Annotated in this window: 36 protein-coding genes and 3 pseudogenes; 24 read left to right on the top strand and 15 right to left on the bottom strand. The window is 70.9% G+C overall.

What is annotated here, in order from left to right; translation table 11 throughout:
- Positions 1-96 precede the first annotated feature (96 nt).
- A pseudogene (locus tag ACWD5D_RS41550) lies at positions 97-453 on the top strand (ATP-binding protein); the annotation flags it as partial.
- A gap of 232 nt (positions 454-685) precedes the next feature.
- Here ACWD5D_RS41550 and ACWD5D_RS41555 read toward each other — a convergent pair.
- Together ACWD5D_RS41555 and ACWD5D_RS41560 are read right to left on the bottom strand one after the other, a co-directional pair.
- The gene (locus tag ACWD5D_RS41555; RefSeq protein WP_451377951.1) at positions 686-1,870 is read right to left on the bottom strand and encodes a type III polyketide synthase; all 1,185 of its coding nucleotides are present in this window, start codon (positions 1,868-1,870) and stop codon (positions 686-688) included.
- Between the two features lie 498 nt (positions 1,871-2,368).
- Positions 2,369-3,028 (bottom strand): MSMEG_1061 family FMN-dependent PPOX-type flavoprotein, encoded by a 660-nt coding sequence (locus tag ACWD5D_RS41560; protein ID WP_451377952.1) that lies wholly within the window; start codon positions 3,026-3,028, stop codon positions 2,369-2,371.
- Positions 3,029-3,208: 180 nt separating this feature from the next.
- Here ACWD5D_RS41560 and ACWD5D_RS41565 point away from each other — a divergent pair.
- A pseudogene (locus tag ACWD5D_RS41565) lies at positions 3,209-3,454 on the top strand (amino acid deaminase/aldolase); the annotation flags it as partial.
- Positions 3,455-3,515: 61 nt separating this feature from the next.
- Here ACWD5D_RS41565 and ACWD5D_RS41570 read toward each other — a convergent pair.
- Positions 3,516-4,466, bottom strand: a complete 951-nt coding sequence (locus ACWD5D_RS41570) for a DUF2510 domain-containing protein (protein ID WP_451377953.1) — start codon at positions 4,464-4,466, stop codon at positions 3,516-3,518.
- A gap of 400 nt (positions 4,467-4,866) precedes the next feature.
- Here ACWD5D_RS41570 and ACWD5D_RS41575 point away from each other — a divergent pair, with 400 nt between their 5' ends.
- Positions 4,867-5,436 carry a carbonic anhydrase gene (locus ACWD5D_RS41575; RefSeq protein WP_451377954.1) on the top strand — a complete coding sequence of 190 codons (570 nt, stop codon included), beginning with the start codon at positions 4,867-4,869 and terminating at the stop codon, positions 5,434-5,436.
- A 56-nt stretch (positions 5,437-5,492) separates the two neighbouring features.
- Here ACWD5D_RS41575 and ACWD5D_RS41580 read toward each other — a convergent pair whose 3' ends face one another.
- A complete protein-coding gene (locus tag ACWD5D_RS41580) occupies positions 5,493-6,059 on the bottom strand; it encodes a nucleoside deaminase (protein WP_451377955.1) in 567 nt (188 codons plus the stop codon).
- Positions 6,060-6,175: 116 nt separating this feature from the next.
- Between ACWD5D_RS41580 and ACWD5D_RS41585 the strand changes: the two genes are divergently transcribed.
- The 6 genes and pseudogenes from ACWD5D_RS41585 (at position 6,176) to ACWD5D_RS41610 (ending at position 13,454) form a co-directional block, all read left to right on the top strand.
- A complete protein-coding gene (locus ACWD5D_RS41585) occupies positions 6,176-7,144 on the top strand; it encodes an antibiotic biosynthesis monooxygenase (RefSeq protein ID WP_451377956.1) in 969 nt (322 codons plus the stop codon).
- A 306-nt stretch (positions 7,145-7,450) separates the two neighbouring features.
- Positions 7,451-8,827, top strand: a complete 1,377-nt coding sequence (locus ACWD5D_RS41590; protein WP_451377957.1) for an FAD-binding oxidoreductase — start codon at positions 7,451-7,453, stop codon at positions 8,825-8,827.
- A gap of 565 nt (positions 8,828-9,392) precedes the next feature.
- A complete protein-coding gene (locus ACWD5D_RS41595; protein WP_451377958.1) occupies positions 9,393-10,808 on the top strand; it encodes a ricin-type beta-trefoil lectin domain protein in 1,416 nt (471 codons plus the stop codon).
- A gap of 86 nt (positions 10,809-10,894) precedes the next feature.
- A pseudogene (locus ACWD5D_RS41600) lies at positions 10,895-12,142 on the top strand (alginate lyase family protein); the annotation flags it as partial.
- A gap of 6 nt (positions 12,143-12,148) precedes the next feature.
- A complete protein-coding gene (locus tag ACWD5D_RS41605; RefSeq protein WP_451377985.1) occupies positions 12,149-12,571 on the top strand; it encodes a ricin-type beta-trefoil lectin domain protein in 423 nt (140 codons plus the stop codon).
- A 229-nt stretch (positions 12,572-12,800) separates the two neighbouring features.
- On the top strand, positions 12,801-13,454 hold the full coding sequence (locus tag ACWD5D_RS41610) for a GntR family transcriptional regulator (protein WP_451377959.1): 654 nt from the start codon (positions 12,801-12,803) through the stop codon (positions 13,452-13,454).
- Between the two features lie 179 nt (positions 13,455-13,633).
- Here the strand turns inward: ACWD5D_RS41610 and ACWD5D_RS41615 are convergent, their stop codons facing one another.
- Complete coding sequence (locus tag ACWD5D_RS41615) at positions 13,634-14,569, bottom strand: carbamate kinase (RefSeq protein WP_451377960.1); 936 nt, start codon at positions 14,567-14,569, stop codon at positions 13,634-13,636.
- A 132-nt stretch (positions 14,570-14,701) separates the two neighbouring features.
- Here ACWD5D_RS41615 and ACWD5D_RS41620 point away from each other — a divergent pair, with 132 nt between their 5' ends.
- The 5 genes from ACWD5D_RS41620 (at position 14,702) to ACWD5D_RS41640 (ending at position 20,795) form a co-directional block, all read left to right on the top strand.
- Positions 14,702-15,619, top strand: coding sequence for an oxamate carbamoyltransferase subunit AllH family protein (locus ACWD5D_RS41620; protein WP_451377961.1), 918 nt, complete (start codon positions 14,702-14,704; stop codon positions 15,617-15,619).
- Positions 15,616-17,166 (top strand): acyl-CoA synthetase FdrA, encoded by a 1,551-nt coding sequence (fdrA, locus tag ACWD5D_RS41625; RefSeq protein ID WP_451377962.1) that lies wholly within the window; start codon positions 15,616-15,618, stop codon positions 17,164-17,166. Before ACWD5D_RS41620 ends, fdrA begins: the two co-directional genes overlap by 4 nt.
- Positions 17,163-18,608 (top strand): oxamate carbamoyltransferase subunit AllG family protein, encoded by a 1,446-nt coding sequence (locus ACWD5D_RS41630; RefSeq protein WP_451377963.1) that lies wholly within the window; start codon positions 17,163-17,165, stop codon positions 18,606-18,608. The genes fdrA and ACWD5D_RS41630 overlap by 4 nt, the downstream gene beginning before the upstream one ends.
- Positions 18,609-18,638: 30 nt before the next feature.
- Positions 18,639-20,003 (top strand): cytosine permease, encoded by a 1,365-nt coding sequence (locus ACWD5D_RS41635; protein ID WP_451377964.1) that lies wholly within the window; start codon positions 18,639-18,641, stop codon positions 20,001-20,003.
- A gap of 114 nt (positions 20,004-20,117) precedes the next feature.
- The gene (locus tag ACWD5D_RS41640) at positions 20,118-20,795 is read left to right on the top strand and encodes a Crp/Fnr family transcriptional regulator (RefSeq protein WP_451377965.1); all 678 of its coding nucleotides are present in this window, start codon (positions 20,118-20,120) and stop codon (positions 20,793-20,795) included.
- 120 nt (positions 20,796-20,915) lie between these two features.
- On the opposite strand, the gene ACWD5D_RS41645 is transcribed toward ACWD5D_RS41640, so the two are convergent.
- Genes ACWD5D_RS41645 through ACWD5D_RS41685 form a run of 9 tightly spaced genes read right to left on the bottom strand, consistent with a single transcriptional unit; the run spans position 20,916 to position 27,911 of the window.
- On the bottom strand, positions 20,916-21,422 hold the full coding sequence (locus ACWD5D_RS41645) for an ester cyclase (protein WP_451377966.1): 507 nt from the start codon (positions 21,420-21,422) through the stop codon (positions 20,916-20,918).
- Entirely contained in the window at positions 21,419-21,739 is a 321-nt protein-coding gene (locus ACWD5D_RS41650) for a Dabb family protein (protein WP_451377967.1), read from the bottom strand. The genes ACWD5D_RS41645 and ACWD5D_RS41650 overlap by 4 nt, the downstream gene beginning before the upstream one ends.
- Before the next feature lie 17 nt (positions 21,740-21,756).
- Complete coding sequence (locus ACWD5D_RS41655; protein ID WP_451377968.1) at positions 21,757-22,563, bottom strand: SDR family NAD(P)-dependent oxidoreductase; 807 nt, start codon at positions 22,561-22,563, stop codon at positions 21,757-21,759.
- Positions 22,564-22,583: 20 nt separating this feature from the next.
- Positions 22,584-23,150: a YceI family protein gene (locus ACWD5D_RS41660; protein WP_451377969.1), complete on the bottom strand. Its 567-nt coding sequence runs from the start codon at positions 23,148-23,150 to the stop codon at positions 22,584-22,586.
- A 41-nt stretch (positions 23,151-23,191) separates the two neighbouring features.
- The gene (locus ACWD5D_RS41665) at positions 23,192-24,289 is read right to left on the bottom strand and encodes an LLM class flavin-dependent oxidoreductase (protein ID WP_451377970.1); all 1,098 of its coding nucleotides are present in this window, start codon (positions 24,287-24,289) and stop codon (positions 23,192-23,194) included.
- Positions 24,290-24,295: 6 nt separating this feature from the next.
- A complete protein-coding gene (locus tag ACWD5D_RS41670) occupies positions 24,296-25,150 on the bottom strand; it encodes an ABC transporter ATP-binding protein (RefSeq protein ID WP_451377971.1) in 855 nt (284 codons plus the stop codon).
- Entirely contained in the window at positions 25,147-25,995 is an 849-nt protein-coding gene (locus ACWD5D_RS41675; RefSeq protein WP_451377972.1) for an ABC transporter permease, read from the bottom strand. Before ACWD5D_RS41675 ends, ACWD5D_RS41670 begins: the two co-directional genes overlap by 4 nt.
- Complete coding sequence (locus ACWD5D_RS41680) at positions 25,992-26,915, bottom strand: ABC transporter permease (protein ID WP_451377973.1); 924 nt, start codon at positions 26,913-26,915, stop codon at positions 25,992-25,994. The genes ACWD5D_RS41675 and ACWD5D_RS41680 overlap by 4 nt, the downstream gene beginning before the upstream one ends.
- A gap of 6 nt (positions 26,916-26,921) precedes the next feature.
- Positions 26,922-27,911 (bottom strand): ABC transporter substrate-binding protein, encoded by a 990-nt coding sequence (locus ACWD5D_RS41685; RefSeq protein WP_451377974.1) that lies wholly within the window; start codon positions 27,909-27,911, stop codon positions 26,922-26,924.
- Positions 27,912-28,488: 577 nt separating this feature from the next.
- On the opposite strand from ACWD5D_RS41685, the gene ACWD5D_RS41690 reads away from it, so the two are divergent.
- From ACWD5D_RS41690 to ACWD5D_RS41715, 6 genes are all read left to right on the top strand, one after another.
- The gene (locus ACWD5D_RS41690) at positions 28,489-29,034 is read left to right on the top strand and encodes a flavin reductase family protein (RefSeq protein WP_451377975.1); all 546 of its coding nucleotides are present in this window, start codon (positions 28,489-28,491) and stop codon (positions 29,032-29,034) included.
- Between the two features lie 131 nt (positions 29,035-29,165).
- On the top strand, positions 29,166-29,381 hold the full coding sequence (locus ACWD5D_RS41695) for a DUF4177 domain-containing protein (protein WP_451377976.1): 216 nt from the start codon (positions 29,166-29,168) through the stop codon (positions 29,379-29,381).
- A gap of 313 nt (positions 29,382-29,694) precedes the next feature.
- On the top strand, positions 29,695-30,522 hold the full coding sequence (locus ACWD5D_RS41700) for a hypothetical protein (RefSeq protein ID WP_451377977.1): 828 nt from the start codon (positions 29,695-29,697) through the stop codon (positions 30,520-30,522).
- Positions 30,515-33,784 carry an AAA family ATPase gene (locus tag ACWD5D_RS41705; RefSeq protein ID WP_451377978.1) on the top strand — a complete coding sequence of 1,090 codons (3,270 nt, stop codon included), beginning with the start codon at positions 30,515-30,517 and terminating at the stop codon, positions 33,782-33,784. Before ACWD5D_RS41700 ends, ACWD5D_RS41705 begins: the two co-directional genes overlap by 8 nt.
- 21 nt (positions 33,785-33,805) lie before the next feature.
- Complete coding sequence (locus tag ACWD5D_RS41710; RefSeq protein ID WP_451377979.1) at positions 33,806-39,154, top strand: hypothetical protein; 5,349 nt, start codon at positions 33,806-33,808, stop codon at positions 39,152-39,154.
- Complete coding sequence (locus tag ACWD5D_RS41715; RefSeq protein WP_451377980.1) at positions 39,144-39,740, top strand: hypothetical protein; 597 nt, start codon at positions 39,144-39,146, stop codon at positions 39,738-39,740. The genes ACWD5D_RS41710 and ACWD5D_RS41715 overlap by 11 nt, the downstream gene beginning before the upstream one ends.
- 62 nt (positions 39,741-39,802) lie before the next feature.
- On the opposite strand, the gene ACWD5D_RS41720 is transcribed toward ACWD5D_RS41715, so the two are convergent.
- Complete coding sequence (locus ACWD5D_RS41720; RefSeq protein WP_451377981.1) at positions 39,803-40,051, bottom strand: hypothetical protein; 249 nt, start codon at positions 40,049-40,051, stop codon at positions 39,803-39,805.
- 581 nt (positions 40,052-40,632) lie between these two features.
- Here ACWD5D_RS41720 and ACWD5D_RS41725 point away from each other — a divergent pair.
- The 4 genes from ACWD5D_RS41725 to ACWD5D_RS41740 form a co-directional block, all read left to right on the top strand.
- Positions 40,633-42,492, top strand: a complete 1,860-nt coding sequence (locus tag ACWD5D_RS41725) for a phage tail sheath family protein (RefSeq protein WP_451377982.1) — start codon at positions 40,633-40,635, stop codon at positions 42,490-42,492.
- Positions 42,493-42,526: 34 nt separating this feature from the next.
- A complete protein-coding gene (locus ACWD5D_RS41730) occupies positions 42,527-43,051 on the top strand; it encodes a phage tail protein (RefSeq protein WP_362685951.1) in 525 nt (174 codons plus the stop codon).
- Between the two features lie 34 nt (positions 43,052-43,085).
- Positions 43,086-43,808 (top strand): T4 family baseplate hub assembly chaperone, encoded by a 723-nt coding sequence (locus ACWD5D_RS41735; RefSeq protein ID WP_451377983.1) that lies wholly within the window; start codon positions 43,086-43,088, stop codon positions 43,806-43,808.
- A partial coding sequence (locus ACWD5D_RS41740) for a hypothetical protein (protein ID WP_451377984.1) occupies positions 43,801-44,334 on the top strand: 534 nt, incomplete at its 3' end. The genes ACWD5D_RS41735 and ACWD5D_RS41740, both read left to right, overlap by 8 nt.

Consider the following 44,334-nt stretch of genomic DNA (forward strand, 5'->3'; position numbering starts at 1 on the left):
CCCTCGCGATCGCCTTCGCCGGCATCGCCCTGCTGGCCGCCGGACTGGTCCCGGACGTCACCACCGTCCTGCTGATCGTCACACTGGCCGGTGTGCTGGCGGCTGCCCGCCCGCGACGACGCCCCCGCGCGTGCCCGCGCGGAGGTCTCCGCGCGGCTGCGGCAATGGCGCACCAGGGACGACACCCGGGACAACGTTGTGCTGCTGGTCAGCGAGCTGGTCACGAACGCGGTGCGCTTCGCCGCCGGTCCCATCACGGTACGGCTGATCAGGGCCGGTCACGGCCTGCTGTGCGAGGTGGGCGACACCGGCAACGGCAGGCCACGCCTGGGCCGGGGCGGCCTCCTCGACGACGGCGGTCGCGGCCTGCACATCGTGCACAGGCTCACCACCCGATGGGGCGTGCGGTGGACGGACACCGGCAAGGTGGTCTGGGCGGACGTCGCGAGGTGACGCGGCTGTCGGGCGGGGGCGCGACTGCGGAGCGGGGCGCGATTGCGGAGCGGGGGCGCGGCCGGCGTACGGGAGCGCGGCGAGGGTACGGGCGGCGTACACCGTCATCCTCCGACGTCACCCGTCGTCCCCCGACGTCACCCGACGCTACGGACGGTGCCCTCCCCGGTACCGGTGGCGGTACCGGGGACGCGGAGGGCCCGTCCGCCGGTGCGGGCGGCGCGGGCTCGCACTACAGCCACTCGCCCTCCAGGGCTGTGGCGGTGAGGCCCGGTGCCGCCGCGTACAGGACGGCGCGACTGCCTGACTTCTGCCCGGCGTCGTGTGCCCGCCGCATGATGTCGAACACGGCGGCGCCCCCACGGTTGCCGCTGGTGTAGCTGTCCCGGCTGTAGTCGAGCAGCCCCGACGGCCACGCGTCGGGCATCGTCTGCTCCATGTACTCCAGCACCCGGGTCCCGCCAGGGTGCGCCAGCAGCACGTCGGGGTGCCAGGAGTCGGGGTCGTCCTGGTAACGGACGCGCAGCCACTCCCACATCGCGGTGACCGTCTCCTGTACGGCGCGCGGCCCGCGCCGGTCCATCACGAAGTGGGTGCCGTCCGACCGCGTGTCCAGGCGGTGCAGGTCCTGGGTGCCGGGCAGGGTGTGGTGCCAGGCGGAGTCCAGTCGCAGCACCGACTCGTGCCTCGGGCGGCCCGTGACCACCGCGGCGACCGCGGTGTCCGCGAACAGCAACCGGACGATCAGGGACTCGAGGGTGTCGTCCGCGGGCTGGTACGTCGTGCTCAGCGCCTCCGCGATCACGACCAGGACCACCCGGTCGGGGTCCGCGGCCACGAGATCCGCCGCCAGCGCCAGCGAGCGGGTCCCCGCGACGCACGCCCACTGCGTGGCCGGCAGCAGCATCGCGTCGTTGCGGAGCGGAAGCTTGTTGGCCAGGGCGATGTCCAGACCCGGCAGTGCCGGGGTGGTGGAGTGACTGGTGATCAGGCAGTCGATGTCTGCGGCGTCGAGCCCGGCGATCTGCAGGGCCCCGCGCGCCGCACGCTCCCCGTAGGACCGCACGGCCTCCCAGGCCGGCGCGGTGCGCTCCTGGACGGTCTGTGGCGCGGGTATCGCCTCCAGGGCAGCGATCACGCGCTCCACGTCCTGCTGGGTGAACCCGTCGCGTGCCAGCGCCTCTTGGGCCGGCCCGATGCCGACAGCCCGCAGACCGCCGCCCTTGCCCGGCGCGACGGCGGTCTCCAGCGGCAGCATCCACCCGCGGGTCTCGATGCCCGTACTGGCCGCGATGCCGTCGATCCGCGGCGTCCACGCCGCGTGCGGGTGCCGGTCGCGCACCTCCGCCACGATCTGGCTGGTCTCCACGGTGTGTTCGCCGTGTATCACGGCAGGAGGACAGAGGTAAGCGGCCATAATGGGGCACCTTCCCGGGGGAGGAGGAACATCACGAGTGCTGTGTCATGGGTCACTTTGGGCTTCGCGTCCAAGAGGTCGCCGATGGGCTCCACTTCGGGCGCGAAGTCCGTTTCGAGCATGGACGCCAAAGGGACATTTGCGCTGTGATGCAGACAACTTAGGCAGCATTTGGAGCGCGTGACACGGCACACACCGCTGAAACAGGGGCCCTTCGGGGCGGTTCCGCAGGTCTCACATGACCTTCCGTCAGCCGGTAAGGCCGGCTGGTCACTGCCGCCGGAGCCGGGCGAGACCCCCTGGCCGCACGGGCCACTCGACTTGAACGCCCACATGACGACCGGCATGCGGTGCTCAGCGTGTGGCCCGTACCGGGACTGGATCGTCAGCCGCCCACTTCGGGCTGCCTCGCGACTGATCTCGGGGCGTGCCGGTCCGGGGGTTCGGAGGGCCCGAGGGTTCGGGGGGCTGGTGGTTCGGCAATCGCTGGTCGGCCCGTTACTCGTACCGGTACTTCAGCGAATCCGCCTCCGCCTGCTCGATGTCAGCGATCGTCAGCTCCGGCATCCGCAACTGGGCCAGCGTCACCTCGGCCGAGGTCGGCTGGGCGTCCGCCGGCAGCCACTGCTCCGGCTTCCAGGCGGCGCTGCGCAGGAGCGACTTGGGGCAGTGCGGGTAGACCTCCTCGATCCCCAGCACCAGCGCACTGGCCGGCGGCTTGCCCACGGCGGTCAGTTGCGACAGCAGCTCCGGGCGGGTGGAGACGCAGGCCCGGCCGTTCACCCTGAGCGTCGTGGTGCGCCCCGGGATGACGAACAGCAGCCCGGCCCGTCCGGTGGCGACGACGTTCTGCAGGGTGTCCAGACGCTTGTTGCCGGTCGCGTCCGGTATCGCCACCGTCCGTCTGTCCAGGACGGCGACGAACCCGGCGGGGCCGCCGCGCGGGGAAACGTCACAGTTGCCCTCGGCGTCCGCGCTGGCGACCAGGACCAGCGATGAGCATCCGATCAACCGCTGGGTCTCTTCGGTGAGTTCGGTCATCTGCTTGCGCACGGCCGCGTCACTGGGAAGTTCATAGGCCCGGCGCAGCGCCTCCTGGTCGGGCACGGCGTCGAGGCGCAGCGAGTCGAAGGCACTGTCGGCAAGGGGTGGCGTCATGCCCCCGACCCTAATGGGCCGACCTGCGATTGATCTCGGCCGGTGAGTGCGGGGACATGGAGACGCCGCGCGAGTTGTCTGGTGTACGAAGATCAAACGGGCCCGCGCGGCCATGTCCCGTCCTGCCTCCCGCGGGCTGCCGCGCCAACGCCCGTTCTCCCGCCGGATCGACGGCGGCGGGACGCGGTGACCGAGATTGCGGCGGGCCAGGGGCTGTATGTGCCGCGGCTGTTCGACAACTCCCCCTCGTCCAGCGGGCGTCCGGCCGCGCTGTTCGCCCAGCCGGTCGTGCGCAGGCCGGGTGTCGGGGTGGTGACCGTGCTGAGCGGCGGCTGTCCGGCGTCGGGCACCGCGGGCCGCGACCGGCTGCCCGTCCCGTATCTGCCCGAGGAGCTGAAGTACGCCCCCCGGGACGGTCACGGCGACTGCGCCGACGTACCGCGGCGAGGGCCGGACGTTCCTGTGACGGCCGGGCGGCGCCACGGCGTCAGGCGTTGATGCCGCTGCCGCCGCCGTCGTGGCGTTCGATGCCGTCAGTGATCCACTGCATGTCCGTCACGGACGGGCCCTTGCTGTTGTCGTCGAAGCCGAAGCCGAGCAGCAGATAGCGGCCCTGGACCCGCGGCGAGGGGAACACCACCGCTTCCACGACGGCGCCGAGCCCCTTGCCCGTGCTGACCTCCCAGCGGATGAAGTACCCGTTGCGGCCCGCGACCGTCACAGCCCCCTCGGCGGTCCGGCGATGTCCGGTGATGCCGCCGTAGTCCTTCCGGCCGCTCGTGTTGACACCGTACGTGCTCCGCGCGACCTCGCCGATCTCGGCCTCTGCCAGTTCCTTGAGGGTCAGGTCGCCAGGATGGGCGATGGCCCGCGTGTACGCCCCGCCGGGCAGGCAGTAGTCGGCGGGCACCGCCGGGCAGTGGTACACGGTGCCGTATCCGAGGCCCGCGCCGGTCTTGGTGGAAGTGCCCCGCCAGCCGCGCAGCACGGGGACGCGAAGGCCGTTGACCGTGTCGTCGACGTGTCCGATGACGGCCGGGCGCTGCCCCGGGGGCCGGCTCCCGCCACTGCGGCGGTCCTCGCCCGCGGATCCGGACGGGCTCGGCTGGGCGCGATGCGACGCCGACGGGCTCGGCTGGGCGCGTTGCGACGCCGACGGGCTCGGCGTGTGCCGGTCAGGGGAGGCGGACCCGTGGGCCGACGGTGCCTCGCGGCCGCCGTCGCCGCCAGTCAGCACCACCGCCGCCGTGACACCCCCGGCGATCAGCACGAGGGCGCCGGCCATGAGGCCCACGACCGGGCCGCGGCGCCGCTTGCCCCCGCCGGGCGGCTGCGGCGCCCGCACATGTTCGGTCCAGGTCGTGCCGTCCCACCACCTCTGCCCGACCGGGCCGCCGCCCTCATGCCACGGGTCCGGATACCACCCAGAGGTCGCCATGTCCACGGCGGCACCCTATCCTCACGCACTGACGGCGCGGCGACCGAGGCTGACCCGTCCCGCCCGTCTCGCAGCGGTGTCACCTACGCGCCCGAGACCCCCCGTTTCTGCGGGCCGTCTGGGGCAATGCGGCCCGCGCGGCTCGTGCCTGACGCCAGTTCGCCCCCACCAGGCTGAACAATTGCCCTGGTCTGAAGGCAGGCACGAGTTCGAACGACGCAGAGGGGAACGACCGATGGGCACAGCAGGGCGTGCGGACCGTAGAGCTCTGCTTGCCGGCTCACTCGCGGGCGCCGCGGTCGCCCTCGCGGGGTGCTCATCGACGAGCGCCGCCACATCGCCGGCCAGCGCTTCGCCCGGACAGCGGCCGGCCACGCCCGCCACCGCTTTCACGAGACTGATGGACGGCAACGGGCGCTGGGTGAGCGGAAACCTTCAGCATCCCGACCGGGATCCGGACCGGCGTCAGTTCGTGGCTCAGCAACAGAAGCCCTTCGGGTCGGTTCTCTCGTGCATCGACTCCCGAGTGCCGCCTGAACTTCTCTTCGACACCGGGCTGGGCGACCTGTACGTGATGCGCACGGGCGGCCAGGCGGTCGATCTGGTGGTCACCGGTTCTGTCGAGTACGGGCCCATGACGAGTGACACCCCGCTCATCGTCGTCCTCGGACATCAACGTTGCGGCGCTGTCAAGGCGGCCTACCAGTCCATGCGTGACGGCAAACCTCTGCCCGGCAACTTGCAGGCGATCGTCAAGGCTCTGCGGCCGGCGTACGAGCAGGCAGTGAGGGAAGGCGGCGCCGACCCGGTCGAGACGATGGCGCGAGCCCAGGTCAGGTTGACCGCCACCGCGCTTCGCTCCAACGCGGACCTCGCCCCACTTGTGCGCAAGGGCTCCCTGGCGGTGGTCGGCGCGTACTACTCACTCGACACCGGCAAGGTGGAGGTGCTGACCGGCTCGCCCTCCTGAAGGCTGACCGGCGCGCCCTCCTGAAGCCATCTCGGCGATGTAGGGGGCTGCCGGATTCAGTAGGCGTGACGGTCGGGCTTCGTCTCCCAGGCTTCGTATGCCTTCGCGCCCAGCTCCGGGTGGATCTGCTCGATGTGGATTCGTCGCTGGTCCAGCGGCTTCTGGAAGTCCTCGTACTGGAAGGCGTCGTCGAAGCCGATCTTCCGCGTGGCGTCCAGGTCGCAGCTGAAGTAGACGTTGTCGATGCGCGACCAGTAGATGGCGCTCATGCACATGGGGCACGGTGCGCCACTGATGTAGATCGAACAGCCCTGGAGCATCCGGGCCCGCTCCGGGACCAGGTCGGGGGAGCCTTCGGGGCGCGGCACGTATTCCAGGGTGCCCTCGTTCTGGTGTTCTTCCGAGATGGTGGGCGCCTCCGGGTTGAGGAGCTGGGACGCCTTGCGGATGGTCTCCACCTCGGCATGTGCGGTCGGGTCGCCGGTCAGGAGCACACGATTCTGGCCACGGGCGATGATCTCGCCGTCCCGGGTGAGCACGGCGCCGAACGGGCCGCCCCAGCCGTGCTCCACCGACTCCGTGGCCAGCTGTACCGCTTCCGCCAGGAACTCCTTGTGACCCATGGCGACCTCCACTCCGCACTGGCTCCGACATTTATATCGATTGCAAAGTATTTCAGTAGCTTGAGGCTGTTTTCTCCATTTGTCCCATAAGTTCCTTTGTGGATACGCTACTCCGTATGAGCGCCAGCGCAAACCGCGGTCGTGGTGCCGCCGGAGCGACCGTGGTGACCTCGCAGAAGGTCGTCCCCGGTCGCGAGGAGGACTACAAAAGCTGGCAGGAACAGGTGAACCGGGCCGTAGGGGCCTTCGACGGCTTCGAGGGGACGGAGCTGTACCCGCCCGACTCCGCCGAGGACAACCAGTGGGTCGTGGTGTTCCGCTTCTCGGACGTCGACCGGTTGAGCGCCTGGCTCGGGTCGGCCACACGCCGGGAACTCCTCGACGATGGCCGTGACTTGTTCGAGGAGGAGCCGTCCCAGGAGGTTCTGCGCGGAGGGCAACCGGCCCAGGAAGCCGTGACGGCCGTCGTCTCCCACGCGGTGCGGCGAGGCCGTGAGCGGGACTTCGCGCGCTGGCAGGACAAGGTCCTGAGGGCCCAGCAGAGGTCCCGGGGTTTCATGGGGTCCGAACTCTTCGCGCCTGTCGAGGGCATCCAGGACCGCTGGGTCGTCGTGTTCCGGTTCGACACCCGCGAACACCTCGACCAGTGGCTGCAGTCGGATGTCCGCAGGAAACTGCTGGACGAGGGGCGCGACTACTTCGCCCACTACGACATCCGCGAGATCGCTTCGGCCTTCAGCGGGTGGTTCCGCTTCGGCGAAGGGGAGCAGGCGGGTGTCCCGCCCAACTGGAAGCAGGCCATGTCCGTTCTTCTCGCGCTCTACCCCACCGTCATGGTGCTCAACCTCACCGTAGGGCGCGTCCTCACGCATGCCGGTGTGCCGGGTTACCTCGGCCTTTTCATCTCGAACATGCTGAGCGTCGCGATTCTGACCTGGCTTCTGATGCCGCTGGTCGTCAATCGCGCCCTGGCCTTCTGGCTGGCACCCGACCGGCCGCGTTCACGCCGCACCGACCTGGCGGGTGTGGCCGTCCTGGTGGTGTGTTACGCGGCCCTTCTCGTGATTTTCGGCCTCACCGTCTGAGGACTGCCCGTCGGTCATTTCAAGGGTCCGCATTCGCATTGAAATCATGTGGCGTGGATCCGCCTACTTCTCGAGGGCGGGCGAATTCGCCGATGTTCCTCATGACGAAGCATTTCACGGTGACTGTGGCAATTGTTGCCCGCTGCGATTCGTTTCCCCGCGGGCTGCGCGGTACGCTGTAAAGGCCTGAATTCCCTGGCTCGTCACTCAATAGCGACGTCCTTTCAGCGTCGTGTACAACGGCGGTCTCCGCAACTCCTCCGTCCGAGGCGTGCAGGCCGCGGGTACCGGGGCAAGGAGCGCAGGATGAGCCGCTACACGCAGATTCGCGGTCCCGGGGGAGTGTCGGTACGGCGGAACGAGGCCGGTTACGAAGACATCCGCAGGGCCGTCGTGTGGAACGCGCTCACACCGGCGCGGTTCCCGGACGTCATCGTTCGCGCGGCGTCGGCCGGTGATGTCGTGGAAGCGGTGCGTCTGGCCCGGTCCCAGCGCCTTCAGGTCGCCGTCCGGTCCGGGGGGCACAGCTGGTGCGGGTCGTCCCTGCGCGACGGGGGCATGCTCATCGACCTGTCCGGACTCCGCGGCTGCGCCGTCGACCCCGCCTCCGCGACGGCGACGGTGCAGCCCGGCGTCACGGGCGTGCAGCTCACCTCGGAACTCGGCCGTCACGGACTCGCCTTCCCCACCGGCCACTGCGGATCCGTCACCGTCGGCGGATACCTCCTCAGCGGAGGGCTCGGCTGGAATTCCGGTGTCCGCGGGCCGGCGTGCGCCAGTGTCGAGCAGATAGAAGCCGTGACCGCGGACGGGGAGCCGGTCACCTGCGGCGAGAGCGAGCACCGGGACCTGTTCTGGGCGGCCAGGGGCGCGGGCCCCGGCTTCTTCGCCGCCGTCACCGCCTTCCGCCTCAGGCTGTACCCCCACCCCGGCGCGATCACGAGCACCAGGTGGACCTTCCCCCTCGCCAACCTCACCGAGGTGACGCACTGGGGCACCGAGCTGGCCGCAGGGCTCTCCCCGAACGTCGAGTTGAGCTTCTCCCTCGGCACGGCGGATCCCGGTACGAAGCCGGGCCCCAAAGCGGTGACCGTCACCGGTACCGCCTTCGCCGCGTCGCGACAGGAAGCCGGCGAGTTCCTCCTGCCGCTGCGCCACTGCCCCCTGAGCCGAAGCTCCCTCTCCCGCCAACTGGACGAGCCGACGACGTTCCAGGCCCTGTACGACTCCTCGGCCGCCATGTGGCCTCCGCAACTCCGGTATGCGGCGGACACCCTGTGGTCGGACACTGACTTCCCCGCGCTGCTCAGCGCGCTCGCGGATGTCGTCGACTCGGCCCCTTCGGAGCGATCGCTGGTCCTCGCGCCGTTCTCGCCGGCAGGCCGGCCGCCGCCGGACATGGCCTTCTCGGTGCTCGGGGAGAGCTATGTCGTTCCCTACGCCGTCTGGGACGACCCCCGCCAGGACGCCGCCAACATCGGCTGGCTGCGGGAAGCGATGCACAGGGTGGAACCCCTCGGGACGGGGCACTACATCGCCGAGGCGGACCTTACCGCGGCATCGTCCCGTGCCCGCCGCTCCTTCACCGCGGGCGACTGGCAGCGCCTGCAGAGCCTGAGGGCGCGGTACGACCCTGACGGCGTCTTCTGCTCCTACCTGTCGCCGGACGAGGCCGCGCCGTAGCGCCACTGCGCTGTGCGGGTCGCTCTGCGATCACTCCATGGGCCGACCGCCGATCAAGGAGCAGGGGGCGTAGGACAGCCCATCAGGCCTGTGCTGTGCCCGTCGGCATAGGGCGGCAACAACGGGGGAGCGTGCGCTCGGCGCCCGCACACCGGCTTCCGGCAGGCAGCGCGGCCACCATGGTCCCTCCGCCATGTCTCCTTCCGGGGGACGCCGTCCGCCTGGAACACCGAACACCGAACTCCTCGGCACCCCACGCTCGTTCGGCGCTCGGCCGCGCTGCGTTGAACTCCCGTACGTAGCACGGCGTCAGGACGGCATACGGGTGCTTGTCGCGCCACTTTCTGAAGGGGCACGGAAGGGTGGCGGCAGCGGTCCGTGCGGTGTTCACCAGGTCGAACGGGCGAAAAGGTCACCCTGAAAAGAAGACAGGAACGTTTCCTGTCGATTCTCTTGCGCTGCGCCGCCTTCACTAGTTCACTGCACTCCTGCTCACCGAACTGCTGCACCACCGCACGTGCACGGCCGAACTTCCCCATATCCGGCCACAACTGATGGAGCGTTCATGCGCATCAGGCACAGCCTCGCCCCCGCAGCCGTCCTCGCGTCGATCGCACTCCTGGGCACGGCTCCCCAAGCCTCCGCGGCCGCCAACCCCGGCCCCGGCTTCCCCGCCCAGTACTCCGCGCCCTACATCGAGACGTGGAACTCCCCGTCCGCGATGGCGAACGCCGTCAACGCCACGGGCAACAAGTACTACTCGCTCGCGTTCGTCATCGGCGACGGGACCTGCAACGCCACGTTCAACGGCAACATCTCGATCAGCGACGCGGGCTGGACCAGCGCGATCAACAGCCTGCGCGGCCAGGGCGGCGACGTCATCGCCTCCTTCGGCGGAGCCAGCGGAACTGAACTCGGCCAGGCGTGCACCTCGGTGTCTTCCCTGGTGACGCAGTACAAGCGGGTCATCGACACGCTGAACCTGACGCGTCTGGACTTCGACATCGAAGGCGCGCCCATCAAGGACACCGCGGCCATCGACCGCCGCAACCAGGCGCTGGCCCAGATCCAGTCCGACTACGCGGCCGCCGGCAAGAGGATCGCGGTCAACTACACGCTGGCGACGGACCCCAGCGGCCTCGACGCCGACAACCTGGCGCTGCTCAACAACGCCAAGTCGCGCGGCGTCGACATCAACCTCGTCAACGTCATGACGATGGACTACTACCAGAACACGTCGAACATGGGCGCCGCCGCGATCAGCGCGGCCAACAGCCTGCACAGCCAGCTCGCGCAGATCTACCCGTCCAAGACCTCCGCCCAGCTGTGGGCCATGGAGGGCAACACCCCCATGATCGGTGTGAACGACTCGATCAACGAGGTGTTCACCACCGCCAACGCCACCTCCGTCGCCAACTTCGCCAAGACCAACGGCATCCAGCAACTCGCGTTCTGGGCGCTCGGCCGGGACAAGGCGTGCGCCACCAACGGCACTCTCTCCGACAGCTGTAGCGGTGTGTCGCAGAGCCCGTACCAGTTCACCAGCACGTTCAACACCATCACCGGCGGCGGTGGTGGCGGCGGCATCAACCCGACCGGCCCGATCACCGGATACGCCGGCCTCTGCCTGGACGACCGCGGTGCGTCGACCGCCAACGGCTCCGCGATCCAGGTGTACACGTGCAACGGAACCAACGCCCAGAACTGGACCGTCGACCAGACGAACAACACGCTGCAGGTCCTGGGCAAGTGCCTCGACGTCACGGCGGGCGGCACGGCCAACGGCACCAAGGTGCAGCTCTACGACTGCAACGGCAGCGGAGCGCAGGTCTGGGTACCCCAGACCGACGGCAGCCTGCTGAACCCGCAGTCCGGCAAGTGCCTCGATGACACGGGCTGGTCCACCACGCCCGGCACCCAGTCCCAGATCTGGTCCTGCACCGGCGGCGCCAACCAGAAGTGGACCCTTCCGGCTGCCTGAGCCGGCTCCGACCAAGCTGAAAGGGCACCGCCATGTTGCTGCGTTCCCTCTTCAGACGGGTACGCCCTGCGCGGCGTACCCGGACCGTGCGGTCGGTCAGCGGGCGCCCCGGGGTCTCCCGGCGCGCCCGCGCGGCCACCGCCGTCGCCGCGACGCTCGCCGCGATCGCCGCGCTGCTCGGCGGGGCGCTCGCCCCCTCGGCCGCCGCGCAGGGCACCGGCACCGTGTCGGCGGACGTCGCCCCGTCCCCGGCCGTCTTCATCCACCCCGGCGTGTTCGTCAGCCGCTCCCAACTGGACTTCGTCAAGAGCAAGGTGCAGGCCGGGGCCGAGCCCTGGGCCGGCGCCTGGAACCAGATGAAGTCCAGCGGCTACGCCTCGCTCTCCCGGGTCCCCGCGCCTCGGCCGGTCGTCGAGTGCGGACCGGTCTCCAACCCCAACTACGGCTGCACCGATGAGCGCGAGGACGCCATCGCCGCGTACACGGACGCCCTGATCTGGTACATCGGCGGCGACAGCCGTTACGCGGACAAGGCCGTCCAGATCATGAACGCCTGGTCCTCGGTGATCACCGACCACACCAACAGCAACGCCCCGCTCCAGACCGGCTGGGCGGGCGCGTCGTGGCCGCGGGCCGCCGAGATCATCCGGTACACCTACAACGGATGGGCGCCTGCGGACATCACCCGCTTCTCCGACATGCTGCGCAACGTCTACCTGCCCGAGATCATCAACGGCTCCAACAGCAACGGCAACTGGGAGCTGGTGATGATGGAGGCCGCGGTCGGCATCTCCGTCTTCCTGGACGACCACGCCGACTACGACCGGGCGATCGCCCGCTACCTCAACCGCACCAAGGCGTACGTCTACCTGTCCTCGGACGGCCAGTACCCGTACACCGTGCCGGGCAGCGGACTGGACACGCCCTCAAAGATCATCGGCTACTGGCAAGGCCAGTCCACCTTCGTCACCGGGCTGACCCAGGAGACCTGCCGGGACTTCGTGCACACCGGGTACGGCATCTCCTCGATCTCGCACGTCGCGGAGACGGCACTGATCCAGGGCCAGGACCTCTACCCGGAGGTCGGCGAACGGCTGCGGCAGGCGCTCGGCTTCCAGACGACGTACGAGAACGGCGCCGCCGTGCCGTCCTGGCTGTGCAACGGCTCGCTCAACCGCGGTCTCGGCCCGGTCACCGAGCCCGGCTTCAACGCCATGCACAACCGGTACGGCTACACCATGCCCAACACCCAGTCGTACACCGAGTCCCACCGCCCGCAGGGCACCAACAACCTCTGGGTGGCGTGGGAGACGCTCACCAACGCCGAGAACCCCGAGGTGGTGTCCGTCAACCCGCCGCCCCCGCCGCCGCCGACCCCGGTCGGCCCGATCGTCGGCATCGGCGGCAAGTGCGTCGATGTCGCCGGAGCGAACAGCGCCAACGGCACCGCCGTTCAGCTCTACGACTGCAACGGCACCGGCGCCCAGCAGTGGACCGTCGCCGGTGACGGCTCCCTGAAGGCCCTCGGCAAGTGCATGGACATCACGGCCGCGGGCACCGCCAACGGCACCAAGGTCCAGCTCTACGACTGCAACGGCACCGGCGCCCAGCAGTGGCAGCCTCAGGCCGACGGCACCCTGCGCAACCCGAACTCCGGACGCTGCCTGGACGCCACCGACCGCAGTTCCGCCAACGGAACCCGGCTCCAGATCTGGGACTGCGGCGCCGGCGCGTGGCAGCAGTGGACCCTGCCCACGCCATAGCCCCGGGCGGGCCCCGGAACCCGTGGGTGCCGGCCCCGCGGGTTCCGCACCTCGGAGTTGCGCATGTTCCGGACCCTGACGCGGTCGGCGCGGTGGGCCGACACGGCGGTCGGGGGCCGAGGGTCGTGCCCGAGCCCGAGCCCGAGCCCGAAGGCGTCGGCGTCGAGCGGGAGTGCCACCGCCGAGGGGTGCTGGTCGCGGACACGATCTCCGATGCGAAAATGGTCGGATGGCAGGCGTTGAGGAATTCACACCCGAGTCGGAGCGGGTCATGCGCACCCTGCGCGATCAGATCATCGACGGGACGCGGGCACCCGGCAGCAGGCTGGTGGAGCGGGAGATCGCCGCCGAGCTGGGTGTGAGCAGGCTGCCTGTCCGCGACGCTCTGCGGGACCTGGTCAACCAGGGGCTCGTGACGCCGCGCCCGCGTACCTGGGCCGTGGTCCGCGAGTTCACCCCTTCCGACATCTCGGACCTCAGCGAGGTGAGGTCCGTCCTGGAGGCGCTCGCGTTCCGGCTCGCCGCACAGCGTCGTACCCCCGAGGGCCTCGCCAAGCTGCGCGCCGACCTCGATGCCGAGGAGGCCGCCGCCGCCGTGGGCGACGGAGCGCGCGCACGGAGCGCGGCCGCCGACTTCCACGAAACCGCCACCGAGCTGGCCGACAACGCACTGCTCAGCGAGCTGTACTCGACGCTGCGCAGCCGGATGCGCTGGTTGCTGGGGCAGCATGACGACTTCGCCGCCGTCGCCGAGGAGCATGAGGAGTTGTATCGGGCGATCGAGGCGCGGGACGTGGAGGGCGTCGGGGAGCTGACGACGCGTCACCTGGCGGCCAGCCGGGACAAGGTCGCGGCACACCAGCGCAAGGCGGCGGCGCGGTAGTGGCCGCCGCCTTCGGGCCCGCCGGGTGAGGATGACGGGGATGTGGCCGTCGGGTTCTCCCGCGGCACGGCGGTGTTCCTCTTCAGGCGTCCCGTCCCGGTAGCCGGTTCCGGCAGCCGGCTCCGGTGGTCGGCCGCGGTGGTCGGTTCGTGGGGACGAGGATTGGTATACCGAATGCGTCAGTTTCCGACGTAGACGATGCCTTCCGGTACGTCGGACCGGATCTCCGTGCCGACGCGCCGCTCCAGCAGGTCGTCCAGGCGCTCCAGAGGGCCGATGAGGGCGCGTCCGCCCGCCTCGGCGACCCGCACGGCCGCGTCGACCTTCGGCTTCATCGAGCCCTCGGCGAAGGCGAGGCGGGCCAGGCCCTCCGGCGAGGCGGTGAGGATGTCGCGCTGCTCGGGCGTGCCCCAGTTCTCGCTGACGAAATCGCCGTCGGTGAGCATGATCAGCATGTCCGCCTTGAGGTCGGCGGCGAGCGCGGCGCTGGCCAGGTCCTTGTCGACCACGGCCTGCATGCCGATCTGGCGGCCCTTGGAGTCGGTGCGCACCGGCACGCCACCGCCCCCGACGCACACCACGAGCGTGCCGTTGTCCAGCAGGTTGCTGACCAGCGGCGCCTGCATGATGCGCAGCGGGACGGGCGAGGGGACCACACGCCGGAACGCCGCGCCGTCACGCGCGATCGTCCACCGGTACTCGGCGGCGGCTTCGGCCGCGTCCTGCGCCGAGTACTGCGGGCCGATCAGCTTGGTCGGCCGCTCGAAGGCGGGGTCCGCCTCGTCGACCTCGGTCGTGGTGACGAGGGCCGCCACCTCGCGCTCGCCGGCCAGCGCGTTGGAGAGCTCCTGCTGGATGACGTAACCGATCATGCCCTGGGTCTCCGCGCCGAGGATGTCCAGCGGGTAGGCCGCCACGTCCTGGTAGGCGAGGTTCTGCAGGGCCAGCAGGCCGACCTGGGGGCCGTTGCCGTGCGTGATGACGACCTCGTGCTCGCGGGCCAGGCTCGCCAGTGCCTGGCAGGAGCTCCGGACGTTCGCGCGCAGATGGTCGGCCGTCATCGGCTCCCCGCGTCGGGCCAATGCGTTTCCTCCGAGAGCGACGACGATGCGCATGATTTTTCCCTTGCTGGTGCTTGTGTTCCGCCGATGAAGGCAGAATGGTATACCAATCTGGTATACCAATAGTGCTGATCCGGGAAGAGTCACGGACAGACGCTTACGTACGGTAATGAGGAGGGCACGACGATGTGCCGCAAGGACCCGATCGGGGTGCGCGTGCGATCCGGCGACGCCGCGCTCCTCGACCGGCTGCGCGAGCCCACCGGGTCCGGCTCCGTGCACTCCGTCTTCACCCGCGTCGTCAACGTGCTGACGCCGCACGGCACGCTGATCGCGCTGGCCGCCCGTGACGGCGGCGACGCCCCCAGGACGCTGGTCGCCGACATCGCCGACTGGAGGGGGCTGGGGCTGGCGGCCGGCCAGAGCGTGACGTTCGCGCCCGGGAGCATCGGGCTCGCCGTCCCGTCCCGGCCCCTGCTCCTGACGACGACCGGCGCCCGCACCTGGGACCCGGTCACCCCGTCCCTCGCCCACCTCACGCCGAACGACTTCAAGGCAGCGGCCGTCGCCCTCGACCGGTTGAACCACGCGTACGGCGCCCGCGGCGGCATGCTCGGCGCGACGCCCGACGCGGGCCCGATGGAGGCGGCCGTCGTCCGCGCGCTGCACGAAGGGCGTACGACGCTTCTCGCCGCGGTGCGCCTCGGGGACCGCCCCCGCATCCGCCGCGGCATCCTCGCCCTGCTGGGCCTGGGGCCCGGCCTCACCCCGGCCGGCGACGACTTCCTCACCGGCTTCGCCCTGCTCGCCGCACTGCCGGGCAGCGAGCTGGCCGCCTTCGTACCCGTACTGCGCGACGTCCTGGCCGACCACGCCGGACGCACCACGGACCTCGGCCTCGCGACCGTCGGCGAGGCGGCCGACGGCCGGGCCCGCTCCGAACTCCTCGACCTGCTGAGCCTGTTGGCGAACGGTCATCCACCGGGGGATCTGCACGTTCCTGTCCGCAAGGTGCTGGCCATCGGCCACACCTCGGGCAGCGACACCCTGTCCGGCCTGGTGGCCGGGCTCCACCTGGAAGAAGAACTGCGAGGTTCGCTGTGAGCACCACAGCAGTCGTACGGAAGAACACGTACTTCGACTCCGTGTCCCTGATGTCCGTCTCGACCAAGGCCAACGGCCTGGACGGGGTGGAGCAGGCGTTCACCGCCATGGGCACCGAGATGAACAAGGGGGTGCTGGAGAATCTCGGCCTGCTCTCCGACGAGCTGCGCGCCGCGGGCAACGGCGACCTGATGATCGTCCTCGTCACCGCCGAAGGCGCCGACACGGAAGCCCTGCTGGCGCAGGTCGAGGATCTGCTGCACCGCAAGGCGCCCGCCTCCGCCGCGGCCGGCGCGGTCACGTACCGCACCATCGCGAGCGCCGCGCAGGCCGTCGAGGGGGCGAACCTCGCCATCATCGCGGTCAACGGTGCCTACGCCGGGCGCGAGGCCCGCAAGGCGCTGGAGAACGGCCTGCACGTCATGATGTTCAGCGACAACGTGCCCGTCGAGGAAGAGGTCGCGCTCAAGCACCTCGCCCACGAAAAGGGCCTGTTCATGATGGGCCCGGACTGCGGCACCGCCATCATCAACAACGTCGCCCTGTGCTTCGGCAACAAGGTACGGCCCGGCAACGTCGGCATCGTCGCCGCCTCCGGCACCGGCTCGCAGGAGGTCAGCGTCCGCGTCCACGCCCTCGGCGGCGGGATCTCGCAGCTGATCGGCACCGGCGGCCGCGACCTGAGCGAGGAGGTCGGCGGCATCATGATGACCGACGGCATCCGCGCGCTCGCGGCCGACCCGGCCACCGACGTCATCGTGCTGGTCTCCAAGCCGCCGGCCCCCTCGGTGGAGAAGAAGGTCCTCGCCGAGGTCGCCGCCGCGGGCAAGCCCGTCGTCGTCTGGTTCATCGACGGCTCGAAGGACGCGGTCGCCGCCGCCGGCGGGCACTTCGCCGCCGGCAGCCTCGACGCGGCCCGCCAGGCCGTCCGGCTCGCGGGCGTCGAGCAGACCGAGACCGAGGCGTTCGACGCCGAGGCCGCGGCGGCCGAGGTCGTCGCCCGGCTCTCCGCCGGCCAGCGCTACGTCCGCGGCCTGTTCTGCGGCGGCACGCTCTGCGACGAGACGATGTACGCGGTGCGCGACGCGGGCGCGGAGGTCTGGAGCAACATCCAGAAGGACCCCGCCCACCGGCTGACCGCCGCCGCCCCCAGCACCGGCCACACCTTCCTCGACTTCGGTGACGACGACTTCACCAACGGCCGTCCGCACCCGATGATCGACCCCACCCCGCGCCTGGAGCGGCTCGTCGAGGAGGCCAAGGACCCCGAGGTCGCCGCCGTCGTCATGGACTTCGTGCTCGGCTTCGGCGCCCACGAGGACCCGGTCGGCGCCACCCTGCCCGCCATCGAGGAGGCGCAGCGGATCGCCGCCGCGGGCGGCCGCCACCTGGAGATCATCGGCTACGTCCTCGGCACCGACCTGGACACCCCCTCCGTCGCGGCCCAGATCGCGGCCCTCACGGCCGCCGGCGTCACCGTCACCCGCAGCAGCACCGATACGGGCCGGTTCGCCCGTGAGATCGCGAAGAAGGCAGAGCAGGCATGAGCACCGAGCAGAACACCGAACTCACCGCGGCCGCCCGGCTGTTCAGCAGCGACCTGAACGTCGTCAACGTCGGCCTCGCCATGTTCGACGCGGACATCACGGCGCAGGGCGCCCAGGTGACGACGCTGGACTGGACCCCGCCCGGCGGCGGCGACGCCGAGGCCGCACGCGCCCTCGACGTCCTGGAGCGCCCCGAGCTCGCCGAGAAGATCGAGGCCGCCAACGCCGAGGCCGTCGAGCGGATCATGTCCGCCCGCCCGATGCTCGTCGGCTTCGGACGCGCCCTGGACGTGGTCCCCGGCATGACGCCGACCACCATCCTGCACGCGGGCCCGCCCATCACGTGGGATCGGATGAACGGCCCGATGAAGGGCGCCGTCACCGGCGCGATCGTCTTCGAGGGCCTGGCGAAGGACCTGGACGAGGCCGCTCAGGTCGCCGCGTCCGGCGCGATCACCTTCAAGCCGTGCCACGAGATGAACGCGGTCGGCTCCATGGCCGGTGTCACGTCCGCGTCGATGTACATGCACATCATCAAGAACGAGACGCACGGCAACACGGCGTACACCAACCTGTCCGAGCAGATGGCCAAGATCCTGCGGATGGGCGCCAACGACCAGAGCGTCGTCGACCGCCTGATCTGGATGCGGGACGTCTTCGGCCCGATGCTGAAGGAAGCCGTCGAGTTCACCGGCCCGATCGACCTGCGGCTGCTGCTCTCCCAGGCCATCCACATGGGCGACGAGTGCCACAACCGCAACGGCGCCGGCACCCTGCTGCTCTTCCAGGCCCTCGCCACCGGGCTGCTCCAGTCGTCCTTCACGACCGAGCAGAAGAAGGAGGTCTTCGACTTCGTCGCGAGCTCCGACTACTTCTCGGGACCGACCTGGCTGGGGATGGCCAAGGCCGCGCTGGACGCCGCCAACGGCGTCGAGTACTCGACCGTCCTGACCGCCATGGCCCGCAACGGCGTCGAGTTCGGCATCCGCGTCGCCGGCCTGCCCGGCCAGTGGTTCACCGGCCCCGCGCAGAAGGTCGTCGGCCCGATGTTCGCCGGGTACAAGCCGGAGGACTCCGGCCTCGACATCGGCGACAGCGCCATCACCGAGACGTACGGCTTCGGCGGCTTCGCCATGTCGGCCGCGCCCGCCATCGTCGCCCTCGTCGGCGGCACCGTGCAGGAGGCCATGGGCTACACCCGCGACATGGGTGAGATCACCACGGCGCAGAACCCCAACGTCACCATCCCCGCCCTCGACTTCCAGGGCCTGCCCACCGGCATCGACGTCCGCAAGGTCCTCGACACCGGGATCCTGCCGATCATCAACACGGCCATCGCCCACAAGGAAGCCGGCATCGGCATGATCGGCGCCGGCATCACCCACCCGCCCGCCGAGGCATTCACCAAGGCAGCCATCGCCCTCGCCGACGCCCTCGCCTGACGCGCGAGCCCACCCGGAAGCCCACACACGATGAACACACACCACAACGTCGCGGAGCAGGACGCCTCCGCCGCCCGGGAGCTCGACCCGGAGTACGAGCACAGCCCGGTCCCGGCGGGCAGCCGCAAGTCGCTGTTGACGGTCTCGGCCGTCTGGTTCGGGTTCCCGATGATCCTGACCAATGCCGTCCCCGGCGGCGTGGTCGTCGCCATGCTGGGCTTCTGGCGTGGACTGGCCGCCATCGCGGCGGCCAACCTCGTCATGCTCCTGTACGTGGGGATCCTCAGCCACCGCGCGGGCTCCACCGGCGAGAGCTTCTCGCTCCAGGCCACGCGCACCTTCGGCCGGGCCGGCTACGTCGTCGCCTCCGCGTTCCTCGCCACCATCGTGGTCGGCTGGTTCGCGTTCAACACCGGTGCCACCGGGGCGACCCTGCACCAGTCCTTCGGATGGCACGAACAACTCGTCGCCGGCCTGGCCGGGCTGGGCTTCATAGCCCTGACCTACCTCGGCATCAAGGCACTGTCCTGGCTGGGCGCCGTCGCCGCCCCGCTGTTCGTGATCGCGGGCATCGCGGCCCTGGTGATCGCCGCCGGCGAGCACGACCTGGGCGCCGTCTTCTCCTACCAGGGTGTCGGCGGCAACGCGGGACTCACCTTCGGCGCGGCGGTCTCCCTGGTCATGGCGACCTTCGCCGACTCCGGCACCATGACCGCCGACTTCACCCGCTGGTCGAAGAACGGCAGGCAGGCGGTTCTCGCCACGATCAGCGCCTTCCCGGTGGCCAGCATGGTGGCCCAGGTCACCGGCGGTGTGGTGGTCGCGGCGGGCGCGATCGCCGCACCGGCCACCGTGGGCGGCAACTTCCTGCCGCTCCTCACCGGCCAGCACTCCTCGGCCCTGAACGTGCTCGCCACCGTCTTCGTCTTCGTCAACCTCGGCTCCGTGTGCAGCCACTGCCTCTACAACGGTGCCCTGGGCTGGTCCCATCTGACGGGCAGGACGATGCGGCTGATGACGATCGTGCTCGGCCTCATCGGCACCGTGGCCGCGCTCGCCGGAGTGTGGAACCACTTCCTGGACTGGCTGGTCATCCTGAGCGTCTTCGTCCCGCCCCTGGGCGGCGTCCTGATCGCCGACCAGTTCTTCGCCCGCGGCGGCCGCAGCGCCATGGACCAACGGCCCACCGTGGCCGTGCGCCCCACCGCCTTCCTGGCCTGGGCCGTCGGAGCGGCAGCCGCGGGCGTGGCCCACTGGTACGCCCCACAGCTGTCCGACGCGGTCACCGGCCTGGTGGTCGCCGTCCTCGCCTACGCCGCCCTCGAACGGGCCGTGTCCCGCCGTCCCGAGGGAACTCCGGCCCCGGCCGAGCAGCTCCAAGGGGCGGCCGAGTAGACCTCGCGCCCCAAGCACACGTCGACGCGCACCTGCCCCAACCACAGCGGGCAGGTGCGCGTCAGCGCGTGACGGACTCTGGTACGCGTCGTGGACGATCCATACCATGGAGGCGTGGACGAGATCCTGGCCAACACAGTGCTGTTCGCCGGGCTGCGTCCGGATGCGGCCCGCACCTTGGAGAAGGTGTCGCAGCGGCGGCGTCTCGAACGCGGCGAGGTCGTGTTCCGGCTCGGCGATCTCGGCACGTCGATGTATGTGATCATCCGCGGCAAGATCGGGATGACCCGCCCCAACGGCGCGGACCGTGACAGTCTGCTGGCCGTACTGGGTCCCGGCGACCTCCTCGGCGAGCTCACCCTGTTCGACCCGGCGCCGCGCAAGGCCACGGCGACCGCGCTGACCGACCTCGAACTGGCCGAGTTCACGGCGTCGGCCGTACGCCAATGGCTGCAGGAGGAACCCGACGCGGCATGGCACTTCCTGCAACTGCTCGCTCGCCGGGTCCGGCGCATCAACGACGCCCTGGAAAATCTCCTGCACGGCCACATCCCGCACCGCGTCGCCCGCATGCTCCTCGATCTGGCCGAGAAGTTCGGTACCCCGACATCCGAAGGCATGCGCGTCGACCACGGCCTGACCCAGGAGCAACTCGCCCACTACGTGGGGGCATCACGCGAGAGCGTCAACAAGTCCCTGTCCGAACTCGCCAGCCGGGGCGTCGTCCGCCTCGAACCCCGTTGCCTGGTCATCCTCGACCTCGCCAGACTGACGCACAAGGCGAACGCGTGACCGTGCTCGGTGCCGGGAGCGGCTGAACGGCCGCACGGCTCCTGACCCAGAGGAGCCGTGCGGCCGTGGTGTGCGCCGGATGCGGAGTCTGCCGCTCACTTCCCGCGGTGGAGTACGCCGCTACTGAGACGTGCCGTCGACCCGCACGCGGAGCAGCTCCGCGGTGATGGGAGCGCCGAGTTGACGCAGCAGGCCCAGCTCGTCACCGAAGAACCAGGCCTCGGCGACCAGGCCCTCCTCGATGCGCCACACGCCGCACTCGAGGACCTCGAGCTTTCGGTGGGTGGCCGGGATGCCGAAGAGCCGGCCGGTGTGGGTGCCCCGCAGGGTCCACACCGCCCATACGCGGTCGTCCTTGGCGATGACGTCCTCGATCGTGTCGACGCGGTCGGAGATCGAGTGGGCGTCGTATCCCCGGCCGTCCTTCATGCCGGAGATGTCCGCCAAGGACGCGAATCCCCAGCGGTGATGGCGCATGCCGGGGCGCATGAACGTCCTGCGCTCGGCGAACGGCACCGACCGCAGCCGCAGGATCAGGTCGATGTTGGCCTGTTCCTGCGGGGTGTAGCTGAGTGGATCGACGTCCGGCGGCAGCGCCGCGGCGACCAGGCTGCGGACCGCGCTCATGCCGCAGTCCCCGCCGGGTCCTGTTCGACCACCCAGTCCAGGACGGTCCGGCCGAGGCAGGTCTCGTCCAGCTTGGGCAACAGCGCGGCGTGGACGGGGTGCTTCTGGTAGCGGTCCAGCGCGTCCTCGTCCACCAGGCGTACCAGCATGCCGTGCGTGACCCCTGCGTCGAGGGACCGCTTGTGGAAGTTCGGGCCGACGGTCAGTTCGATCAGGCCCGGCAGGACGGTGATGTCCTCGGCGAACTCGGCGAGCGCCTCGGTCACCGCCTCCTCCGCGCCCGGTCGCGCCTTCACGACGACGATGTGTTCGATCATGGTGGCTTCCTTCTGTTCTACAGCGCGTTGACGGTGATCCCGCCGTCCACGACGAGCGACGTGCCCGTGATGTAGCCGGCCCGCCGGGATGCCAGGAAGGCCACCGCGTCGGCGACCTCGGCCGATTCGGCCCACCGGCCGAGCAGCACGCCGAGCTTGGCGAGGTAGGCGTCGAGGAACTCCTCGGTCGTCCTGCCCGCCTTCTCCGCGGCCGCGGTGGCCCAGCCGGCCCGCCACTCGGTGGCGACCAGTCCGGGGACCACGGCGTTCACGGTGATCCCCTCGGGCGCGAGGTCGCGGGCCAGGTAGCGGGTGGCGTGGTGCATGGCCGCGTTGTTGAGGCCGTGGGTGAGGGCTCCCTCCCAGACCGTCTCGCCGGCGACCCCGCCGATGTTGACGATCCGGCCGGCTCCGCTCTTGTCCAGCAGCGGGTGCAGCGCCCGGATGATCCGGAGCATGCCGACCGTCTTCACGTCCAGGTCGCCGGCCCAGTCGTCGTCGTCCCAGAACAGCTGCCGGTCGAGCCGGCGCATCCGGTGCCCGGCGGCGATCACGAGGATCTGCACGCGGCCGAACTCCAGCTCGATCTGGCGGGCGGCCGCCTCGACCGAGGCCCGGTCGGTGACGTCGGCCTGGATGCCGACGACGGGCCCAGGGTGTCCCAGCGCCCGCAGCTCGGCCACCGTCTCGTCGAGGGTGGTCTTGGTACGGGCGAGCAGGACGACGCCCGTGCCCTCGGCGAGCAGCGCCGCGGCCGCGGCTTTGCCGATGCCGGTGCTGCCGCCGGAGACGACGGCCGTGGAGCCGGCGATTCCGAGATCCATGCGAGTCTCCGATCGCTCGGTCAGGACTGGGTGAGGACGAGCTCGATCTCCAGCGTGATCCGGACGAGGTCCGACACGATCGCCCCGCCGGAGTCGAGTGCGGCGTTCCAGGTGACGCCGAAGTCCTTGCGGTTGATCTCGGCGACGGCCGAGAAACCGGCCCGGATCGCGCCACGGTGCGAGATCACCCCGCCGAAGACGGTGTCGAGCACCACCGGCCGGGTCACGCCCTTGATGGTGAGGTCGCCCGGGATGTTCCAGCGCCCGTCGGCCGTCGGCTCCGCCGGGCCGCCGGTGAAGGTGATGACGGGGTGGGTCTCCACGTCGAGGAAGTCCGCGGAGCGGATCAGCTCGTCGCGCTTGGGGTGACCGGCGCTCACCGAGGCGACGTCGATGTCCGCGCGTACGGTCGCGCCGAGCGGGTTGTCGGCCGGGACGTCGACGGCGCCGTTGACGGCACCGAACCGGCCGGTCACCCGGGCCACGGTCATGTGCCGTACGGAGAACTCGACGAGCGAGTGGGCCGCGTCGATGGTCCAGGCGCCGGGCTGGAGCGGAGTCTCGGTAACGCTGTGCAGGGTGGTCACAAGGTTCCCCTTCTCGGGTTTCGTGAGCGGTGTGGGGTCGGTCAGCTGGTGGTGGCGGAGTACGCGACGTGCTCGGCGGTCTGCACCGGGTCGGTGAAGCGGGGCATCACCTCGTCGATGAAGCGGCGCATCGAGCGGGCGCCGAGAGCCGGGCTCATCTGCCCGTAGAGGAAGACCAGCGTCATGTGGCCGACGCCGGCGTCCTCGTACTCGCCGATCTTGCGGGCCACGGTCTCCGGGCCGCCGACGATCATGGCCTTCTCCAGGAAGCCGTCCCGGTCCACGGCCGAGACGCCGACGATGCTGTTCTTGAACCCGGCCCCCTTCGCGGTCCCGCCGAACGACTTCTTCGACTGCTCCGCGAGGTAGTCGAGCGGACCGGCGACGTCGGCCATCGCGGACTCGTCGCTCTCGCCGACGTAGACCATCTTCTGCACCATCGACCACTCCCGGGCGAAGGCGAGCGTCTCCTCGTCGTGGCCGGACGCGTTCAGCGTGTCGTGGTAGAGCCGCCACTTGCGGGCGGTCTCGGGCACGGCCTCGCGGGCGGTCATCAGCACCCACCCGCGCTCGGCGGTGTGGACGATGCCCTCGTCGGACAGCGCGGCGCGGCCGAACCGCGGCCCCGGCCTGGTGTACGGGGCCGGCATGATCCGGCGGGTCAGCACGCCCTGGGAGTGCGGCGTGGCGTACTCCAGGTCCGGATCGTCCAGGGTCTTGCGCGTGGCCTGCTCCGCGATCCGGATGACCTCGTCCATGAGCGCGCCGCGCTGCATCGGGTCCCGGCCGAGACCCTTGTACTCCTGCGGGGAACCGCCCGTGCCGACGCCGATGATGCACCGGCCCCGGGTGAGGATGTCGAGGGTGTTGCACGCCTCGGCGAAGTTCATCGGGTTCCACAGCGCCGGGACCGCGACCGACAGCACCACGTGCGCGTTCGTCAGCTGCGGCGCCAGGTACGCCCCGAACGTGAACGGGTTGCCGTAGGTGTTGTAGCCGGTGAAGTGGTGCTCGGTGAGACACACTCCGGCGAATCCGCTGCGGTCGGCGAGTATCGCCTGCGCCGTCACCGCGTCGATCACGTCGAGGTCGTGGTCGGGCCCCGGGGACTGGGCGTTCAGGTATACCGAGAAACGCATGACGGTCTACTCCTTGGATCCGATGGATGCGGGATCGAACGGTGCGGGGCCTCGTCGCGGTGGATCTTGGGAATCGGGGTGGCGCAGATGGTTCGCCACCTCCGTGCGGAGCTTGACGAAGTCGGCCGTGGCCCTGGTGGCGATCTGGTCGCGAGGCGTCGGCAGCGCCACCGGGATGTCGGCCGCGACGGTGGCGGGCGGGCGGGTCAGCGCGATCACCCGGTCGGAGATGTAGACGCTCTCGTCGATGTCGTGGGTGACGAACAGGACCGTGACACCGAACAGGTCGCGCACCGCCAGGGTGAGGTCCTCCAGGTCGACCCGGGTCTGCGCGTCGACGCTGGCGAACGGCTCGTCCATGAGCAGGACCTTGGGACGGCACGCCAGGGCGCGGGCGATGGCGACCCGCTGTTGCATGCCGCCGGACAGCTGCCAGGGGTAGCGGTCGGAGGCGTCGGCCAGGCCCACCGCCTCCAGGGACTCCTGGACCCGCGCCCTGCGCTCGGCGCGCGGTACGTGCGTCGCCTTCAGCGGAAACTCGATGTTGGCGCCCACCCGCAGCCACGGGAACAGCGAGCGGCTGTAGTCCTGGAACACGATCGCCAGATCGGTGGGGACTCCCCGTACGGGCTCCCCCAGCACGCTCATCTCGCCCGAGGTGGGCTTGAGCAGGCCGGCGACACAGAGCAGCAGAGTCGACTTGCCGGTGCCGGACGGCCCGACGATCGACACGAGTTCCCCGGGGGAGACCGTGAAGGACACGTCGGCGATCGCGTGGTGCGTCATGCCCTTGGCGACGTACGTGTGCGACAGCCCGCTCACGTCGATCACCGACGTCCGGGTCGTTTGCGCGTCGGTCACTTGCCTCGAACCCCCTTGTGCCAGCGCAGCAGCCGGCTCTCGACGGTGAGAAAGACGGTGTTGACCAGGTAGCCGGCGACGGCGAGCAGCACCATGGCGGCCCACATCCCCGTCATGTCGAAGTGCTGCTGGGCGGTGATCAGGCTGAAGCCGAGACCGCTGGTGGCCACCACCCACTCGGAGAGCACCATGAGGATCAGCGCGAGGGCGAGCCCGATGCGCATCCCGGCCGCGATGGCCGGCGCGCTCGACGGCAGCACCACCTGCACCAACTGGCGCCACCGGCTCAGGTGCAGGGCCCGTGCGCTGAGCCGCAGCCGGGGATCGACGGAAGCCGCCGCGGTCATGGTGTTGAGCAGGACCGGCCAGACGCAGCCGAACGCGATCAGCGTCACCCGCATGCCCGTGGACGCCCCGAACAGCAGCAGGAAGACGGGTACGACAGCCGGGGTGGGCAGCGCCCGCAGGAACTGCGCCGGCGGGTCGATGATCTGACGCGCGGTCCGTACGGCGCCCGCCAGGACCCCGACCGCCGCGCCGATCAGCGACCCGAGCAGCCAGCCCGTCAGCATCCGTCCCATGCTCGGCGCGACGTCGGCCATGAAGGCCGCGGTCACGAACAGGTGGGTGGCCGGGCCGGAGAACCAGTCGACGAGGATCCGGTGGAAGATGTCGGTCGGCGGCGGGAAGAACAGGTTGCCGGCGTCGCTCGCCGCCCACTGCCAGACGAGCAGCAGCAGGACGAGCACCCCGAACCGCGCCACGGCGCCCTTGCCCAGCCTGGCCAGCAGACGGACCTGGCGGGCCGCCGGCCGGCGGATCAGGCCGGCTGTCGTCAGGGTCATGACGTCCCCTCTCGTCCGTGCCACGGGAACGCGCGCCGTTCGATCGCGGTGGCCGCGGAGTTCACGGCCAGGCCGAGCAGTCCGGCGACCGCCACCGAGGCGTACACGAGGTCGGCGTGGAAGCCGCCCCGGCTGGAGTCGAGGATGAACGCGCCGATCCCCTGGGTCGTACCGATGATCAGTTCGGCTGCGACCGTGACCACCAGCGCCAGGCTGACCGCGATGCGCACACCGGCGCCGATGGCGGGCGCCGCCGACGGGATGACGACGGTGCACACCCGGCGCGGCCACGTCGCCCCGAACAGGCCGGCCGTCTGCAGAGCGACCCCGTCCACGTCCTGTACGCCGTGCACCGTGTTGAGCAGGATCGGCCAGAAGACCGCGATGGCGACCGCGAGGACCACACTCGTCTGCCCGAGCCCGACCGTGAGTGTCAGCAGCGGGATGAGCGCCACCGCCGGCAGCGGTCGCAGCACGTCGATCACCACCCGGGTGGCCCGCAGGGCCGCGGGGAACAGCCCCAGCAGCAACCCGCAGATCACCGCCGCCGGCGCGGCCACCACCATCGCGAGCCCGGCCGAGGCGAGCGTGTGCCCGATGTCGGACAGGAAGCGCGAGGCGGTGAGCAACTCGCCGAGCCGGGCCACGATCGTGGTGGCCGGTGGCAGATAGCGCGGTTCGACAAGGCCGCACCAGCTCACCAACTGGTCGGCGAGGCAGATCGCGAGAAGGCCGACCAGCCCGCGGACGAAGGCGCTGCGCGCCGCCGCCCGTGCGCCCCGGGCGGACCGGCCCGGGTGCCGTGGCGCGGCCGTCGAGGCCGTCGCGGTGCTCCGCGCCGTGCCCGCGCCGCCCTCGCCGGTCTTTGTGCGGGCCCGGGGCCCCACCGTCCCCGGGCTGGTCGTTTTCCAGGTGGACATGACCGGTCAGCTCCCGGACGGGGCCGGCGCGGCGAACGACTTACCGGCGTCGATCTTGGCGGTGAGGAGGCCGTTGGCCACCATGAGGTCGGCCAGGGACTGCAAGGCGGCCGTGTCCGTCACGTTCTGGATGTACGTCGGCAGCGTGATGCTCTTCGCCAGTTCGTCGGTGACGCCGCTGTATTTGGGGATGAGCGCGCGGACGACGCTCTGGTCCGCGTCCGCCTTCCGGTTGGCGGCGGTGAGACCGTCGCGGAAGGCGGTGACCGCCTTCGGGTTCTTCTGCACGTACGCGTTGGTGGCGACGTACGCCCCGATCAGCATGTCCTTGTTGCCGCCGGTGAAGACGTCCAGCACCACGTTCGTCTTGAGGTGCTGCTTGATCTCGCTCTGGAACGGCTCGGGCGTGCACACCGCGTCGGTGACCTTGTTCTGCAGGGTGCTCTCGTGGTCGACCTGGGGCACCGTCACGAGCTCGACCTTCTTGGCGTCGACGCCGGCGGCCTTGAGCAGGTTCGGGACGGCGAGGGCACAGGAGGAGGTGGGCGAGGGGATGGCGACCTTCTTGCCGACCAGGTCGGCCGGCTTGGTGATCCCCGAGCCGGATCGGCTGAGCACCCGGATCTGACCTGGCGCCCCCTGGTCACCGAGGGCGACGATCGAGATCGGCACGCCCTTCGCCTGGGCGGCGAGAGCGTCGGGCACGGTCGCCCACACGATCGGGTACGCGCCGGACATCAGCCCGACGATCGTGGACTGGGCGCCCTGGTGGGTGTGCATGGCGACCTTGATGCCCGCATGTTCGAACGTCCCGGACGAGGCGCCGTACGCCGCGGCGGCGCTGGAGGCGTTCGGCGGCGCGTCGACCGTGATCGTCGACGCGGTTCTACCGGCCGCGGCCTGGGTTCCGCCGCCGGGCGCGGCCGACGTCGCCCCCGGAGAACCGGAGCAGGACGCCAGGGCCGACACCGAGACGGCGGCCGTAATGACGTACACACATCGAGCGAGTCGGCCCGGCCGACATGTTTGTGCTCGGCTTGTCATCGACGATGCACCTTCCCTTCACTGTTGCCGGAGTGACGGGTGCGGCCTCGACAGCCCCCGATCGCAACGGTCCGCACTGACGGTTGCGCTGGTGAGTGCCCGGCGGAATGACTGCTCGTCACCGCTCGGGAATGAGCCTCTAACGACGCCGAATAAAAGCCGACCTCGGCCGCACGGGTCAATGAATCTCCGTGTGGAATCCTGCACTTCGCGACGGCCGACGAATGTCTTGACCCGATGCCGCGCAGCGTGAATTGTTGAAGGGATCTCCGCCTCCGGCCGGGGAGGTTGCCGTTTGCCGGCGATGGGCCGGGTTGCGGGCGGAGCGCGGCACCTGAGGCGAAAGCGGCCCGACGGGCGGCTCCCGCCGCAGGTGGCGAGGTACCTGGTGACGGCGCCGGCGCCGCTCGCGGGCGACGACCACGCACCCGCACCGTGTCGGATTCTGCACAGAAGATTGTGCCGGGCCTGTATTCCCTGCTTCGCTGAACCGGCGATACCTCTCTGCCATGACATTCGAGGAGTCCGAATGAGCACGGCGTTCACCGACTGCATGTCGATGTCCCCCATAGTCAATCTGGCGGGTTACGGAGTTGAGGCCGACCATTTCCGATCGCTCGCCGCCGCACTTCCGACGGGCGTCACCGTCGTCACCACGCTGATGGCGGACGGCGCGCCGGTCGGTATGACGTCGGGTGCGGTGTGCAGCCTGTCGTGCGAACCGCCGCTCGTGCTCACCTGCATCGCGAGGGGTTCGCAGACGCTTGGGGAGATCAAGCGGCGGCGGAGCTTCTGCGTCAACGTGCTGGCGTCCGGCGCGGACGCGATCTCGAACCGGTTCGCGGCCTCCGGCGGTGACAAGTTCTCCGGCGTCGACTGGCGGCCCGGGCCGGGCGGCCTGCCGGTCCTGGCCACGGGCACGACCGCGCACGCGGTCTGCGAGCTGTACCAGGTCGTCCCCGCCGGCGACCACGAGATCGTCATCGGGCTGATCGTCGCCGGGGATTCCGACCCCTCGGGATCGCCGCTCGTGTACTACCGCCGTACCTACGCGGGGTTCGACGCCCCTGCCTGAGCCCGACCCGTCCGGTTCGGTGATCGCAGGTTCAGGGGCCGTTGACGTATCTCGGGGCCCGTTCGCCGTGGAACGGTGATTGACTGGCCCCGGCAGTCACCGCACCCACCGCGCAGGAGAATCCCGCAGCCATGAGCCAGCCCTACACGTACGAGTACAAGGTCGTCACCTTCCGGGAGTCGCTGATCGGCGATGCCCTGGACGCCGGCAAGCTGGAGAAGGTCCTCAACAAGCATGCCGAGGACGGCTGGGGGCTGAAGGCGATAACGTCCGCCGACGTGAAGGGGCGCATCGGGCCCGGCGCGGTCGAGGGACTTCTGCTCACCTTCGAACGGCCGCGTCAGTAGGGACTGCCGTCGTCGGCCGTCCCGGAGGACGGCCGTCAGCACGTGGGGGCAGCGGGCAGTCCCGGACAGATGGTCCGTTGAGCGAGAACGCGGCCGTGATGACGTCTCGCCTGTCATAATCGCGGCAGGCCTTGGTCATCAAATGGCGGTGCGTCAACGCGTTCGGGAGCCTGCGACGCCGCGCGGCAGACCGTGCGACCTTTTCCGCGCGGAGGAAACAGGCGTCCCCGTGTCGTTGCGGGTGAGGACTTGCCTCATGTCGGGTTCTCACCCGGCGATGCGCCGGGGCAGGGGATGAAACGGGGGTGGTGTGATGGCGGACGTCGTCGCGGTGCATGGGATCTTCGCCAACAGGTCGAGCCGCAGCGAGATGCACGACTCGTGGCTGGCCGCTCTGCGCGAGGGCCTGGAGAACGTCAGGTTCGACGAGGCCGACGAACTCACCATGGAGTGCGCGTTCTACGGGCACCTGTACAACGACGGGAAGGCCGGCACGGCCTGGCAGTACGTGCTCGGCGACCTGCGTCCGGGCGTCGAGGAGGATCTCCTGGTCGCACTGGCCGAAGCGGTCGAGGACCCGTCACGCGAGGCGGTGGGCAAGGCGGGATACGCCCCGCGGGGCGTGCAATGGGCGATCCGCGTTCTCCAGTCGCGCAAGTTCTTCGGCGGCACGGCCGCCGGGATCATCGGCTTCGTCAAACAGGTGGCCCGCTACCTGCGGGACGACGACTTCAAGAAGGCGGTCAGCGCCGAGTTCAGCGCCGCGATGGAGTCCCGGCCCCGCCTGGTGATCGCCCACTCGCTGGGGAGCGTCGTCGCCTACGACTGGCTGAGGTCCCACTCCGCGACGTCCGCGACCACGCTGATCACCCTCGGCTCACCGCTGGGACTGCGCCCGGTGCTGCGCGAACTGCATCCGTTCGTCGACGCCTGTCAGGCTCCCTGGCCCACCGGCATCGCCACCTGGGTCAACGTCGCCGCGAAGGAGGACGCCGTCGCCTCGGTCAAGGAGCTGCACGGCCTGTTCGCGGGGAAGATCCATGACTTTCCGGCGTCCAACTCCCGTGGCACCGCCCACGATGTCACGGCGTACCTGAAGAACGTCCACACCGCGCGATCGGTGAAGGTGGCACTTGACTGAGGGCGCGCGGCACCCGGGTTACTTCTGTATTTCCGGACGCCCCGTGTACGGCGGGTCGTTCGCGAACCTGGAGAAGGTGCCGGAAGAGGTCAGGGCCGTCCGTGCGGGCCTCGGCGCGCTCGGCCTGACCGAGTTGTTCCCCGGTGCGGACGGCGACGGGGACGCGCTGTCCCACAGCGACCTCCGGGACGCCCTGCAGAACTGGAGCGGGGAGGCCGCCAAGTACACGGGCCCGCGAACGGCGACCCTGGTCGTCTACGCGACGGGCCACGGCTTCAAACTGAGAACGGACTGGGTGCTGGCGCCGACGGAATACGAGGCACCCGACAACCAGCAGGACATGGACGACCGGGCTGTCACGAAACCGGCCGAACTGATCAGGGCGTTGTGGCAGCGCAGAGACCTCGCCCAGGTCCTGCTGATCCTGGACGCGTGCGGTGCCGCCCCCGGTGGTGAGCAGGCCCTGCTGGACACCATCGCCCAGGCCGTCCACCGGAACGACGACGACCAGTTGGACCTGTGGGTCGTGGCGGCGGCCCGGCGCACCGAGGAGGCCCTGGAGACCGTCTTCTCCCAGGCCCTCACCACCGCGTTGCGTGACGCCGCCGTCCCCTCCACCGACCGACCGCACCTGGACCTGACCCAGGTGATGGAATCCGTACAGGAAGCCCTGGCCCGCACCAGCCAGCGGGCGCGGACCGTGGCCGGGCACGGTGATCCACGCTGCCGTGCGCTGCCCAACCCCCGTTACATGCCGACCGAGTTGCCGACCTGGATGCCTCCCGGTTGGGGCTGGGTCTCCCGCGGCGTGGTCAACGACGCGGCGCCCGGCTGGTACTTCACCGGCCGCGACGCCGAACTGCGCACCCTCCTCGACCACCTGACCGGCACCGGAACGGCCCCCGTACTGTGGCTCACCGGCTCGCACGGCAGCGGCAAGACCGCGCTCCTGGGCCGCATCGTCACCACGGCGTCCGGCGAACTGCGTGACAGGCTCCCCGTGGTGGCCCGGCACGGCGTCCTGCCGGCCGGCGACCTGACCCTGGCCGCGGTCGACGCCCGCGACGGTACGCCCGACCGGCTGGCCGCCGACATCGCCAGGTCCCTCGGGCTCACCTCCACGAGCGTCCCCGGTCTGCTGGCCGAGCTCAGGAAACACAGCCCAGGAGCCGTCCGCGGCATCGTCGTCGACCACCTGGACGAGGCCAGGGAGCCGGTCACCGTACTCACCGAACTGGTCGAGCCGCTCGCCGCGTTACCGGCCGTCCGGGTGGTGGTGGGTGCCGCTCGGCAACTGTCCGACCGCCCCGCACGCCTGATCCTCGACCTGGACGCCCCGGTGCACCAGGGGGCCTCGTCCGTGGGCGCCTATCTGCGGACCCGGCTCGCCTACGCCGGGCAGGTCCCCGACGGTGTCGTCACCGCCCTCGAGAAGATCTGCGGTGGCTGCTTCGCCGCGGCCGTCGCCGCGGCGGACATCCTGGTCCGGGAGGGCACCGGAGCGCTGGAACGCGCACGCGAGGCCGCCGTCGTACGGCTCGACGGCCTGCTCCGCCGCACGCTGCGGGAGTTCCTCCCGCAGGCCGCCACAGCAGTGGCGGACACCCTGACCGCGCTGTGCTCCTTCGGCGACGACCTCTTCCTCGATGTGCGGACCTGGGCCGCCGTCGCCTCACGTCTCGCGAGTACGGCAGGGCCCGCTCCTGTCGCCGTTCCTGTTTCGGCGGTGGAGCTGGCGGCCTGTCTGCCCGCCTGCGGGACCCTCCTCGTGCGGCGGGACGCCCCCGCCGGACAGCCGGAACAGGGGGACGCCGGGGACGTCCACGGCGCATGGCGGCCACGTCACCCGGCGCCCGCCGGCGCGCAGGGGCCCCGCCGTACCGTGCTGCGCCACCTGCTCGACGAGCTCCGTGTGGCCGACCACGGCTGGGAGAACGTCCCGCCGCACCTGCTCGCCGTCCTCGCCGCCGCCGTGGCCGACCCCACCAGCGGTATGCAACTCCTGCTGGACGACCCCGACTTCCTGCTCGCGCTGCCCGGCCCCACCATGACGCGCACCGTGCGCGCCCTGCGCGGCCCGGACCAGGCGGCCCGCACCGCCGTATGGAACAGCCAGCCCCGGCGCGGGACACCGCAGCAACGGCGGTTCGCCCTCGCCCTCGCGGCCACCCGGAGGAGTCTCACCGAACTCGCGCGGGCGGTCGGACCCGTCAGCACGCCCGGCGGGTCACTGGAGGTGCTCTGGGCGAACCCGGGAGTCCGTGACCGTCACGCGACCACGCGCGTGTCGGCCGCCGGGAAACCCGGACCGGGCTCCCTCATCACCGCGCACGACGACGGCACGCTGATCTGGTGGAACGGCGCCAGCGGTGAGCAGGAGGCGTCGAGGCCCGGGGCCGGACCGCTCAGGGACCTGCACGCGATATCGGACGCCGGGGATCCGGGGGAGAGCGAAGCCGGCGGTGACCTGGAGGGGAGCGAAGCCGGCGGTGACCTGGAGGAGGGTGAAGTCTCCGGGAAGCCGGAGGAGGGCGAAGTCGCCGGGGACGCCGAGGGTGCGTGCGCGCTGCTCGTCCTCGCGGACGGCTCCGTGCTTCGCCGCACGCGGGACTCCTCAGGCGACGGTCAGGTGCTGCGACAGGGGACCGGCGAGTTGCCCGGACCGTCCGCGTCGCACCCGGCCGGCCTGCTCGCCCTGGCCGAGGGCGACACCGTCGAGTTGCTGTCCGCCACCAGCGCCGACCCCGTGCGCGCCGAAGTGTTCCGCAAGCCCGTCGTCGCCCTGGCCGTGGCCGGCCGGCGGGACGACCCGGTCGTCTGGGTGGCCACCCTCGACGGAGTGGTCCACCGGTGGGCTCCGGCAGGTTCGGCCACTCCCAGGAGGGTGGCGCTGTGCCCGAATCCCGTGCGGCTGGTGGCCTCGGCCGACGGCGAGACCGCGGCGATCGTGGACGCCGGTGGCGCCTGCACGTTCGTGGGGGGAGCCGCCCCGCTCGCGGGCTTCGTGCCACCGCTCGGACACGCCGTACGGGCCGTTCACCTGACGGCCGACTGGTTCGCCGTCGCCGGCGGCGACCGGGACGACAGTTGGCTGGACACCCACAGCACCGTCAACGGACTCGGCACCCGCTGGCCACTCGACGGACTGCCGGCCGGAATCTGCTCGCACGGCCCCGACGGCCTGATCGTGGCGACGTCCCGCGCGCTCGCCCTGCTGCGCGCCCGGACCGGACGAAGCCCCGTGCCGGGCGGGCCGCGGTAACGGCACCAGGAGGTAATCGGGATGGCAACAGCACCACACTCCGCGGCTCGTACGCCCGGCAGCGCGTTCGTCCGCGATCGGCTGGCCGGAGTCCTCCTGCTGCTGAACCGTGCGGCCACCCAGGACATCGGCGGACCCGAACTCGCGGTCGCACTGGGGGAGTTCGACCTCGACGGCGACTGGATCGGCACACTCGTGAACGGGCCGGACGCCGCCGCCGTCGTCGCCTCCCTGCCCGACTGGCTGACGGTGACCGAGAACAGTGGCCTCGCCCTCCTCGCCGATGCCTACCTGGACGGTGACGCGCAGGGTGCCTCGGCGGAGTCTGCGGAGCCCGACGAGGCGGCGGGGACGCCCGCCCCCATACGCCGTGTCATCGATCAGCTGTCCGACGACGTGCTGGAGCAACTCGCGACGTTGTGGGCCCACGGCCCCGCGGCCTCCTCGCCCGAGGACGACGGCGACGGCGATGGTGATGGCGACGGCGATGGCGATGGTGACGGAGAGGGACCCCGGAGGGGGCCGACGCACGCGGCGGTGTTCGATGCGCCCGGCGGACACCTCGCGATCACCTTGACCGGCGAACCGGCCACGGCGGGGACGCCGACTGCCACGGCGGAGAACGCGGCGGGCACGGAGAACGCGGCGGGCACGGAGAACGCGGCGGGCACGGAGAACGCGGCGGGCACGGAGAACGCGGCGGGCACGGAGACCGTACCGGGTGTGGAGATCACGGCGGTGACGGCGGCCGGGGCGGCACCGGCCGTGGACGGTGCGGGCCCGGCCGGGAGGCCCGCGTGGGTCCGGCCCCTCGAGTGGGCCGGACCGCACCTCATGGCCGCATGGGAGGCGGTGGCCGGGCTGCTCGCGACGCTCGGAGTCGCCGGCCCGGCCGCGAGGCCGCCCCTGCCGGCCGGAGTGTGGCCCGCCTGGCAGCACGCCGACGACCCCACGATCGCGCTCGGCTACGCGCTCGACATCCTCGCGGCGGCGACAGAACTGCCGTCCCGCCCCGACGTCCTGGCCGTAGGCGCCCGGACGGAGGGGCAGAGCTTCGCGCCGATGGCGGCGCCGGAACTGTCCGCCCGAGTGGAGGCGCTCGCGAAGGTCGGCGTCACCACCGTCCTCGCCCCCACCGCGAGCGGCTGGGTCCTGGCAGGCCCGGGAGACCGCAGTACGGCCCTCGCCGACGTGCCCGCCGCCCCGACCCTGGACGCCGCCGCCACCGCCGTCTGGGGCGAGCGCTGGGCCGACTGGAAGCGTGCCCGCCACATCGAGGAGCTGGCCCGCCTGGGCTGGGTGCCCGATCCGCTGGAGCCCCGGCCCGGCGACATCCCGATGGACGAGGCCGACGACCTGGTCGGGTTCTTCCACGGGACGAAGCAGAAGAAGCCGGAGCCGGCCCCCGCACACGGCAAAGCGGGCAACGCGGGCAACGCGGCCAGGAAGCAGGCCGGCACCCGGAAGCGGACCGTGCAGGGCAGGCGCCTGGCCGTCGTCGGCGGCGCCGCGCGCAGTGGTAAGACCACCATCGCCCGGCTGCTGGCCGAAGAGCTGCGCGGCGAGGGCTGGCAGGTGCAGGCGCTCCGGTCCCGGCACGGCGAACTGCCCGACCGGGACCCGCTGATCGAGGCCTGCCACCACGCCACCGCTCTGCTGGAGCACGACGGGACCACGCCGTTCCTGCTGATCCTGGACGGTCTGCTGCCGCTCCAGGGCGGCAACAACGCGGTCGGCGCCCTGCTGCCCATGGTGTCGGAAGCCGTCCGGTCGAGCGTGCTCGCCGTTCTGGAGTACGACATCTCGGCCACCAACGAGTGGAAGACGGACAACGTCGACATCGTGCCGTCCATCGTGGGCAAGCAGCGCCTGAGGGACTTCGTCGAGCGGGCGAACCGCGCCCACCCCGGCACTCTGGACCGCCGGGCCGGGCTGGCCGAGGTCGAACGGGAGGACGGCACCCGGGACCCCGGAGTGGTCATCAGGAAGATGGGCGCCGAGGGAGGCGACGACCCCTTCCTCGCCTGCTTCGACGAACTGGGCGGCCGTCGGGAGCAGGAGGCCGTGGCTCGGGCCGCGGCGACCTCACTGATCCATGCGGGAGTTCCCGAGGAGACACTCGCCGACCTCACCGAGGAACAGCGGCAGATCCTTGGTGTCGAGTCCCTGGCCGGGCAGGGACTGGCGAGGATCGCGAGCGTCGAGGACAGCGAGCGGATCCTGCGACGGGCGCTGCAGATCGAGGAGGACCCCCACGCGCCCGACCTGGTTCCCCCGGCGGCTGAGCGACGGGTGCGGGAGAAGGTCGTCGAGCTCGTGCGGCCCCAGGTCGAGGAACTCATGCGCGAGGCCCCCCGCGAGGTCCTGCCGTGGTTGCTCGGCGCCCGGCTCTACCGTGCCCAGGTCGCGGCCGATCTCCTCGCCCGCACCCGCGCCGACCGCACGCTCCACGACTGGCTCCAGCGAGCGCAGGCGGCGGAACTCGCCCGCTGCCTCACCGCGCTCGGCACCTCGCTCGACGAGGAGACGACCGACGACTTCGTCCTGCGGCTGACGCAGTTGCTCAAGGAGGACCCCTCACCGCTGCGGCTGCACGACCTGGTGAATGTCATCCGTGGAATCCGGCACGCCATGTCCACCGGCCGGCTCGACTTCAACGAGGTCGCCCCGTGGCTGAAGGTCCAGGTGAACGTCGCCGTCGACAGCGGCGAGGGAACCACGCAGGAACGCCTGCACCTGCTCAGTCTGATCGAGTGGTTCCAGAGCGCGGAACTGAACGAGATCATCGTCAAACGGGTCGCGGAGGTCGTCACCGGCCTGAGCCCCACCTCGGCCGCCGACTACTTCCTGGTGCTGCAGGCCCTGAGGCTGCAACGCCGGCTGTGGCGGCGCGTGGCGGAGGACACCGACGTCCATTACGAGGACGCCGCCGGATACCACCCGGTCGACCGGGAACCGGGTCCGGAGATGCTGGTCGACTACCGGGTCAAGGCGGAGGACGGGTTCGCCGTCATGCTCGCCGGGATGATGTTGCGCCGTCAGGTGGAGCGGACCGAGTGGGCCGAGATGATCGACGAGTACCAGCACCTGCTCCAGCCCGCGCTCGACCACAGCAGCCCTCGCGACGTCATCACCGCGCTGCAGGAGCTGCGGCGGACCTCGGGCATGCACCGCAACGAGATCTTCAAGCGGGCCGTGGACACCAGTTGGGACCGGGGCCGCTACCTGGACGCGCTCCGCACCCTGCTGCGCCGCGCCTCGCCGATGGAGACCGTCGAACTCCTGCGTGTCGTGCAGAGTCTGCACGCCTGGTGCGCCTGCCTCCTGCTGTCCGCCCCCACCGGGCGACCGGTGCGCAGTGCCGCCGACCTCGAACCCGACGAGAAGTTCGTGACGAAGCTCGCCCAGGCGGCGAGGAACGACCCCCGGGCCGCGGGGATGCTGCTGTCCGTGACGTACGCGGTGGAGGATCCCTACCACCAGCGGGGCAGGACCTTCGCACAGCGGCTGGGCGACGCGTTCGGCGAGCCGACCGTGGTCGACTGGCTGCAGCGAGACCCTCGCCCGTCCGTGAAGTACCACGTGGTGAAGGGGTTGTGGGAGGCGCAGGTGTCGTACCGGGCGACCTGCCTGGACCTGATGGTCGACCTCGTCGCGCAGACGCTCACGACGTCCCGGCGGGTGTGGGGTCCCCGGCTGGCCCTGCGGCTCGGAGCCGACCCCGAACTGGGCGCGGGCTTCCTGCAGCGGCTGCGCGAGAAGGTCGGCATCGACGACCTGCTGGCGGGCATGAGCGTCTGGTATCCCCCGGACGCGCAGGCGGAGTTCCATCGACTGGCCCGTGCCCTGTATCCCAACGCCGCCCACCGGTACGCCCAGACGTTCGACGTGCGCGAACTGGCGCAGCGGCTGGCCAACGCGCAGACCATCCCGGTCGCCGAGGCCTGCCGGGAGATCGCCCGCACGATGCGGCACACCGACGGGATCTCCGGGGCCGCCCTCCTGCAGAAGACCAGCAAGATCGTCGACCGGCCGGACGTCTGGCTCGACCGGCTCGACTCCGTGCGGACCGGCGGGGAGTTCGCGCAGCTCCTGCATGTCCTCGACCATGTCGACCGGGGATTCGTCACCCGGCTGCTCACCAAGTACGGCGGACTCACGATGCGCACCGTCCACTCGACGCAGGAGTCGCGGCTGGCCTGGCGGACGCGCAGCGAGATGTACCAGAACCCGGTCGCGGCGGCCGGGCTGCTCGCGGCCCTCGAGGACGTGGCGGGACTGGGCGAGCCCGTCTACCGGGGGCTCACCGGCGACGCGATGCTGATGAAGATCTTCACCGAGGAACTGCAGCTGCTGCAGAACCCGTCCGAGCAGTACACGGCGGCGCTGCACCTCGCGCGGATAGGGGTCGGGCCCACCCAGGCGCTCCACACGGACTGGACCACGATGACGTACGAGCTGAAGAAGCTCATCATCACCACCGTCTCCAGCCCGCGGGTCATCCGGGACATCCTGCGCACCATGGCGCTGTGGGAGCGGCGCTGGGCACTCGAACTGGTGCCGAAGATCGACCACGTGAAGCTGGAACGGCGGCTGCGGCTGGGCATCCTCGCCGACCTGGAACCGGCCGTCGGTCTCGCCGCACTCCTGACCGGCCTCGACGACAATGTCGGGGCACCGGTGGTGTTCGAGGCACTCAAGGAGGTCGGCTGGGCGCGGGTGGTCGAGCACGTCGACGTGCCCGTGGGAGTGCTGCTGCTCCGGCTGGCGGCCCGGCTGCAGCCGCACCACGCCGGTGCCGTCGCCGCGGCCGTCAACGACCGGATCGTCTCCCTGCTCTCCCGCGAGATCGTCCTCGACGACCGGGCCATGTGGTGGGACGTGGGCCACGCCTGCCAGGCACTGTCGACCCTAGGCTTCGGCGTACGGAACCTCGGCGGTCCACCGGCCCGGGAGCCGCTGGTCGCCGACGCCGCGCCGGTCTCCCGCGCCCTGAGCCAATTGCCCGCCACCCCATGGCGCAACCGTCACCAGACCCTGGCGGTCGAACGTCTCCTCAGCCACCCGCCGCGCACGCCCCGCGACCTGACCCTGGCACTGGCCGGAGCCACCGCGGCCGGCCGCCTCGGCGAACTCCTCGACCGCCTCGGCGACCTCAGCCGCCTCGCCGACGCCTCGACCAGGGACCTGGCCGACCTGACCGAGTTCGCCGAGTCCCACCCCGACCTCGCCGTGGCGCTCCACCCGTACCGCGCCTGCTTCGAAGCATGTCTCCAGTCGGCCACCTCAGTCGCCTCACTGGACAGCCGCCGCCTCCGCCAGAGCATCACCCGACTCACCTCGGGCAGGACGGCGAACGATGCCGGCTGACTCACCGTCAGGCCGAGCCGTCGATCACGGCGCGGTGTGGGAAGGTGCCGCCCGGGACGGGACATACGGGCGGGTCGAGCGGGAACGGCGGTTCCTGCTCGCCGGCCCGCCGGCGGCGGCCGTCGTCACCGCCCGCCGCCGGATCACCGACCGGTACCTGACGGGCACACGCCTACGTCTGCGGTGTGACGAGAGCCTGGACAGCGGCACGCGGGTGTTCAAGCTCACGCAGAAGACGCCCGCCGAACGACCGGGTGCTGTCCAGGGGCTGGTCACCAGCATCACACTGTCCCCTCGTGAGTACGAGCTGCTCGCTTCGCTCCCGGCCTCTGCGCTGTCCAAGACCCGTCTGAGCGTGCCTCCCATGGGGGTCGATGTCTTCGAACCGCCGCTGCATGGCCTGGTCATGGCCGAGGCCGAGTTCGCCACGGACGAGGCGGCAGCGGCCTTCGTTCCTCCCGAGACGGCAGTTGCCGAGGTCACCGACGACATCCGTTTCGCCGGTGGCAGCCTTGTCCGGGCCCGCCGCTGTGAACTGGTCAGCCGGCTGGGCGAGTACGGGATCGACCTCCCACTGTCCGGGTGAGCCGACAACGCACACCACGATCGACAACCGCGGTCATGGGGGCGCGCACGCATGACCGGTGATCACGCCGGAACCCACGCCGTCGCGCACAGGGCGAGGTCCAGTTCGTCCGTGGAGCGCGCCGCGGTCAGCCAGGCTCGGGTGAAGCGGTCCGTGTCGGTCGGGAGGAGGCGGCCGAAGACGTCGCGGGAGCGCTCGGTCGCGGCCGCGTGGAGTTCGTCGAGGATCTCGCCCGCAGTCGAGATGCCGTGCCGGCTCAGACGTCGGGCGTCGAGGGCGACCTCGTAGTCGCCGGCCGACACCCACCCCATACGTGCCTTTCCGCACCGCGATGATCAAGTGACGGGAACTCTGGGCGAGGCCACTGACAACGACTGCCGGCCTCGAAGGACACACACCCCGGCGGAACCGGCCACGACGGTTTGTGTGCGAGTCGGGGAGTCCTCGCGGAGCCGGGAGCCGCCCGGAAAGGCGGGCGGCGCGCTGGGTCCCAGGTCACCGCGCGTGCCCGGCCGCGGGTCACCGGGAACGCCGTCGCCCGCCGTGGGGGAGGTGTGGGATCTTCGTCGGGGGCGCGCGGGCACCATGTGTGGATACCGTGAGTGAGCGTTCACCGAACCTTTCCCGCGCATGGCCGGAAGCGGCCTTGCTGGGCCAACTCGCCGCACAACTAGGGTGGAGCGAGCACTAGAGCATCAGGAGTCGCAAGCGCACTGCTTGACCCGGACACCGACCGTCCGGGCGTCGACGGGGGAACTGATGCGGTGCGCTCGACCGCTGCCGTCCAGGCGTGCGGACGTTTGCCGCGCCGATACGGAACATGTCCCTCCGCTGTCTTTCTCTTGGTGCCTTCGTCCGGTGCCCCAGACAGGGATTAGGAGGGGGAAAGCCGATGAGCGCGGTGAACGCCGCCAAGCCGACGTACCCCGGCGTCTACGTCGAAGAGCTTCCCAGCAGCACCCGCACGATCTCGACCCTGACCACGTCGGTGACCGCTTTCGTGGGTCACACCCGGCGCGGTCCGCTGAACGAGCCGGTACGCGTCACCAGCTTCGCGGAGTTCGAGCGCCGCTTCGGCGGGCTGAGCGCACGCAGCGCCGTGGGCTACGCGGTCCACCAGTTCTTCGGCAACGGCGGCACCGTCGCCGTCGTCGTCCGCGTCACCAAGGCCCGCAGCGGCAAGGCCGCCCGCGTCGCCCTCAAGTCCACCGAGGGGCACAGCGACAGCGATGTCCTCGAGGTGCACGCCAAGGAACCCGGCGCGTGGGGCAACGGACTGCGCGTGGCCGTCGACCAGGACACGCCCTGCCCCGATGACACCTTCAACCTGCGCGTCTACGATGCCCGCGGCGAGGCCCGGGAGAGCTTCACCGGCCTGTCCACGGACGCGTCCGACGACCGTTACGCGCCCACGGTCATCAACGCCGGCTCCCGGCTGATCCGCGTCGAGGTGGTCGGCGAGGGCCGCCCCGACCCGTCCGGGACCGTATCCAAGCCCTTCGGTCACCGTCTGCCCGATCTGGCCGTCGACCTCACCGTCAAGATCGGCGACGTGGAGCGGGAGTTCACGCTCTACGAGCCCGACTGCGACGGCGAAGCCCCGTCCTCCGTGGCTGAGTTGGCGCTGCTGCTGGAGCGCAAGCTGCGCGCCCTGCCCGACGCTCCGGGCAAGCACGCCTTCGCGGGCGCCGAGGTGACCGCCTTCGGCCGCCGCGTCCAGGTCGTCGCCGGCTCCACCGACCCCGAGGACGTCGTCCGCTTCCTCGGCGAGTGCGCCAACGACCTTGGCCTGGAGGCCTCCGTCAACCCGCCGGTCTTCCCGCTCGCGGGCGGCGAGGACGGCGAGGCCCCCGGACCGCGCGACCTCATCGGCTCCGAGGCCGACAAGACCGGCATCCAGGCCCTGCGCCAGGTCGCCGACGTCAACCTCCTCGTCCTGCCCGAACTCGCTGCGTACGAGAAGACCGAGGACGCCGTCACCGTCGTCTCGGCCGCCCAGCGGCTGTGCGAGGAGCGGCGGATCTTCCTCCTCGTGGACGCCCCCAGCACCTGGGTGAGCGTGGACTCGGCACGCGCCGGCCTCGCCGCCTTCGACGCCGTACGCGGCAACCACGCGGGCCTGTACTTCCCGCACCTGCAGCTCACCGACCCGCTCACCGGGCGGCTGCGCTCCTTCCCGCCCTCCGGCGCGGTCGCCGGCGTCATCGCGCGCACCGACTCCGAGCGCGGCGTGTGGAAGGCACCGGCCGGCACCGAGGCACGCCTCGCCGGGGTCCACTCGCTCACCGTCGGCCTCACCGACCGCGAGAGCGGACTGCTGAACCCGCTCGGCGTCAACTGCCTGCGCACCTTTCCGCTGACCGGCCCGACCGTCTGGGGCGCCCGCACTCTGGAAGGCTCCGACGCGCTCGACAGCGAGTGGAAGTACGTGCCCGTACGACGGCTCGCCCTGCACATCGAGGAGAGCCTCCAACGCGGCCTGCAGTGGGTGGTGTTCGAGCCCAACGACGAGAACCTGTGGCAGCAGATCCGCCTCACCGCCTCCTCGTACCTGCACACGCTGTTCCGGCAGGGCGCCTTCAAGGGCGGCACCCCGCGCGAGGCCTACTTCGTCAAGTGCGACAGCGACACCACGACCGCCGAGGACATCGAGAACGGCATCGTCAACGTCCTGGTCGGCATCGCACCGGTCCGCCCGGCGGAGTTCGTGATCGTCAAAATCCAGCAGACGTCCGGCCAGTTCGAGCTGTAGGCCCACGGGAATCTTGGAGAGCTGAAGGAATCCGATGGCAGAGTTCACCGTCAACGCCCATCGTTTCGACCCGTACAAGAACTTCAAGTTCCTGGTCCTGTGGGACGGTCGTACGGTCGCCGGCATCAGCAAGATCAGTCCGCTGAAGCGGACCACCGAGGTCGTCAAGCACCGCAACGGCGGCGACCCCTCCTCCCCGCGCAAGTCCCCCGGTCGCTCCGAGTTCGAGGGCATCACGCTGGAGCGCGGGGTCACCCACGACCCCGAGTTCGACCGCTGGGCCAACAAGGTCTGGCAGGTAGGCGCCGGCCTCGGCTCCGAGGTCTCCCTCGCCGACTTCCGCAAGGACATCGTCATACAGGTCCTCAACGAGGCCGGACAGGTCGCCGTCTCGCACAAGCTCTACCGGACCTGGCCCAGCGAGTACCAGGTCCTCGGCGAACTGGACGCCAACGCCAACGCGGTGGCCATCCAGTCGCTGAAGCTCGAGTGCGAGGGCTGGGAACGGGACTACGAGGTGCCCGAGCCCGAGGAGCCCTCCTTCCTCAACCCTGCCTGATCCGAAGTGAGTTGAGGAGAACCGGGGGAAACACATGGCGATCACCGGGGCGGCCGGGCTGCTGGCCACCTGGGAGGCGGGGCTCGCCGAGGCGCCCGCCGGGCGCGCCCTGCTGCTGCACCGCACGGCGCGCCCGACGGGCGCCGACATCACGGCCGTACCGCTGGGCGAACGGGAGTCCGACCTGTTCGCCCTGCGCCGCGCCCTGTTCGGGGAGCGGATGCAGGTACGGACGGAGTGCCGGGCGTGCGGCGCGGACATGGAGTTCGAGCTGGACGCCGGGGAGTTCGCCCGGACGCTGAGCGCACCCGCATCGCCGGTCGTACGACTGGCGGAGGACGGCTGGGAGATCGTCTTCCGGCTGCCCTCCGCCGCCGACCTGACGAGCGCGGCCCGGACCGCCGACCCGCGCGCCGCGCTGCTCGCCCGCTGCCTGGTCTCGGCCGAGCACGACGGGACGGCCCACCCGGCCGACGCGCTGCCGGTACCGGTGCGGCGGCGCATCGCCGAAGCCGTCGAGGCCGCCGACCCCGGCGCGGACGTGACCCTCAACATCGCCTGCCCCGAGTGCGGTACCGGCACCCGCGCCGAACTCGACATCGCCTCGTACCTGTGGACCGAACTGGACGCCTGGGCCAGGGACCTGCTCCTCGACGTCCACCTGCTCGCCACCGCCTACGGCTGGAGCGAGCCGGAGATCCTGGCGCTCAGCCCGCTGCGGCGCCGCTACTACCTGGAGCTCTGTGCGGATGTCTGACTCCTCCTCCCGGGCGCCCGAGGCGGAGCCCGACTTCCTCGACCGGCTGATCGCCCGGCACGCCGCACCGGCACCGGACGCGGTCCGGGTCCGGCCCCGGCTGCCCGGTCCGTTCGAACGCGTCGAGGCGGTCCGGGCCCGCACTCCGGACCCGGACGCCGCCGACTCCGCGCTGTGGCCCACCGCAACGACCGCACCCGCACCGGAACGGGACCTGCCCCGGCCGACGGCCGCCGAGGTCCGGCACCACACGGAACGGGAACGGACCGTCGTCCGCACGGAACGATCCCCTGTCGAACCGCAGGCGCGGCCGGCCCCGCGCCCGCTGCCCGAGGCACCGCTGCTGCGCCCCGTCGCGCCCCTCGCGCCGAGGCCGTTCGCGGCGCCACAGGCCGTTTCGCGCACGTCCGGGCGGGGAGGCCCGGCGGCGGGCGCGGACCGGACGGCGGCGTCCGCACCCATCCTCCCGGGAACGGACACCGCTTCCTCCACCGTCGTGTCCGCGGCGCCGAGGCCCAGCGCCGCG

This window comes from Streptomyces sp. NPDC002520 (assembly GCF_053595235.1).

What these genes read in the sequence shown, in the direction of transcription:
- ACWD5D_RS41555 (WP_451377951.1), bottom strand. Translation starts at nt 1,870, where the DNA reads ATGGCCGCTTACCTCTGTCCTCCTGCCGTGATACACGGCGAACACACC.
- ACWD5D_RS41560 (WP_451377952.1), bottom strand. Translation starts at nt 3,028, where the DNA reads ATGACGCCACCCCTTGCCGACAGTGCCTTCGACTCGCTGCGCCTCGAC.
- ACWD5D_RS41570 (WP_451377953.1), bottom strand. Translation starts at nt 4,466, where the DNA reads ATGGCGACCTCTGGGTGGTATCCGGACCCGTGGCATGAGGGCGGCGGC.
- ACWD5D_RS41575 (WP_451377954.1), top strand. Translation starts at nt 4,867, where the DNA reads ATGGACGGCAACGGGCGCTGGGTGAGCGGAAACCTTCAGCATCCCGAC.
- ACWD5D_RS41580 (WP_451377955.1), bottom strand. Translation starts at nt 6,059, where the DNA reads ATGGGTCACAAGGAGTTCCTGGCGGAAGCGGTACAGCTGGCCACGGAG.
- ACWD5D_RS41585 (WP_451377956.1), top strand. Translation starts at nt 6,176, where the DNA reads ATGAGCGCCAGCGCAAACCGCGGTCGTGGTGCCGCCGGAGCGACCGTG.
- ACWD5D_RS41590 (WP_451377957.1), top strand. Translation starts at nt 7,451, where the DNA reads ATGAGCCGCTACACGCAGATTCGCGGTCCCGGGGGAGTGTCGGTACGG.
- ACWD5D_RS41595 (WP_451377958.1), top strand. Translation starts at nt 9,393, where the DNA reads ATGCGCATCAGGCACAGCCTCGCCCCCGCAGCCGTCCTCGCGTCGATC.
- ACWD5D_RS41610 (WP_451377959.1), top strand. Translation starts at nt 12,801, where the DNA reads ATGGCAGGCGTTGAGGAATTCACACCCGAGTCGGAGCGGGTCATGCGC.
- ACWD5D_RS41615 (WP_451377960.1), bottom strand. Translation starts at nt 14,569, where the DNA reads ATGCGCATCGTCGTCGCTCTCGGAGGAAACGCATTGGCCCGACGCGGG.
- ACWD5D_RS41620 (WP_451377961.1), top strand. Translation starts at nt 14,702, where the DNA reads ATGTGCCGCAAGGACCCGATCGGGGTGCGCGTGCGATCCGGCGACGCC.
- ACWD5D_RS41630 (WP_451377963.1), top strand. Translation starts at nt 17,163, where the DNA reads ATGAGCACCGAGCAGAACACCGAACTCACCGCGGCCGCCCGGCTGTTC.
- ACWD5D_RS41635 (WP_451377964.1), top strand. Translation starts at nt 18,639, where the DNA reads ATGAACACACACCACAACGTCGCGGAGCAGGACGCCTCCGCCGCCCGG.
- ACWD5D_RS41645 (WP_451377966.1), bottom strand. Translation starts at nt 21,422, where the DNA reads ATGAGCGCGGTCCGCAGCCTGGTCGCCGCGGCGCTGCCGCCGGACGTC.
- ACWD5D_RS41650 (WP_451377967.1), bottom strand. Translation starts at nt 21,739, where the DNA reads ATGATCGAACACATCGTCGTCGTGAAGGCGCGACCGGGCGCGGAGGAG.
- ACWD5D_RS41655 (WP_451377968.1), bottom strand. Translation starts at nt 22,563, where the DNA reads ATGGATCTCGGAATCGCCGGCTCCACGGCCGTCGTCTCCGGCGGCAGC.
- ACWD5D_RS41665 (WP_451377970.1), bottom strand. Translation starts at nt 24,289, where the DNA reads ATGCGTTTCTCGGTATACCTGAACGCCCAGTCCCCGGGGCCCGACCAC.
- ACWD5D_RS41675 (WP_451377972.1), bottom strand. Translation starts at nt 25,995, where the DNA reads ATGACCCTGACGACAGCCGGCCTGATCCGCCGGCCGGCGGCCCGCCAG.
- ACWD5D_RS41680 (WP_451377973.1), bottom strand. Translation starts at nt 26,915, where the DNA reads ATGTCCACCTGGAAAACGACCAGCCCGGGGACGGTGGGGCCCCGGGCC.
- ACWD5D_RS41690 (WP_451377975.1), top strand. Translation starts at nt 28,489, where the DNA reads ATGAGCACGGCGTTCACCGACTGCATGTCGATGTCCCCCATAGTCAAT.
- ACWD5D_RS41695 (WP_451377976.1), top strand. Translation starts at nt 29,166, where the DNA reads ATGAGCCAGCCCTACACGTACGAGTACAAGGTCGTCACCTTCCGGGAG.
- ACWD5D_RS41700 (WP_451377977.1), top strand. Translation starts at nt 29,695, where the DNA reads ATGGCGGACGTCGTCGCGGTGCATGGGATCTTCGCCAACAGGTCGAGC.
- ACWD5D_RS41710 (WP_451377979.1), top strand. Translation starts at nt 33,806, where the DNA reads ATGGCAACAGCACCACACTCCGCGGCTCGTACGCCCGGCAGCGCGTTC.
- ACWD5D_RS41715 (WP_451377980.1), top strand. Translation starts at nt 39,144, where the DNA reads ATGCCGGCTGACTCACCGTCAGGCCGAGCCGTCGATCACGGCGCGGTG.
- ACWD5D_RS41720 (WP_451377981.1), bottom strand. Translation starts at nt 40,051, where the DNA reads ATGGGGTGGGTGTCGGCCGGCGACTACGAGGTCGCCCTCGACGCCCGA.
- ACWD5D_RS41725 (WP_451377982.1), top strand. Translation starts at nt 40,633, where the DNA reads ATGAGCGCGGTGAACGCCGCCAAGCCGACGTACCCCGGCGTCTACGTC.
- ACWD5D_RS41730 (WP_362685951.1), top strand. Translation starts at nt 42,527, where the DNA reads ATGGCAGAGTTCACCGTCAACGCCCATCGTTTCGACCCGTACAAGAAC.
- ACWD5D_RS41735 (WP_451377983.1), top strand. Translation starts at nt 43,086, where the DNA reads ATGGCGATCACCGGGGCGGCCGGGCTGCTGGCCACCTGGGAGGCGGGG.